55 protein-coding genes and 1 tRNA gene (1 of these 56 cut by a window edge) are annotated in these 57553 nt (G+C 43.1%); 52 read left to right on the top strand and 4 right to left on the bottom strand.

Features of this window, described 5'->3' with window-relative positions; genetic code table 11:
- The 7 genes from CGSMWGV1500E_RS05715 to CGSMWGV1500E_RS05745 form a co-directional block, all read left to right on the top strand.
- A protein-coding gene (locus tag CGSMWGV1500E_RS05715) for a hypothetical protein (RefSeq protein WP_230455178.1) crosses the window boundary here: on the top strand, positions 1-855 show its 3' portion. It extends 702 nt beyond the left edge of the window; 855 of the gene's 1557 nt are visible here — the last part of the coding sequence; the start codon falls outside the window, past its left edge; its stop codon occupies positions 853-855.
- The gene (locus tag CGSMWGV1500E_RS05720) at positions 845-1576 is read left to right on the top strand and encodes a hypothetical protein (protein ID WP_004126336.1); all 732 of its coding nucleotides are present in this window, start codon (positions 845-847) and stop codon (positions 1574-1576) included. Before CGSMWGV1500E_RS05715 ends, CGSMWGV1500E_RS05720 begins: the two co-directional genes overlap by 11 nt.
- A gap of 54 nt (positions 1577-1630) precedes the next feature.
- Positions 1631-2971 (top strand): DNA recombination protein RmuC, encoded by a 1341-nt coding sequence (gene rmuC, locus CGSMWGV1500E_RS05725; protein ID WP_004126334.1) that lies wholly within the window; start codon positions 1631-1633, stop codon positions 2969-2971.
- Between the two features lie 58 nt (positions 2972-3029).
- A complete protein-coding gene (locus CGSMWGV1500E_RS05730) occupies positions 3030-3878 on the top strand; it encodes a hypothetical protein (RefSeq protein WP_004126332.1) in 849 nt (282 codons plus the stop codon).
- A gap of 57 nt (positions 3879-3935) precedes the next feature.
- Positions 3936-4742, top strand: coding sequence for a TrmH family RNA methyltransferase (locus CGSMWGV1500E_RS05735; protein ID WP_004126330.1), 807 nt, complete (start codon positions 3936-3938; stop codon positions 4740-4742).
- Between the two features lie 130 nt (positions 4743-4872).
- Positions 4873-5877: an ATP-binding cassette domain-containing protein gene (locus CGSMWGV1500E_RS05740; RefSeq protein ID WP_004126328.1), complete on the top strand. Its 1005-nt coding sequence runs from the start codon at positions 4873-4875 to the stop codon at positions 5875-5877.
- A complete protein-coding gene (locus CGSMWGV1500E_RS05745) occupies positions 5874-6866 on the top strand; it encodes an ABC transporter permease subunit (protein WP_004126326.1) in 993 nt (330 codons plus the stop codon). The genes CGSMWGV1500E_RS05740 and CGSMWGV1500E_RS05745 overlap by 4 nt, the downstream gene beginning before the upstream one ends.
- A gap of 148 nt (positions 6867-7014) precedes the next feature.
- Here the strand turns inward: CGSMWGV1500E_RS05745 and vly are convergent, their stop codons facing one another.
- A complete protein-coding gene (gene vly / locus CGSMWGV1500E_RS05750; RefSeq protein ID WP_004126324.1) occupies positions 7015-8565 on the bottom strand; it encodes a cholesterol-dependent cytolysin vaginolysin in 1551 nt (516 codons plus the stop codon).
- A 381-nt stretch (positions 8566-8946) separates the two neighbouring features.
- On the opposite strand from vly, the gene gatC reads away from it, so the two are divergent.
- From gatC to rho, 7 genes are all read left to right on the top strand, one after another.
- Positions 8947-9243 carry an Asp-tRNA(Asn)/Glu-tRNA(Gln) amidotransferase subunit GatC gene (gene gatC / locus CGSMWGV1500E_RS05755; protein WP_004126322.1) on the top strand — a complete coding sequence of 99 codons (297 nt, stop codon included), beginning with the start codon at positions 8947-8949 and terminating at the stop codon, positions 9241-9243.
- 3 nt (positions 9244-9246) lie between these two features.
- Positions 9247-10788, top strand: a complete 1542-nt coding sequence (gene gatA / locus CGSMWGV1500E_RS05760; RefSeq protein ID WP_004126320.1) for an Asp-tRNA(Asn)/Glu-tRNA(Gln) amidotransferase subunit GatA — start codon at positions 9247-9249, stop codon at positions 10786-10788.
- 32 nt (positions 10789-10820) lie between these two features.
- Complete coding sequence (gatB, locus tag CGSMWGV1500E_RS05765) at positions 10821-12320, top strand: Asp-tRNA(Asn)/Glu-tRNA(Gln) amidotransferase subunit GatB (RefSeq protein WP_004126318.1); 1500 nt, start codon at positions 10821-10823, stop codon at positions 12318-12320.
- A gap of 289 nt (positions 12321-12609) precedes the next feature.
- A complete protein-coding gene (locus CGSMWGV1500E_RS05770; protein ID WP_004126315.1) occupies positions 12610-13527 on the top strand; it encodes a GNAT family N-acetyltransferase in 918 nt (305 codons plus the stop codon).
- Positions 13524-13838 carry a DUF2469 domain-containing protein gene (locus CGSMWGV1500E_RS05775; RefSeq protein WP_004105898.1) on the top strand — a complete coding sequence of 105 codons (315 nt, stop codon included), beginning with the start codon at positions 13524-13526 and terminating at the stop codon, positions 13836-13838. The genes CGSMWGV1500E_RS05770 and CGSMWGV1500E_RS05775 overlap by 4 nt, the downstream gene beginning before the upstream one ends.
- Positions 13839-13928: 90 nt before the next feature.
- A complete protein-coding gene (locus CGSMWGV1500E_RS05780; RefSeq protein ID WP_004126312.1) occupies positions 13929-15548 on the top strand; it encodes an NAD(P)/FAD-dependent oxidoreductase in 1620 nt (539 codons plus the stop codon).
- 296 nt (positions 15549-15844) lie between these two features.
- A complete protein-coding gene (gene rho, locus CGSMWGV1500E_RS05785) occupies positions 15845-17770 on the top strand; it encodes a transcription termination factor Rho (RefSeq protein WP_004126310.1) in 1926 nt (641 codons plus the stop codon).
- A gap of 120 nt (positions 17771-17890) precedes the next feature.
- Here rho and CGSMWGV1500E_RS05790 read toward each other — a convergent pair whose 3' ends face one another.
- Positions 17891-19096, bottom strand: a complete 1206-nt coding sequence (locus tag CGSMWGV1500E_RS05790; RefSeq protein WP_004126307.1) for a pyridoxal phosphate-dependent aminotransferase — start codon at positions 19094-19096, stop codon at positions 17891-17893.
- Between the two features lie 221 nt (positions 19097-19317).
- On the opposite strand from CGSMWGV1500E_RS05790, the gene CGSMWGV1500E_RS05795 reads away from it, so the two are divergent.
- From CGSMWGV1500E_RS05795 to nucS, 24 genes are all read left to right on the top strand, one after another.
- Positions 19318-19779: an Lrp/AsnC family transcriptional regulator gene (locus CGSMWGV1500E_RS05795; protein ID WP_004126304.1), complete on the top strand. Its 462-nt coding sequence runs from the start codon at positions 19318-19320 to the stop codon at positions 19777-19779.
- A gap of 20 nt (positions 19780-19799) precedes the next feature.
- Positions 19800-20141, top strand: a complete 342-nt coding sequence (locus CGSMWGV1500E_RS05800) for a chorismate mutase (protein WP_004126303.1) — start codon at positions 19800-19802, stop codon at positions 20139-20141.
- 97 nt (positions 20142-20238) lie between these two features.
- Entirely contained in the window at positions 20239-21294 is a 1056-nt protein-coding gene (gene fbaA, locus CGSMWGV1500E_RS05805; protein WP_004126301.1) for a class II fructose-bisphosphate aldolase, read from the top strand.
- A gap of 119 nt (positions 21295-21413) precedes the next feature.
- On the top strand, positions 21414-22715 hold the full coding sequence (locus CGSMWGV1500E_RS05810; protein WP_004126299.1) for an adenylosuccinate synthase: 1302 nt from the start codon (positions 21414-21416) through the stop codon (positions 22713-22715).
- A gap of 95 nt (positions 22716-22810) precedes the next feature.
- Entirely contained in the window at positions 22811-23314 is a 504-nt protein-coding gene (locus CGSMWGV1500E_RS05815) for a fluoride efflux transporter FluC (RefSeq protein ID WP_004126296.1), read from the top strand.
- On the top strand, positions 23314-23724 hold the full coding sequence (locus CGSMWGV1500E_RS05820; protein ID WP_004126289.1) for a fluoride efflux transporter FluC: 411 nt from the start codon (positions 23314-23316) through the stop codon (positions 23722-23724). Before CGSMWGV1500E_RS05815 ends, CGSMWGV1500E_RS05820 begins: the two co-directional genes overlap by 1 nt.
- A gap of 39 nt (positions 23725-23763) precedes the next feature.
- Complete coding sequence (locus tag CGSMWGV1500E_RS05825) at positions 23764-25131, top strand: ClC family H(+)/Cl(-) exchange transporter (RefSeq protein WP_032843354.1); 1368 nt, start codon at positions 23764-23766, stop codon at positions 25129-25131.
- Between the two features lie 67 nt (positions 25132-25198).
- Positions 25199-26347 (top strand): hypothetical protein, encoded by a 1149-nt coding sequence (locus CGSMWGV1500E_RS05830; RefSeq protein ID WP_004126287.1) that lies wholly within the window; start codon positions 25199-25201, stop codon positions 26345-26347.
- A complete protein-coding gene (locus CGSMWGV1500E_RS05835; RefSeq protein WP_004126286.1) occupies positions 26334-27467 on the top strand; it encodes a CpaF family protein in 1134 nt (377 codons plus the stop codon). The genes CGSMWGV1500E_RS05830 and CGSMWGV1500E_RS05835 overlap by 14 nt, the downstream gene beginning before the upstream one ends.
- Before the next feature lie 24 nt (positions 27468-27491).
- A complete protein-coding gene (locus CGSMWGV1500E_RS05840; protein WP_004126285.1) occupies positions 27492-28067 on the top strand; it encodes a type II secretion system F family protein in 576 nt (191 codons plus the stop codon).
- 2 nt (positions 28068-28069) lie between these two features.
- Positions 28070-28717 (top strand): type II secretion system F family protein, encoded by a 648-nt coding sequence (locus tag CGSMWGV1500E_RS05845; RefSeq protein WP_004126284.1) that lies wholly within the window; start codon positions 28070-28072, stop codon positions 28715-28717.
- A gap of 181 nt (positions 28718-28898) precedes the next feature.
- Positions 28899-29174 carry a DUF4244 domain-containing protein gene (locus CGSMWGV1500E_RS05850; protein ID WP_004126283.1) on the top strand — a complete coding sequence of 92 codons (276 nt, stop codon included), beginning with the start codon at positions 28899-28901 and terminating at the stop codon, positions 29172-29174.
- Between the two features lie 51 nt (positions 29175-29225).
- Entirely contained in the window at positions 29226-29621 is a 396-nt protein-coding gene (locus CGSMWGV1500E_RS05855; protein ID WP_004126282.1) for a TadE family type IV pilus minor pilin, read from the top strand.
- Positions 29618-30019: an Rv3654c family TadE-like protein gene (locus CGSMWGV1500E_RS05860; protein WP_004126280.1), complete on the top strand. Its 402-nt coding sequence runs from the start codon at positions 29618-29620 to the stop codon at positions 30017-30019. Before CGSMWGV1500E_RS05855 ends, CGSMWGV1500E_RS05860 begins: the two co-directional genes overlap by 4 nt.
- Before the next feature lie 100 nt (positions 30020-30119).
- On the top strand, positions 30120-32507 hold the full coding sequence (dnaX, locus tag CGSMWGV1500E_RS05865; protein ID WP_004126279.1) for a DNA polymerase III subunit gamma/tau: 2388 nt from the start codon (positions 30120-30122) through the stop codon (positions 32505-32507).
- 6 nt (positions 32508-32513) lie between these two features.
- Complete coding sequence (gene recR / locus CGSMWGV1500E_RS05870; RefSeq protein ID WP_004126278.1) at positions 32514-33122, top strand: recombination mediator RecR; 609 nt, start codon at positions 32514-32516, stop codon at positions 33120-33122.
- 127 nt (positions 33123-33249) lie between these two features.
- Entirely contained in the window at positions 33250-34014 is a 765-nt protein-coding gene (locus tag CGSMWGV1500E_RS05875) for an aspartate kinase (protein WP_004126261.1), read from the top strand.
- 77 nt (positions 34015-34091) lie between these two features.
- Entirely contained in the window at positions 34092-34661 is a 570-nt protein-coding gene (locus tag CGSMWGV1500E_RS05880) for an ACT domain-containing protein (protein WP_004126259.1), read from the top strand.
- A gap of 43 nt (positions 34662-34704) precedes the next feature.
- Complete coding sequence (locus CGSMWGV1500E_RS05885) at positions 34705-35769, top strand: aspartate-semialdehyde dehydrogenase (RefSeq protein ID WP_004126256.1); 1065 nt, start codon at positions 34705-34707, stop codon at positions 35767-35769.
- Positions 35770-35821: 52 nt separating this feature from the next.
- Positions 35822-36439, top strand: coding sequence for a DUF5701 family protein (locus CGSMWGV1500E_RS05890; RefSeq protein ID WP_004126245.1), 618 nt, complete (start codon positions 35822-35824; stop codon positions 36437-36439).
- A 117-nt stretch (positions 36440-36556) separates the two neighbouring features.
- The gene (locus CGSMWGV1500E_RS05895) at positions 36557-37258 is read left to right on the top strand and encodes an ABC transporter ATP-binding protein (RefSeq protein ID WP_004126243.1); all 702 of its coding nucleotides are present in this window, start codon (positions 36557-36559) and stop codon (positions 37256-37258) included.
- Positions 37259-37263: 5 nt separating this feature from the next.
- A complete protein-coding gene (locus CGSMWGV1500E_RS05900) occupies positions 37264-39945 on the top strand; it encodes an ABC transporter permease (protein WP_004126240.1) in 2682 nt (893 codons plus the stop codon).
- Positions 39946-40182: 237 nt separating this feature from the next.
- Positions 40183-41616 (top strand): amino acid permease, encoded by a 1434-nt coding sequence (locus tag CGSMWGV1500E_RS05905; protein WP_155114847.1) that lies wholly within the window; start codon positions 40183-40185, stop codon positions 41614-41616.
- A gap of 36 nt (positions 41617-41652) precedes the next feature.
- Positions 41653-42360: an endonuclease NucS gene (gene nucS, locus CGSMWGV1500E_RS05910; protein WP_004126235.1), complete on the top strand. Its 708-nt coding sequence runs from the start codon at positions 41653-41655 to the stop codon at positions 42358-42360.
- Positions 42361-42512: 152 nt separating this feature from the next.
- Here the strand turns inward: nucS and CGSMWGV1500E_RS05915 are convergent, their stop codons facing one another.
- Entirely contained in the window at positions 42513-43502 is a 990-nt protein-coding gene (locus tag CGSMWGV1500E_RS05915) for an FKBP-type peptidyl-prolyl cis-trans isomerase (protein ID WP_004126229.1), read from the bottom strand.
- A gap of 78 nt (positions 43503-43580) precedes the next feature.
- Between CGSMWGV1500E_RS05915 and CGSMWGV1500E_RS05920 the strand changes: the two genes are divergently transcribed.
- Genes CGSMWGV1500E_RS05920 through CGSMWGV1500E_RS05930 form a run of 3 tightly spaced genes read left to right on the top strand, consistent with a single transcriptional unit; the run spans position 43581 to position 47365 of the window.
- A complete protein-coding gene (locus tag CGSMWGV1500E_RS05920; RefSeq protein ID WP_004126228.1) occupies positions 43581-45218 on the top strand; it encodes a hypothetical protein in 1638 nt (545 codons plus the stop codon).
- Positions 45218-46291 (top strand): hypothetical protein, encoded by a 1074-nt coding sequence (locus CGSMWGV1500E_RS05925; protein WP_004126227.1) that lies wholly within the window; start codon positions 45218-45220, stop codon positions 46289-46291. The genes CGSMWGV1500E_RS05920 and CGSMWGV1500E_RS05925 overlap by 1 nt, the downstream gene beginning before the upstream one ends.
- Before the next feature lie 42 nt (positions 46292-46333).
- The gene (locus CGSMWGV1500E_RS05930; protein WP_004126226.1) at positions 46334-47365 is read left to right on the top strand and encodes a tetratricopeptide repeat protein; all 1032 of its coding nucleotides are present in this window, start codon (positions 46334-46336) and stop codon (positions 47363-47365) included.
- 118 nt (positions 47366-47483) lie between these two features.
- Here CGSMWGV1500E_RS05930 and CGSMWGV1500E_RS05935 read toward each other — a convergent pair.
- Positions 47484-47557: transfer RNA gene (locus CGSMWGV1500E_RS05935), tRNA-Met, on the bottom strand.
- Between the two features lie 154 nt (positions 47558-47711).
- Here CGSMWGV1500E_RS05935 and CGSMWGV1500E_RS05940 point away from each other — a divergent pair.
- From CGSMWGV1500E_RS05940 to CGSMWGV1500E_RS05990, 11 genes are all read left to right on the top strand, one after another.
- The gene (locus tag CGSMWGV1500E_RS05940) at positions 47712-48743 is read left to right on the top strand and encodes a homoserine O-succinyltransferase (protein WP_004126225.1); all 1032 of its coding nucleotides are present in this window, start codon (positions 47712-47714) and stop codon (positions 48741-48743) included.
- A 200-nt stretch (positions 48744-48943) separates the two neighbouring features.
- Positions 48944-49798, top strand: a complete 855-nt coding sequence (atpB, locus tag CGSMWGV1500E_RS05945) for a F0F1 ATP synthase subunit A (RefSeq protein WP_004126224.1) — start codon at positions 48944-48946, stop codon at positions 49796-49798.
- A gap of 76 nt (positions 49799-49874) precedes the next feature.
- Complete coding sequence (gene atpE / locus CGSMWGV1500E_RS05950; RefSeq protein ID WP_004126223.1) at positions 49875-50108, top strand: ATP synthase F0 subunit C; 234 nt, start codon at positions 49875-49877, stop codon at positions 50106-50108.
- A gap of 64 nt (positions 50109-50172) precedes the next feature.
- Entirely contained in the window at positions 50173-50715 is a 543-nt protein-coding gene (locus CGSMWGV1500E_RS05955; RefSeq protein WP_004126221.1) for a F0F1 ATP synthase subunit B, read from the top strand.
- Positions 50716-50802: 87 nt separating this feature from the next.
- Complete coding sequence (locus CGSMWGV1500E_RS05960; RefSeq protein WP_004126219.1) at positions 50803-51384, top strand: F0F1 ATP synthase subunit delta; 582 nt, start codon at positions 50803-50805, stop codon at positions 51382-51384.
- 16 nt (positions 51385-51400) lie between these two features.
- Entirely contained in the window at positions 51401-53062 is a 1662-nt protein-coding gene (atpA, locus tag CGSMWGV1500E_RS05965; protein WP_004126217.1) for a F0F1 ATP synthase subunit alpha, read from the top strand.
- Between the two features lie 3 nt (positions 53063-53065).
- Positions 53066-54070: a F0F1 ATP synthase subunit gamma gene (locus tag CGSMWGV1500E_RS05970; protein ID WP_004126216.1), complete on the top strand. Its 1005-nt coding sequence runs from the start codon at positions 53066-53068 to the stop codon at positions 54068-54070.
- A 6-nt stretch (positions 54071-54076) separates the two neighbouring features.
- Entirely contained in the window at positions 54077-55564 is a 1488-nt protein-coding gene (gene atpD / locus CGSMWGV1500E_RS05975) for a F0F1 ATP synthase subunit beta (protein ID WP_004126215.1), read from the top strand.
- Between the two features lie 2 nt (positions 55565-55566).
- Positions 55567-55881 (top strand): F0F1 ATP synthase subunit epsilon, encoded by a 315-nt coding sequence (locus CGSMWGV1500E_RS05980; protein WP_032843350.1) that lies wholly within the window; start codon positions 55567-55569, stop codon positions 55879-55881.
- 269 nt (positions 55882-56150) lie between these two features.
- A complete protein-coding gene (locus CGSMWGV1500E_RS05985) occupies positions 56151-56531 on the top strand; it encodes a hypothetical protein (RefSeq protein ID WP_004126213.1) in 381 nt (126 codons plus the stop codon).
- Positions 56524-57429 carry a hypothetical protein gene (locus CGSMWGV1500E_RS05990; protein WP_004126212.1) on the top strand — a complete coding sequence of 302 codons (906 nt, stop codon included), beginning with the start codon at positions 56524-56526 and terminating at the stop codon, positions 57427-57429. The genes CGSMWGV1500E_RS05985 and CGSMWGV1500E_RS05990 overlap by 8 nt, the downstream gene beginning before the upstream one ends.
- Positions 57430-57553 lie beyond the last annotated feature (124 nt).

Here is a 57553-nt window from a genome sequence, read left to right as displayed (position 1 = left end):
CGAATGAACCCATGGTTGGTGACTTTGCGCATATTCTTTGTGTGTGTTGTTATCGTTTCATGCATTCTTTGTTGCGCGCACATTAGATATTTTTGGCAAAAGGGATCTTATTGGCGCATAAAAGCAATAAGTATTTCTTTAATTATGCCAATAGTATGCGCTTGTTGTATAGCTATGTGGGGTCCAAAACCTTGGATTCGCTCTGGACCTTTTGTACCTCAGTGTACGACGTTTAAAGATACTGCTTTTTCTGTTTGTGTACATCCTGAAGAAGCTTATATTCGTAAACTTCGTGCTGTTAAACATTTGAAAACTGTTGCTTCTTGGTTTCCTAAGAATCAGAGAGATTCGCAAGGCAAAGGAATTGTGCTTGTGCTTGGAAATGCGTTTACTCCAACAAATACTGAAAAATCTTGGAATCTTACTAATAGTGGTTTAATAAAGTTACGTAATCTTAAAGCTACTGTTATTCAACAACAAACAGATACATTTGTTAGGCGTTCTGAGAAATATGGTGATATGACTGGTATCGCTCAAGAAGTGTTACAAAGATTTGTGCCTGCAAAATGTGCATCAAGTGCTATGAAAGAAGTATATGTAAAAAAGAATCTTGATTCAAACGCTTCTGTTACAGCATTTTTGCTTGCACAACTTCCTTCTCGTATAAGTAATGATGTGTATGGGTCATATGGATTTATTACAGGTGAAGCAAACGATAAAGTGGCTATGAGTATTAATAATGCTGATGATGCTAAGCTGAAACAATTTGTAAAAAATCATGTTAAAGAACTTAATCAATGCCGCATAACTCCACAACAAGTCTTATCGGAACTTGGTGATAAGCATGAAAAATAATTTTCGCGCTTGGCTTGAAGGTAGGCATTATATTGTTGCAATCGTTGCAATTTTATTGTCCGTAGTCCTTCCCTCTTTAATGCTTGTTATATTCAGATCATTTGTAACGCAGTTGCCAGTTTATGTTGGTTATATTTGTTTGCCAGATTCTGCTAATGTGCATAATGCGGTAGAAGGTATAACGTTCCAATGTCAATCTGGTAGTAGTGTTGTTAATTTTGTTGTTCCTCTGTATGAAGTTATTGTAGTTGGGTTTATTGCCACGGCATTCGTTTGCCTTGCTCCGATTATGGTATCGTGGGAACGTTTCGTGATGAAAAGGCTGCGAATATATGCATTGAGTGCTGCTTTATTGTGTTTGTTCGTTTCATTCGGCGCTTCAGTGTTAATTGTTCGTATAATTGACTTGCAGTTATTGAGTACATTGCAGATGATTTTAGGTAATGCGTGGATTGATATTGTGCTAATAATGATTGGATTAGCATGTTTTGGAAGGTTTTACGGCCTTGCATTTGGTGTCTTTTTAGCGGTGATGAATATTGCCACACAAGGTTTGCAAAGTAAAATTGGATTGATTTTGCGATGGTATCCTTCTGGAACTTTGCCTGTAATTCCTGGACAATCCATATTGTTATATGTCATTGTTGTGCTTACTGTAATTGCAGTTTGCCTATGGAGCGGCACGTGTGGACGTGGATTGCTTTATTTTGAACGTGCTTAAAAGACGTGTTTAATTATATTTCAAAAGTCAACTCAATAGTGTTTAATAGAACGTATGTTCGACAATATTGTGATGCTTGTTTTAATGGTGGTTGCTGTAGCAGTAACCGCTGTTATTGTGTTGGCTATTGTTAAGCGCAACTCTGGGGCGCAAGGCGCAAATGGTGTAAACCAGCGCGAATTTAACGAATTGCGCTCGCAGTATGAACAAGCGCGCGCTCAAGCTCAAGAAAATGGCAATCAAGCTATACGGTATCGCACGCAAGCAGAGCAGCTTGCTGAACGATTAAAGTTTGTTGAAGCGGAACTTGCTAAAGCGCAGCAAGCAGAACAATTGCGAGTGAATCGCGAAGAACAATTGCGCGCAGAGCGAGAAGAACGCGAACGGTTAAATCGTGAAAAAACTTTGAAAGAGCAAGGTAAAGTCTTAGAAGCGCTTGCTCCAGTAAAAGACAATCTCGAAGCATTGAAGAATAAAGTTTCGCAGATTGAAGAAGGACGCAAACAAGAAATGGGTGTGCTGAGCACTCAGCTTAAAGGCTTAAGCGAGCAGCAAACAAGACTTGACCGCGAAACAAGTTCGCTTTCTGCAGCATTGCGAAACAACAAGGTTCGCGGAGCTTGGGGCGAAGCTCAGCTAAAGAATATTGTGGAATCTGCAGGCTTGCTTGAGCACGTTGACTTTGATACGCAAGTTGTTGTAACTGGAGCAAATGGTGAACAGCAGAGACCAGATATGGTTGTGCATCTGCCAGGAGGCAAAACAATTCCAGTTGATGCAAAAGTTCCGTATGCGGATTATCAGCGCGCTTGCGAAATCCTAGATAACGCAAGTGACGAAGAATTAGCTAGAAGGAGCGAGCTTCTAAAAGCGCATGCTAAGGCTTTGCGAGAGCATGTTAGAGTATTAGGGGCTAAAGCGTATTGGCAGGCTTTTGAAACAGCACCAGATTTTGTAGTTGCATTTATTCCAAACGAAGCATTGCTTCAGGCGGCTCTTGAAGCGGATCCAACGCTTATGGATGATGCTTTTGCGCAAAAAGTAGCACTCACTTCACCAGTTACTTTGTGGGCTGTGCTTAAGTCTGTTGCGTACGCATGGCAGCAGCAAAGTCTTACAGATGATGCAAAAGAACTTTTCGATTTATCTCGAGAATTGTATGATCGCTTTGCAGTTCTTGGAGAAAATGCTTCAAAACTTGGCGTATCTTTGGCAAGAACAGTTGCAGCTTACAATAAGTTTGCTTCATCGCTTGAGTCGCGAGTGTTGGTAACAGCGCGTAAACTTCAGAAGTTAGATCAAAGTAAAGTTATTGCTTCAATAGATCTTATAGATTCTGATAAAGCTGATGTTAAAGAGCTGAGCGCTCCGGAAGTATCAGTAGAAGATCGTTAAGCATAAAAACATCAAAGCATCAAAAATTAAAGAACTCTAAACGCTAAGGAGTGTAACAATGACGGAATTACAAGCGGAACGCGCGGAACTTAAGCGCATGCTTTGTGCGGATATGAGTGCGAAACCATTTAGCGAACTGTTTTCTGTTACTTTTGCTCAGCGCGGCTCCAAGTTGGTTGGTGATGTTCTTTTTGATGCAATTGAGAAAGCTGGGTATTCGTTAGAACGCGATGTTGACGCTATTGGTGCGTTAACTGCTGCTGCAGTGCCGATGGTTTTTGCGCTTATTCATGCTGCAGAACGTAAAGGAATTGCACTCGACGGCTTCGTTATGGATTTTGTTTTTCCTGCAACAAAAGGTCCGTCTGTTAAAGGCAAGCGAGTATTGTTACTTGACTCTTGGCTTTCTGAAAAATCGTATGTTCAAACTTCTTCGCTTGTGACTTTACGACACGGAAATGAATTAAGTCTTGATTTTGGCATTGTTAATCAGCAAGGCGCGCAAATTCTTGCTATAGTTGCATTAATTGGTGGTGTTGACGCCGACGAACAAGGCACAAGGCATCTTCAATTAGTAAATCCAATAAGTGAGGAGAGTACTAAAATGGCATTTGTTCAAGCTTTCGATGAAGAAGAATTACGTGCAGATGCAGATCGCGACGATTGCTGCAACGACAACTGCTGTGGCGGTCATTGCGAGGTTAAATGCACTGGTGATTGCAAGCATGATGGTTGCGCTGAGCCTTGCTGTGAAGACAATTGCTGCGGTGGCCATTGCAAAGTAGAGTGCACTGGTGATTGCAAGCATGATGGTTGCACTGAGCCATGCTGCGAAGACAATTGCTGTGGCGGTCACTGCAAGTCAGGTTGCACAGGCGATTGCGCAACTGACGGCTGCCAAGACTAGCTGCAATTACTAGCTGCCAATACTAAGCAAAAGTATTAAACGGAGCAAAACTCACACATGCACGAACCGAATCCAATTACTTTGGCTGCAAAAGCTTCCGATGAGCCAGAATTCCGACCTATAGGAGTTGGCCCGTGGGAAGAAGAACACCCAGGTGAGCCTCGTCCAGATAATCCAGAATCGCCAAATTATGATGCGCGGTTTAGCACTGAATTACTAGACGAAGGTGACCAGCGTAACGTCCTAGACCGTTACCGGTACTGGAAAGTAGAAGCCATAAAAGCGGATCTCGATTCTAAAGGCCGTCATGAGTTTGAAGTAGCTGTAGAAAATTGGACTCACGATTTCAACATAGGCTCTATGGTTCGCACTGCAAACGCGTTTACTGCGAAAAAAGTGTATATCGTAGGGCCTCATAAATGGAATCGCAAAGGCTCGTTAATGACTGAGCTTTACCAATATGTTGAGTGCTGCCCAACTATTGAAACTCTAGTAACTAATTGGCGCGAAAATATAGCACGAGAAACAGAAGAAGCGCATCAACTTTTGCTTAAAGCGCAAGCAGAAGGCAATAAAGAAGCCGAAAAAATCGCAAATATTAAGGAACAAGACGCTAAAAACGCGCGCGTTATAGCGCTCGATATTATTCCAGGCGCTGTTGCTATGGAAAACTATAAGTTCCCTAAACGTTGTCTTATGCTTTTTGGTGCGGAAGGTCCAGGTCTTTCTAAAAAAGCGTTAGAAATGGCGGATGATGTTGTTTATATTTCGCAATTCGGCTCTGTTCGCTCGCTAAACGCAGGAGCTGCTGCAGCTGTTTCCATGCACGCGTGGATTGCACAACATGCAGTAACAAATTGCTGATACAAGCTACAAACAAGCAAATATAAGCAACAATCGCAAACAAACAATCGCATTACAAAATGCATCAGCCTGTACTTATAAACGCTTACATTTAATGTGTATTTTTTTTTATTTGTGATACTGTTAAGCTATGTTAGAATTCCAACATATTACAAAGCGTTTCGGCGCAAAAACAGCGCTTAACGACGTTTCTTTCGTCGCTGAAGACGGTAAAGTCACGGGCTTTTTAGGCCCTAATGGCGCTGGTAAATCTACTACTATGCGTTGCGCGTTAAATCTTATTCACGCCAATAGTGGCACTTCTCTTATTGACGGAAAACCTTACGCAAAAATCGCATCCCCAATGACGGAAGTTGGCGCAGTTCTTGACGCAAAGTCTGCCCACAGAGGTCGTTCTGCTTATAACCACTTGTACTCGCTGGCTTTAACTCACGGAATATCAAAAAAGCGCGTTGACGAAGTGATTGATATTACTGGTTTAACTAGCGTAAAAACTCGCAAAGCGGGATCCTTCTCACTCGGCATGAGCCAGCGTCTTTCGATCGCGGCGGCACTTTTAGCAGATCCGCACAATCTTATTTTGGACGAGCCAATTAACGGTTTGGATCCAGAAGGCGTTAAGTGGGTTCGCGAATTGTGCAAGTATTACGCAAGCCAAGGTCGAGCAATTCTGCTTAGTTCGCACTTAATGAGCGAAGTTGCGCTTACTGCAGATAACCTTGTGATTATTGCGCATGGCGAAATTTTGAAGCGTACAACAGTACAAGATTTTGTTAATGCACATTCGCAGCACGCTGTGCGACTTGTGACTCCAGAAGGCGAAAAGCTAAAGTCTGTGCTTGCTCAAAATCATCCTGAATGCAAGATTTTGCAAGATGTTCGCACTCCTCAAGACGTTCAAGAAGGCGAGCTCCTCAGAATAACAGGATGTGAGCTTAATCAGCTTGCTCGCGAAATTGCAGATAATCAAATCATGGTTTATCAGCTGAATCAAGAGCATGCATCGCTTGAGGAAGCATATTTGGCTCTTACGCATGGCCAAGAGCAGTACGTGACTAGGACTATTCCTTCCGGAAACTTAAATCCTGCTGAGCAAAGTGTAGCTCAATTTAATAATCAGGGGAGTGCAAAATGAGTGAGCAAGTAGCAAATCAGCAAGTGCAATTGGCTGAATCTAACGCATATCAATCTAACGCACACCAATCTAACGCATACAAGACTGGCCGTAGCATGAACGCTCAGCACTTACGCCTTACATTTATGCACACGCTTAAATCTGAAATTGTTAAGCTGCGCGGACTTGCATCAACATGGTGGTGCATGGCATTAACAGTTGTTTTGCCAGTAATTTTCAGCTTTATAATCGCGCTTGTGCAAAAAGCAATGTCTAAAGTTGACATTAAGAATGGAGCAAGTCAAAGTAAATCAAGCGCTGCAATTACTGTTGGGCCGAGCAATAAAAGTGACCTTATTGCATCTCAAGAAAGCATTTTCCGCTTGGTCATTAGCTTTGCTTCTATATCTTTGATTGTTTTGGCGATTTTTGCAGTGCTTGCTGTAACTGCGGAACATTCTACGACTTCAATTCAGGCTTCTCTTACGGCTGTACCTAAAAGGGGTATGTTCTTTACGGCTAAGTTTATTGCGGTTGCAATCTATGTTTTTGTAGCCCAACTTATTGCAATGGCAGTTTCTTTAGCTGCTGCAGAATTAGCTTTTATGGGAGATAACATTTCCGGATTATCGGGAAGCAACGTGTGGAAATTGCCGCTTACTCTGTTCCTTGGCTCTCCTGCAATTATGGTTGTTGTGGCAGCAATGGCCTACGGTTTTGGCATGATTTGCAAGTCAACTGCTGGCGGAATTATGTGCGTTATTGGAGCCGTGATGATTCTGCAGGCAATTGTTAGCATTATTATGGTTGCAAGCAATTTAGCGAAGTGGACTTCAACACTTATGCAGCTTTTGCCAGGCAAGGCTGTGGGCCAATTCTTAGGAACGGGCGAACTACTTCCACCAAACGCATATGTTTTTACATGGTGGCAGTCCGGTTTAGTGGTCCTCGCTTGGGGTGTAGTTATGTACGCAATTGGCTACGTTATTGAAAAGCATCGCGATATTTAAATATTCTGCAAATAATATTTAGCAAATAAAATAAATAATACAAATAAAATAAGGGCTTTATCTCGTAACTGGCTACAAGATAAAGCCCTTTTTGTATTCATTTATATTTAATTATAAATTAAATTATCTTATTAAATTATAAGAAATATCAGTCGTTCTTCACAGTTTCAGCAACGCGTGGCCACAAGGTTGTGCCCCAGTTCTTGATTGTGCGCTGGCGAACCAGTGGTAAATCGGAACGGTCATAAACTGTGCGCCATGGCTCCCAAGCCAAGCCGGTCTTTTCAACGAGCTTGATGCGAAGATTGCGCACATTGCCCTTGAACTGAATAGTGGTGTTGAAGTGAGCTGTACGATACTTGCCATTGCCTTCCCAAGCGCGAGAACGCACGTAAGGAGTGCCGTCAATTTCGGTGCCGTACTCATCCCAGTAGATGTAGTAGCGAGCTACGTAAGCTCCACGGTGATCCAAAGTCAAGTAGCCGTCGCGGTAGGAAGAAACCTTGGTTTCAACGTAATCGCTATTGGTTTGCAAAGTTGCTACTTCGTTATCCTTGACGAAGGAAGTGGTGTAAGCAATTGGAACTGCTGGGCTGGAGGTGCTCAAATTTGCGCCTTCTTGAATCAAAGCCTTCAACGTGTCGATGTTGCCGGTAATAACCTTGGCTGCACCGTTTGCGCTGCCGCCGAGAATTACAGCAGTTACAGAAGTGTTCTGCAAAATGCGGTGGAACTCGGTATTTGGCTTGATTTCAACACCCTTGATTGCAGCTTCAACAGCAGCCTGGAAATCGGTGCTCTTGCTGCGGGTGTCGAACTTTACGTACATTGAACGGCCGTAAGCTACGTTGGACACATATACTGGCGGACGCTTGCTGTCTACTCCGCGGCTCTTCAAGCTTTCTGGCGTAGTGCATGGTGCGAAGAAGTCAGCTGGGCTGTCTGGTGCATCAACGCTTACGGTGTAGTAGGTCTGCTTGAAGTTCACAATTTGAGTCTGCTTTTCGCCCTTGTGCACAGCATCGAAATCAATCTTCAGCGGAACACCAATCTTGGCGAAATCAGCACCAAACTTTGCCTTGAGCTGGTTCATGCTTTGTGCGCTTGCAGAATCGTACTGCATGCGAGCAGCAACATGATGGCTTGCAGCATACTGTGCATTCCACTTGGAAACTAAGCCGTTCACTGCGGAAGTTACAGAGCTCTTGGTTGGGCGCTGAACAGTTACAGCACTTTCGCCGCCGTGGAAGCCTGGCAAATCAACGCTCAACGTGATTGGAGCGCGGTTTGCGGAAATCAGGCTTGGCATATTGTCCATCAAATTCTTATCAGCGCGGAAAAGAGCACCTGGGTATACGCGATCATCGTTGGCGGAAGTAACCGACAAGTTTGAAGTTGTATTTGTGATGTTCTTCTTCTGATGCTCAACAACAACGAATTCATCGCCCTTGTTGAAGCTATCGCTAGAGAATTTGTTGTCGATGGTTTCGCCATGACGGGCGAGAATGTTTGTTTTATCGTATTGCAAATCCCACAAATAATTATTCAACGAGTCTTTCTTGGCTGCGCAAGATGTGGCTGGTTCAGAATCCTTAGCGGAAGGAGCGGCCATTGCTGGTGCTGCTAAGCATTGTGGAATAATAGTTGCGCCCGCGAGCAACAACATTGCTGCATTACGGTAGAACTTTGTGTTCTTCATATGTGTCCTTCGATTTTTATTAGATTATTTTTATTAGATTATTTCGATGAGATGCTGAAATTCATATGCTTCAATGCATAACGTGCCTCAGTGCATTAGTTTTTAGCGTCTCACAAAACACGATTATTACACACTTTTTATTTATGCGATAATCTCTTAAAAAATTTTTTTATTTTGAAAACAATACTTTAAATATCGTTGAAATATCAACAATTTTTGGTTACGTCGTTTTTGCTTATGCGGCGTGTTGATATAGCAATTGCTGCAAATTTTGAAATTTTATATGCGTAATAATTTTGTGAAAACGCGCACGTGCAGTATGTGGATATAATAGATTTTTTCAGCTTTGAAAGGTCACGCATCACACATATAGTTGGGGTTATGCCTACATTCACACGAGAAGAAATTGAGCATTTGGGTGTTCTTTCCCAGATTGCTTTAAGCGACGAGGAAATTAGTCGCTTGCAAGGCGAATTAAACGTCATTGCAGAATCTATTAACAAGGTGCAGGAAGTTGCTGGCGAAGATGTGCCACCTACTGCAAATCCAGTGCCTCTGGAAGCTTATTTGCGCCCTGATGTACCTGCTACACCATTAACTCAAGAAGAAGCGCTTTCTGGTGCGCCTAAGAGTGAGTCTGGCATGTTTGTAGCACCTCGCATTTTAGGGGAGGAATAAAACATGACTAATACTCAAGATTTAGTAAAGCTTTCTGCTGCTCAAATGGCAGAAGCTGTAAAAGCTAAAGAAGTTTCTAGCCGTGAGCTTGTTGAAGCTCACTTGGCAGTGATTGAATCTGCTGAGCCAGAAATCAAGGCATTCTTGCATGTTTCTGCAGATATTGCACTCGAGCAAGCAGATGCTTTTGATAAAAAGAACGCTAATGGCGAGACTGAAGATTTGCCTGAGCTTGCAGGCGTTCCAATTGCCATTAAAGACATGATTGTCACTAAAGGCATTCCAACCACTGCAGCATCCAAGATTCTTGAAGGCTGGGTTCCACCTTACGATGCTACAGTTATTGAAAAGCTCAAAGCAGCTGGTATGCCAATTCTCGGCAAGACTAATTTGGATGAGTTTGCTCAAGGTTCTTCTACCGAGCATTCTGCCTACCAAACCACTTGCAACCCTTGGGATACCGAGCGTGTTCCTGGCGGTTCCGGCGGCGGTTCTGCAGCTGCTGTTGCTGCATTCGAAGCCCCTATTGCTTTGGGTACAGATACTGGTGGCTCTATTCGTCAGCCAGGTGCTTTAACTGGTACAGTCGGCGCAAAGCCAACTTACGGTGGTGTTAGCCGTTTTGGTGCAATCGCCATGGCAAGTTCCTTGGATCAGATTGGTCCTGTTTCTCGTACCGTTCTTGACTCTGCGCTTTTGCAGGAGATTATTGGCGGCAACGATAGGCGCGATTCCACTTCGATTCCAGCTCCTGTTCCTCCAATGGCTCAGGCTGCACGCGAAGGCGCTCGCCGAGATTTGAAGGGCTTGAAGGTTGGTTTGGTTAAGGAGCTTAGTGGCGATGGCTTCCAGCCAGGCGTTGAAGCTCGCTTTAATGAGGCGGTGCAGCTGCTTAAGGATATGGGTGCAGAGGTTACGGAAGTTTCCTGCCCTCACTTCCCTTATTCTTTGGCTGCTTACTACATTATTATGCCTTCCGAAGTTAGCTCCAACTTGGCTCGCTACGACGGCATGCGCTACGGTTTGCGCGTAATGCCGCCAGCAGACAAGCCTCAGACGGCCGCAAATATGATGGCTGCAACTCGTGAAGCTGGTTTCGGTGACGAAGTAAAGCGCCGTATTATTCTCGGTACTTACGCACTTTCTGCAGGTTATTACGATGCATGGTATGGTTCTGCTCAAAAGGTTCGCACCCTTATTATTCGCGATTTTGAAGAAGCATTTAATAAGGTAGATGTTCTTGTCTCTCCAACAAGCCCTACAACGGCATTTAAGTTTGGCGAAAAGATGAACGATCCGCTTTCCATGTACATGAACGATATTGCTACGATTCCTGCAAACATGGCTGGCGTTCCAGCTTTGAGCCTTCCAGCTGGCTTAAGCGACGATGGTCTGCCTGTTGGTATTCAGATTATTGCTCCGCAATGCCATGATGAGAAGATGTACAAGCCTGCAGCAGCGTTGGAAGCTGCTCTTGAAGAGCAGTGGGGCGGTCCAATCTGGAAGTCGCTTAAGGCTGGCTGGCTCGATTCATTGGCTAAGTAAAGTGAAGTAAAGCTTAAGTAAGAAGGATTCTCATGGCTGAAAAACTTATGAAATACGCCGATGCTGTTGAGCAGTTTGATCCAGTATTCGGTTTGGAAACGCACGTTGAGCTTTGCACTCGTACGAAGCTGTTTTGCCCAGCGGAAGTATCTTTTGGTGGCGAGCCAAATACTCAGCTAACTCCTGTAAGCCTTGGTTTGCCAGGCTCTTTGCCAGTTGTAAACAAGACTGCAGTTGATTACGCGATTAAGCTCGGTTTGGCATTGCATTGCGAAATCGCTGAGTGGAGCCAGTTCGCTCGTAAGAACTACTTCTACCCAGATATGCCTCGCGATTATCAGATTTCCCAGTACGATAAGCCTACTAACGGCAACGGTTACTTGGATGTTGAGCTCGAAGATGGCACCGTGTTTCGCGTGCCGATTGAGCGCGCTCATATTGAGGATGATGCTGGTAAGAATACTCACGTTGGTGGTGCTGACGGCCGTATTGAAGGCGCAAATCATTCTTTGGTTGATTACAATCGCGCAGGCGTGCCTTTAATCGAGATTGTAACTAAGCCAATCGAAGGTGCGGGTAGCCGCGCTCCAGAAATTGCTGGTGCCTATATGCGCGCAATCCGCGATATTGTTCGCGCCCTCAACATTTCCCACGCTCGCATGGAGCAGGGCAATATGCGCGCTGACGTGAACGTTTCACTCCGCAAAAATCCGACCGATCCGTTCGGCACTCGTTCCGAAACTAAGAATGTGAACACATTCCGCGGAATCGAAAAGACACTGCAATATGAGATTCGTCGTCAGGCTGCTATTTTGAGCGAAGGCGGCGAGATTTTGCAGGAAACCCGCCACTGGGATGAAGCAACTCAGACCACTGCTGGCGGTCGTGTGAAGTCCGACGCCGACGATTATCGCTACTTCCCAGATCCTGATTTGGTTATGCTTCACATCACTAAAGAGCATATTGAGCGCATGAAGGCCGAGATGCCAGAAATGCCTCGCGAGCGCCGTAACCGTTTGCAAAGCGAATGGGGCATTAGCGATCTTGAAATGCGAGATATTTTGAACGCAGATGCTCTTGATTTGGTTGAAGAAACCGTTAAAGCTGGCGCAACTGCAGCAGGCGCTAAGAAGTGGTGGCTTGGTGAGCTTGCTCGCGAAGCAAACACTCGTGGTGTGACTTTGGAAGAATTGCCTATTACTCCAGAAGATGTGGCTGAAGTTGAAAAGCTGATTGCAGACGGTAAGCTTAACGATAAGCTCGCTAAGCAAACTGTTGCTTGCGTTTTGGCTGGCGAGGGCAAGCCTGATGAAGTTGTTAATAAGCACGGATTCAAGGTTATGAACGATGACGGCGCTTTGGAAGCCGCTGTTGACGCTGCTCTTGCAGCCGATCCTGAAGTCGCAGAAAAGCTTAAGGCAGGCAATATGAAGCCGATGGGCGCGATTATTGGTGCTGTTATGCGCGCAACTAAGGGTCAGGCTGATGCTAAAGCTGTTACTAAGATTGTGATGGCAAAAATCAAGGGCTGAAAAACCAAAAATCTGAAAAATTTAATATTTGATAACGCTAATGTATAAACGCAAAAGCGTAATCAATATCAAAAAGTAAGTGCTGCGTACTTGCTGCATAATTTAATAAGATTTAATCATACTAAAACAGATTAAATCAGATTAAGTTTGTTTCATGCGGCAGGTGCGCAGAATTTGCTATTTGGCAATATCGTGACGCATTTTTCGTCTTCTGGATTATCATATATTATGCGACATGAGAATTATGCGAAGGGCTTAATACTCAAAGGCACAATACAAGTAGGTGACTATGCAACAAACCAATGATGGTGTGAACAACTCTCGCGAGTTACCAAAATCTATAGTAATCCCTCCAATTCGTGGAGAAATGGCGCATCTTCGCCCAGCAACATGCGATGATTTACAGCGTATGGATGAGCTTTGCGCATATGATAACGCTTCGGTTATTACCGGAAAAGATTCTCAGTCTGAGCGTTCTATGGTTCATGCGTGGGTTGAGCGTTCTGTTCAGTGGTCTAATGACGGTTTTTCTGTTGAAAAAGCTGCTGAATTATGTCGTTTTGCTGGGGATGTTCAGTCTCGTCCTACAATTGCTTGGGCTATAGTGCCAGATGTTTTAGATGATGTTAAGAATACTTCTGGCGCGATTATTGGCATGATTTTTCTTATTGACATAGATGGGTGGTCTCGTTCTGCGCGTATTCAAGTTGTACTTGGCAAGGATTATCGCGGACGCGGCTATTCGCGTGATGCTATGCCTAGAGTGATGACTTACGGTTTTGCGTCAGAGCCAGTAGGATTAGGATTGCATCGCATTTGGGTTGGTGTTCCTGCTACGAATACTCGCTCGCTTTCTGTATATCAATCTCTTGGTTTCGCACAAACCGGCACTGCGCGCGATGCTTTATGGGATGCGCAAAATCAAAAGTATCAAGATTTTGTTGTTATGGATACGATTTCCGATGAGTACGATGCAATTCGTTCTCTTGATGCGTTTGGTCTGCATGTTATAGAGGAAAATCCTGGAGTAGTTGAAGCACTGAGCGCACATGAGCACTCTGTGGCTATACCGGTGCGTCGTGATAATCTTGATGAAGAATGGCCTTATAATGCAAATAACGCCGAAGGTAGTTCTTCAAAAAGAGCTTGGTGGCGCATTATAGGTCGCGGTCGTAAACGTAACATCAATACGGAAGGGAAGCAATGAGCGCCGAAGATCTCGACAATTATGAAACTGATGCTGAACTTGCGTTGTATAAAGAATATCGTGATGTTATTAAGCTTTTTACGTACGTTGTAGAAACAGAACGCCGATTCTATTTGGCAAATAAGGTTGATTTCAACGTGCGTTCGGCCGGCCAAGACGTTTATTTCGACGTTCAACTTACAGATGCGTGGGTTTGGGATGTTTATAGGCCTTCGCGTTTTGTTAAAAATGTGCGAATAGTGACTTTTAAGGATGTTAATGTTGAAGAAGTGCAGAAAACAGACATTGATATTCCGGAATCTATCGCGTGATAAGCGTATGCTCAATAAAGATATATAGAAATTTTACCTAGCACAAAATGTGTTTTTGTAAAAATTGATGTATTAAGGTATGGAGGACAAGTGACGGATACACAATCCCCAAAGAAATCTGTTGTGATTATTGGCGGCGGTCCGGCAGGGTTGACGGCAGCCTGGGAGCTCGTTAAAGATGGCGGTTCTAGTCGCTATGACGTAACGCTGCTCGAAGCAACGCGTGAATTTGGTGGTATTTCGCGTACTGTAAAGTACAACGGTAATCGTATGGATATTGGCGGTCACCGTTTCTTCTCGAAGGATGATCGCATTATGCAGTGGTGGCGTGAAATGTTGCCGTTGCAGGGTGCGCCTTCATACGATGATAAGAAGCTTGGTCGTCACCATGACTTGGAACCAGGTGGACCTGATCCTGAAGTTGAAGACGAAGTTATGTTGAAGCGCCATCGCGTTTCGCGCATTTTCTGGAATCATCATTTCTTCGATTATCCGATTTCTCTTTCCGCAGCCACCTTGCGCTCTATGGGCTTTATTTTGACGATGAAGGTTGGTTTTAGCTACTTGTGGTCTATGGTTCACAAGTTACCAGAAACTAATCTTGAAAACTTCTACATTAATCGCTTTGGTAAGAAGCTTTATTCAATGTTCTTTGAGGGTTATACCGAGAAGCTTTGGGGTAGGCATCCAAGCCAGATTTCTGCAGATTGGGGTGCTCAGCGCGTTAAGGGTTTGAGCATTGTTGAAGTTTTGAAGAATGCTTTTTCTAAGCTTTTCCCTAAGAAAAATGGTAAGAAGAAGGAAGTAGAAACCTCATTAATTGAGGAATTCTGGTATCCAAAGCTTGGCCCTGGTCAATTGTGGGAAACTGTTGAACGCCGCTGCCGTGAAAATGGTGCTACTGTGCGCACAGATGCAAAGGTGGTTGCTATTAAGCAGTCTGATGGCAAGATTTCAAGCGTTGTTATTGAAGATGCCAACGGTGAACGTTCTGAATTGCATGCTGACGAGTTTGTTTCCTCTATGCCTATTAAAGATTTGGTTGCAGCTCTTGAGCAAGGTACAAATGGTGACGAAAAAGCTGAAGTTCCAGCAGAAATGCAACGTGTTGCCAAAGGTTTGCCTTATCGCGATTTTGTGACTGTAGGTTTGCTTGTTAAGCGTGTTCGTCTGCGTAATACTACTACTATTCCAACGCTTGGTAATCCTCCTATTGTTCCTGATTGCTGGATTTATGTGCAGGATCCTGGTTACAAGGTTGGTCGTCTGCAAATCTTCAACAACTGGAGTCCTTATCTTGTTAAAGATGTTGACAACACTGTTTGGATTGGTCTTGAGTACTTCTGCGAAGAAGGCGACGACTTCTGGAATATGAGTGATGAAGACGCTCGTAAGATGGCTATCGACGAATTAACTCGCATGCAGGTTATTAATGGCGAAGAAGATGTTCTTGATTCCCATCGTGAGTGTGTTCCAAAGGCTTACCCAGCTTACTTTGACACTTATGCACAAATGCCTGAGTTGATTAAGTACTTGGATAGCTTCGGCAACTTGTATTGCGTTGGTCGAAACGGACAGCATCGTTATAATAACCAGGATCATTCCATGGCTACCGCAATCGAAGCTGTAGAAAATATTCACACTGGCGCAGAATCTAAAGCAAATGTGTGGTCTGTAAATACTGAAAAGTCTTATCACGAAAAGAAGTAGTAAGTATTTATAAATAACTTAAGTAAAAATTAAGCTAAAAGTAGCGTCAATAATAGTGGCATAGTCCATTATTATTGGCGCTTTTTTATTAGAATATTCAGTTTATAATTTAAAAATAATTAGACTTGCTGGCGCGTCGCGGTTTGCAGCGTCGTAGAGCTGTAGTAGCATACATAATGTTCGTGGTTGTGTACATTGTTATGTAGTAATCATGAGTTCGTGACGGATTTTCCGTAATCTTCCATACAAAGGCTTGCCGGTAGTATATTCCGTGTGAGTTAGGGAAAGGTAAAATTGTGGCAACAAGCCAAAATCTTGAGAAAATGAAGCTCTCAGAATTGAAAGATCTTGCGAAGCAAATGGGTTTGCGCGGCACTTCGACCATGCGCAAGCCTGAATTGTTAGCTACATTGAATGCAGCACGCAATGGGGGAGAAGCGCCTGCTGGTGTAAGCGTTCGCACGCCTTACAATTCTACGAGTGCAAGTAAGTCTGCAGATACTCGTGCAGATAATGAAGAAGTTCGTTCGTTGGATGACGATAAAGACTTGGAAGCGTTGGAAAACTTAGTGCCAAATGCAAATAATGATCGTCGCAGGCGCGACGAAGATTTTGGATCTAAGAATTATCGACGAGATAATAATCGTAATTCTTCTTTCCAGCGTCGTCGTGTAAATGATGAGCGAGATAACAATCGTGATCGTCGTGCAGAAGGAGTAGATTCGCGCGATTTGGATCAGATTTTGGCAACTTTGCCAGGAGATGAATCTCGTTCTGAAGGCGAATCTCGTCGACAGCGTGGATCTTCTCGCGATTTTGATCGCGAAGAGCAAGATAATAAGTCGGAGCGTTTCCAGCGTCGCATGCGTGGTCGCGGTAGAGATTATGAGGATGATCGGGAGGATTATTCTGATCATGATGATCGTCAAGATCGTCAGGAGCGTCAAGATCGACAGGAGCGTAAAGATCGCTCTGAGCGCAATTCTCGTTTAGACCGTGATAATCGTGAGAGCCGCGAAGAGCGCGATTCTCGAGAATCTCGCCGCGAAGAGCCTCAGGAAGATCTTGTTCCAGTAGCAGGTATTGTTGATGTGCTCGAATCTTACGCATTTGTACGCACTTCTGGTTACCTTCCAGGGCCAAATGACGTGTACGTTTCAATGAGCCAAATTAAAAAGTATGGTTTGCGCAAGGGCGATGCTGTGCAAGGCTCTATTCGTGCACCTCGCGAGGGCGATCGTAGAAATCAGCGTCAGAAGTTTGTTCCGTTGCAAACTGTTAATAGCATTAATGGCATGAGTGTTGAAGAGGCTCAGAATCGTCCGCAATTTGCTAAGCTTACGCCGCTGTACCCTAATGAGCGCTTACGCCAAGAAACTACTGCTAATCGCATGCTTGGTCGTGTTATTGATTTGGTTGCGCCAATCGGTAAGGGTCAGCGCGGTTTGATTGTGTCTCCTCCAAAAGCTGGCAAGACTATTACGCTGCAAAATATTGCTAACGCTATTACTACGAACAATCCTGAAGTGCATTTGATGGTTGTTCTTGTAGATGAGCGTCCAGAAGAAGTTACGGATATGGAGCGTACGGTTCAGGGTGAAGTGATTTCTTCAACGTTTGACCGTCCTGCTTCCGACCATACTACAGTTGCAGAGCTTGCAATTGAGCGCGCTAAGCGTTTAGTTGAGCTTGGCCAGGATGTTGTTGTTTTGCTTGATTCTATGACTCGTTTGGCTCGTGCATACAACATCGCTGCTCCTGCTTCTGGACGTATTCTTTCTGGTGGTGTTGATGCTCAGGCGTTGTATCCACCAAAGAAGTTCTTTGGTGCTGCTCGAAATATTGAAGACGGCGGCTCTTTGACGATTATTTCTTCCGCTCTGGTTGAAACTGGATCTAAGATGGATGAGGTTATTTTCGAAGAGTTCAAGGGCACTGGCAACATGGAATTGCGTTTGAGCCGCGACTTGGCAGATAAGCGTCTGTTCCCTGCTGTAGATATTAATGCTTCTGGAACTCGTCGTGAGGAATTGATTACTCCGGCTAACGAACTTCCTATTATCTACCGTTTGCGTCGCCTATTTGGCGGTCTTGAGCCTGAGCAAGCGTATCAGACTTTGATTCCTCGCTTAAAGAAGACTGCTTCAAACCGTGATTTTTTGGCTGCTATTGTTCAGCAAGCAAACGGTTCTTCAAATACTTCTGCGCCAACTGCTGCTTAAGTGATTTGAGTGTTATTTTTAAGTTTGTAAGCTGAAAAATAACAGAATAAATGATTTTGCGCACAATCTTAAGAATCTATCCTAGGATTGTGCGCTTTTAATTGTTGCTTTTAATTGTTTTTACGCATTATTAGCAGCCTGCTGCTCAAGCGCAAACTTTCGCATGCGAGCCACAGCTTCCTTAAGTTCTTCTGATTTTCCAGCGTAAGAAAGTCGCACAAATCCGCTTCCTTCTTTTCCGAAAGCTTCTCCCGGAACAACAGCAACTTTTTCTTCTTCCAAAAGTCTTCTGCTGAATTCTTTGGAAGTTAATCCAGTTGGGCGAACGTCGACGAAAACGTAGAAAGCTCCTTGTGGCTCAATAAGTTTTAGTGCGTCGCAATCTTGTAATGCGTTAAGTACCAGATTTCGTTTTTCACGGTATTCTTCGCGCATTTGACGAACATGATCTTGAGGTCCGGTAAGAGCAGCAACTCCGCCGTATTGTGCAGTCGAATTGACGGAAGAGTGTATCATTTCCGCAATTTTACTGCTTTGCTCAATAACGTTAGCTGGTGCAAGAATATAGCCGATTCTCCAGCCGGTCATTGCGTAAGTTTTAGACAAACTTTCTACAATAATGGTTCTATCTTTCATTCCTTCAACTGCTGCAATAGATGGCGCTACAGCATCTCCTGCAGGTTCTGTTTCAGGGTCACTTGCGAATACAAATGGATGATACACTTCGTCAGAAATTACCCACAAATCAAATTCTTTACATAATTCTGCTACTTCTGCAAGTTCTTCGGCTGTAGTTACTGCGCCAGTTGGGTTGCAAGGTGAGTTGATAATAATAGCTTTAGTTCGTGGAGTAATTGCTTTGCGTATTTCTTCAGCATTAACATGCATTCCATGTTCAGGCTTAAGGGCAACTGTTACAGGAGTTGCGTCGCACATTAACACTTCTGCATCATAAGAAGTGAAGTATGGAGAAGGAATAATTACTTCGTCGCCCGGATCAATTACTGCTTTAATAGCTAAATATAAACCAATTGTAGCGCCGTCAACTGCTTGAATTTCAGTATCGGCGTCATAAACTAAGCCTTTTACTCTCTTTGTGTAATCAACTGCAGCTTTGCGGAATTCTGGAATTCCTAAAACGTCGGTATATTTTGTTTTTCCGGCTTCAATAGATTCGCAAGCTGCTTTAACAATATGATTGGAAGCAGTTTCGCCAGGCTCTCCTAGGCAGAGCGAAATAGCATCAGGGATTTGTTCTACGCGGTCAAATACGTCACGAATACCAGATCTAGGTATTGAGATTGCGTGTTCTGCTACAACAGCCATATTATCTCCCTCTACTCTTTCGACAATAAATATTATTATTTAGTTTATATTTTTTATTATTTTTCCACAAAAAAACTGAATAAAGCAAGGTATAAAAAATTTTTATATTATTTTGTTCTTTTTCTGTAAAAAATAAGGTAACATAGGTATTGCTGCCTGCCGGCGCTAGCATAAATCCGACTATAATTCTCGTTCAGCGTCGATTAGAGAATGGAGAAAATATGACAGGAAGTTCCCGTAAAGTTGAAGGCGCTTTGCCAATGGATTCAACCGATGGAGTTATTGTAGATATTCTCGAGCATGATGGTCGTGCCACGTTAACGCGTTTAGCAAAGGCTTCAGGATTATCTGTTTCTGCCGTGCAGTCGCGTGTTCAAAAGCTTGAGCGCAAGGGTGTTATTACTGGTTATCGTGCGCTTATTGATTACGAGCGTCGTGGCTTGCCAGTTAGTGCATTCGTGTCAGTTACTCCGCTTGATTTTGGTAAGGAAGCAACAATTCCTACAAAGTTGCGCGATATTCCTGGTATTGAAGCGTGCTATTCCGTCACAGGAAGCCCAAGTTTTATGCTGGTAGTTCGTGTTGCAACGCCAAGTAAGTTGGAAGAGCTAATCAATACTATTCATCGCATTGTGCCAGTAAGTACGGAAACCACAATGGTTTTGCAGACTTATTTTGATTAAAGTTTTGTATAAATCATATTATGTGTGATTTTTCTGAAACGACAATTAATCCGAGCAATACTTCATTAAATAAAAGTTGTGAAGATGCTGCGGATAAGATTTTAACGCTGCGCAAATCGATTGATAATATTGACGGTGCAATTATTGCGCTTCTAGCGGAACGTTTTAAGACTACTAATCGCATTGGCGAACTTAAAGCTAAAGCTAAATTTGCTCCTTTGGATTCTAAACGTGAGCAGGAGCAGGTTCAGCGTCTGCTAAATCTTTCTGCTGATGCTGGTTTAGATGAGTCAATCGCATTGCAGTATCACAAATTTGTAGTTACAGAGGCTAAAAAGCGTCATCAAAAGATGCAGTCGTAACTTAAAGCGTTTTAGATAGTAAGTTATTAGAACAGCTTTTGTAACACTTTTGTGTATTTGTGTAGCTTTGTGAATTATAAAGGCGGATAATACAAGTATGACTATTGCAACCGTTGAACGTTACGCGCATATGCTTGATGCTGCAAGTCGAGGTGGCTACGCGTATCCTGCTATTAATGTTACAAGTACTCAAACGCTTAATGCGGCTCTTCAAGGTTTTGCGCAAGCTGAGTCTGATGGCATTATTCAGGTTTCTGTTGGCGGTTCGGCTTATTTTTCTGGGCAGTGCGTAAATAATCGCGTTGTTGGCTCTCTTGCGTTTGCTGCTTTTGCGCATGAAGTTGCATCTCAGTACTCAAATATTACTATTGCTCTTCATACCGATCACTGTGCGGAAGCTTATCTTGACGACTGGATTCGCCCACTGTTAGCTAAAGAAGCAGAGCAAGTAAAAAGGGGTGCAGAACCTCTTTTTCAATCGCATATGTGGGATGGCTCAACTGTTAATTTGCAACATAATTTAGATGTTGCAGAAGAGTTACTTGACGCTTCACAAAAGGCTCGTACAATTCTTGAAATTGAGATTGGTGCGGTTGGTGGAGAAGAAGATGGGCATCGTGCCGATATTGACGAGCGCCTATATTCTACGCCTGAAGATGCTTTACGCGTTGTAAAAAAGCTTGGTTTGGGAGAGCGCGGCAGATATATGGCAGCGTTTACTTTTGGCAATGTTCACGGAGCATATAAGCCTGGCGTTGTAAAGTTACGTCCTCAATTGTTGCAAGAAATCCAACAAACTGTATACGAAGAATATAAAGATACTTGCGATACCCGTACATTTGGTGCATCTAAAAAGCCTTTCCTGCTGGTATTCCACGGAGGATCTGGCTCTACTGCTCAAGAAATTGCAGAAGCTGTGCGTTACGGCGTAGTTAAAATGAATATTGATACGGATACGCAATATGCTTTTACTCGCGCTATTGCAGGACACATGTTTAGCAATTACGATTCTGTTCTTAAAATAGATGGTGAAGTTGGCGAAAAGAAACTTTACGATCCTCGTTCTTGGGGTCGTGAAGCTGAAAAAGCCATGGCTCAACGCGTGGTAGAAGCTTGTGTGCAGCTTGGCTCTGCTGGTAAAGCATTGAAATAGTTAGCTTTCATACTTAAAAGATTTTTTCTTCTCATTAATCGGTAGGGGCGTAGCGATAACCTTGTCAGGTAGGATTGTGCAAATTTGGGCAACGTTAGCCCAAAAAATGGAGGTGTGGCATGCCTGGTATTGTGCTTATTGGTGCTCAATGGGGTGACGAAGGTAAAGGTAAAGCAACAGATTTAATTGGATCTAAAGTTGATATTGTCGCACGTTTTAATGGTGGCAACAATGCTGGCCATACCGTTGTAGTTGGAGATAAGTCTTACGCGCTGCATTTGCTTCCAAGTGGCATTATTAGCCCTAATGTAACTCCTGTAATTGGCAACGGCGTTGTTGTTGATCCGGAAGTTTTGTTTGAAGAGATTGATGCTTTGGAATCTCGTGGAGTTGATTGCTCGCGTTTGCTGGTAAGCGAAGCTGCACATATTATTACTCCGTATCATCGTGTAATAGATAAGGTTACAGAGCGTTTCCTTGGAAAGCACAAAATTGGTACAACCGGTCGCGGTATTGGGCCTACTTATGCGGATAAAATTAATCGCGTAGGAATTCGCGTACATGATTTATTTAATGCTGAGCATTTGCGTGACAAAGTTGAGGCGAGCTTGCATCAAAAGAATCAGATGCTTGTGAAGCTTTATAATCAGCATCCTATTGATATTGACGCTGTAACTGCCCAGCTTGTTGAACTCGGTAAGCGTTTGAAGCCTTATATTGCTGACACTTCGCTAGTTTTAAATAAGGCAATGGATGAAGGCAAAACCGTTCTGTTCGAAGGCGGACAAGCCACAATGCTTGACGTTGACCACGGCACCTACCCATTCGTTACTTCTTCGAATCCTACTGCTGGCGGCGCTTGCACAGGTACGGGCGTTGGCCCAACTCGTATTACTCGCGTAATTGGTGTTGCTAAGGCTTATATCACTCGTGTTGGTGAAGGCCCATTCCCAACTGAGCTTTTGGATGAGCAGGGCGATTGGTTGCGTGAGCAAGGTCATGAATATGGTGTTACAACAGGCCGTCCTCGTCGCTGCGGCTGGTTTGATTCTGTAGTAAGCCGTTATGCAACTCGCGTAAATGGTTTAACAGATATTGTTCTTACCAAGCTTGATGTTTTAACAGGATTGAAGGAAATTCCAGTTTGTGTAGCTTACGATGTGACTTTGGCAGATGGAACTTGCAAGCGCATGGAAGAAATGCCTGTGGACCAGTCTCTATTCGCTTGTGCAAAGCCAGTTTATGAGATGGTTTCTGGTTGGAGTGAGGATATTTCTCAAATTCACAAGTTTGAAGACTTGCCTCAGAATACTCAGAATTACGTGAAGCGTTTGGAAGAGCTTTCTAATTGCCGTATTTCTGCCATTGGCACTGGTCCGCAGCGAGATCACATTATTAGTGTTCACTCTCTGACTAACTGAATTGTCTATTGGCTGATGATTAACTTAACAAAACGGCACTTCTCAATTGAGAGTGTCGTTTTGGTTTATGCAAATAGTTTTGTAAAAGAGTGAGAATGAGTAAAATAAGCGAGAAAAATTGTAAAAATAGCCGCCGCTTATATCTTTTAGTTTTTATTGGTGGCACGTGCGGAGCGTTTGTACGTGGAGTAATTTCTTCTTACGCGCCTTTAATTTACCCGGTAAATCTACAATCTTCTATATTTGGTCAGCTTACTTTAGGCACTTTCTTGTCTAATATGATTGCTTGCTTTATTTTCGCTCTTGTTACTGCAATATCTGTTAAAGCGTTATCTAAAGAAAAGCAAACTTTTTACAAATATGCTTTAGGAACGGGCTTTTGCGGCGGATTGTCAACTATGTCTACTTTCGCATTTGAAGGTGCTATGTCGTTTATTTCTCCGCGCATGACTTTTGCTATTTTTGGTATGATTCTTTCCTTAATATTTGGCGTTTTTATGGCGTTTGTTGGCAGTTGGATTGGAACGGGAATTGCAAAGCGCATTAATAAAAAGCAAGAGCAAACTGTTCAAGAAGATAATACTAAGGCGGTGAAGTGATGAATCCATTGTACGTTTTTACTATATTTGTTTTGCCTTGCTTCTTTGGCGGTTTGGGTGCTGTTTTAAGATGCGCAATGACTAAAAAAATTTCTGCAAGCCATAATAGTAGAATTCCTGTTGCAACGCTGTTTATTAATTGTTTAGCTTCGTTTACTTTAGGAGTTGTTGCTAATGTTTTTATGGTTGCAGTATCAATTTTTGGCGCTAATTTTGTTTATTTGATGATTTTGGGATTTTTGGGTGGATTTTCCACGTTTTCTACCGCAATTTTTGAAGGTGTGGATCTTATTCAAAAAAAGCGCATAAAAGATGGCATTTTTCTACTTTGTGCGGAGCTTATTGCGCCATTTTTGTCTGCGTCCGTGGGTTATGTTGCTTTGCAAATTTTGTTATTTCAAATATTTTAGTATTTAAAAGTTAAGTTTTGTGCGCAGAATCGAGCAGTAGTGAGCTTTAAGAATGTAGTGAGCTTTTTAAGTAAGCAGTCAAAGCAAATATTAGAAACTTTTTGCCAGCTTCGCTGGAAAGTAATATTAGCGGGCGTTTTAGTTGGCGTAGTTTCTGGTTCGCTCGTAGCTTTTTACAGATTTGGCATTGAATATGGTACCGATTTTGCGCGTTGGATGTACTTGCAAATTTGGCATAACGCATGGTGGATTGTGCCATGCTTAATTTTTGCCATAATTGCAGGCCTGATTATTGGTTGGATGAGTGTTAAGGAAAGCATGGCTTCCGGAAGCGGTATTCCACAAGTTGTTGGCTACGTCCGTCGTGGATTAAATATGCGCTGGCACACTATTTTGCCGGTGCGTTTTGTTGGTGGTTTTCTAGGTTCTTTATTCGGATTGTCGCTTGGGCGTGAAGGCCCGTCAATTCAAATCGGCGCATGCGGGGCTCAAATGTTGTCTCGAATCTTCCGTAAAGGAAAGAGAGACGATATTGAGGAGCATTATATTGTAACTGCTGGTGCTGCTGCCGGTCTTTCTGCAGCATTTTCTGCTCCTCTTTCTGGAGTTATGTTTGCTTTAGAAGAAGTACAGCATGGAATATCGTCTACAGTTTTAATGGGCGCTGCTGTCGCTTCTCTTTTTGCTGATTTTGTTTCACAAACCTGCTTCGGTTTGCGCCCAGTGCTTGATTTCGGTCAAATTCCAGATTTGCCAATGGGATTGCATGTTTGGCTTATTCCACTTGGTATTTTTGCCGGATTTGTGGGCTCTTTAATGAATCGTTCTCTTCTTGGGTTGCAAACATTGTATGGCTATTTGCCTAAGTGGATGCCGGTTGCAATAGCCTGCTTAATTGCAGTACCAGTTGGTTTATTCCTTCCAGAAGTTCTCGGAGGTGGATCTAACTTAGTGCGCCTTTCGGAATATGGAAAAATAAGTATTGCAATGCTTTGTTTGCTCTTTGTTGCAAAAATGCTTTTTACTTCAACAAGTTTTGGTTGCGGTGCTCCTGGAGGCATTTTTATGCCAATACTTGCTGTTGGTGCGCTCGCAGGCGGAGTTGCAGCTCGCAGTATTACTAGCATTTCAGCATTTGGTATTGACGCAAAATTCGTATCCGTGTTTGCGGTTTGTGTGATGGCTGGAACGCTTTCTGCTTCTGTAAAAGCTCCACTTACTTCGATTTTGCTAACAGTTGAAATGTCTGGAACTATGATTCATACACTTCCAGTGGCAGCTTCCGCATTTATTGCGTTGCTTGTTTCGGATATTCTAAAAACTAAGCCGGTTTATAGCGAACTTCTTGAACGGTATATGCAATCTCATGGAGATCTTGTTCTTAATAATGCACTAATTGCCGAATGATTAATGTTTTAACCACATTGGTTTAATTTTATTGCAAACCAACTTGCGTATGCGTTTCAATAGGCGCATGAGTACAAATATTGATTTAAATAACAAGTTGGCTAGCGCTAGGCAAACTGATTCAAGTGGTACTAGCAATTTAGCTAGATTTAGTGCGTCGAAAGACGTTAATCGTTACGTTTACCCACCTCAAGCGTCGAGCTATTCTAATCCAAGCGCAATTCGTAGTGATTGTGTTAATTCATCTACTCTTGTAGACGATCACACTGTAATAACTACTATTGCGCCCAAAAATCGCAATATTTCATTGCAAAATCTAAATCAGTCTTTGTGCGAATATTCAGAAGAAGCGCCGCTTGAAAGCGAATTTCTTGAGGCGCTACCTTCGAATATATTGGTTGGAACTGCGGCGACTGACGGAATTGGTTTGAGTACGTTATTGTCTATTCTGGCTCGTTATATAAGCAAGCAAGGCTACAGTGTGGCGATTATAGATGCTGATTTAACGCATGGTGGTTTGGATGTTTTGTTGGGGTTAGAATCCGACGAAGGCAGGCGTTTGCAAGAAGTAGAAGCACCTCTTGGTCGTTGTGATGGATATGTGCTAAAAAATGAGCTTATTCATTGGGATGATGTTGATGTTTTAGCATTTTCTCCATGGCGAAGCGAACGCCCAGAGCCGTGGGTTGTTGAGGCTGTAATTCGCGCTTTAGCTGAAGCTTGCGATGTGGTTATTGTAGATATTGGATCAGGAAAATCCTCAGTTGAAATTTACAAAAGTATTCCCCAACTTTCTGCTTCTGCAACTCTTGCTTCTGTTGAATTATCTGTTCTCGATTTAGCTCGTTTTCGCGCATATTCGCATGTGCTTAAGTCAACTTGCAATGTTGATATTAGTAGCGATGAATTTGCCGCAATAGGGATGTTCCCTAGAGGCTTAAAACAAAAATCATATGTTTTAAATGTTGACGAAGCTTCTGAATATCTTTCAACACAGATATTAGGATTTTTGCCGTATGATTCAAACCTTCATGCAGACATTATAGGAGGCTATGGTATTCGCGAAGTCCCTTCTTGTATGAAATCAGCTATGAAAAAACTAGGAAACTGGCTTTTAGCAGAGGCAATCTTTAGCAAAAAAGAAAGTTCAAACAAACATCGTCATTCTAAATTTAGTCATTTTTCATATTCAAGGGGAAAGTATGGTCGTAAATAATTCTCACGATATTGATTTTGGAATTTTGCAGGAATTTGCAAATGATTCACGGGTTACAGATATGGTTGTGAGCGAAGATGGGCGCGTGTGGGTAGATTGTGGGCAGGGTTTAAAAGAGTGCAAGCCTAGAGTGCCAATGCATAGCCCTAAATTATTGAGAGAGTATGCAGTGTGGTTGTGTGCTCAGCTTGGCAAAAGGCTTGATGATGCTTGCCCTATTGCGGACGCTTCAACTAACTCTGGTATTCGTATTCACGCAGTTTTAGCACCAGTAGTAGCGCAAGGTGCAGCTTTGTCAGTGCGATTTCCAACTTTAAAAAAGTACGACTTATTAGCGTTAAGTAGTCAAGGAATGTTTCCTAAAGAAATTGCGTATGTTCTTGGATTTCTTGTGAAATTAAAGGCAAACATATTGATTACCGGCAGCACTGGTTCTGGTAAAACTACGCTTATGAAAGCTCTTCTTGCAATGGCGGATTCACATGATCGAATTATTTCCGTGGAAGAAACTCGTGAATTAGGTGAGCTGACTGCAAATCATGTTTCGCTAAGCGTTCGCGAAGCCAATGTGGAAGGGGTTGGAGAAATTGGATTATCTCAATTAGTAAAAGCAACTTTGAGAATGCGCCCAGACAGAATTGTTTTAGGCGAGTGCAGAGGGGAAGAAATTGCTGATTTGCTACGCGTTTTTACTTCCGGCCATAAAGGCGGCATGACTACGATTCATGCGGATGAGGTAGAAAAAGTTCCTGCTCGACTTATGGCTCTTGGCTTGCTCGCTAAATTAGAGCCTGCAGCATTATGCGCTTTGGCTGCGGGAGCTTTTGATGTGGTAATTCATGTGGAGCGTGCTTCGGATGGCAGACGCATGGTTCGCGAAATTGGCGTTCTGCAATATTTGCCTGCCGCTTCGGCTTTACAAGGTAAAGCAGTTTTGCGTTTAGAACGATGTTTTAGCGACGGTAGTATGCGCATGCTTGTTTTACCTGAGTGGAAAAAGTTTGCTAAGTGTTGGAGGCTTCCAGAAGATATTAGTAATATTTGCGCGAGTAATTTTAGTAAAAATAGTTTTAATCAACGTAATTTTAATCAACGTAATTTTAATCAAATAGCTTCGTAACTTTCATTTTTTGATTGGGGGAATATGGATATTGAAGAAGCTCTTGCAGGTTTAATTGCTGCATTGAGATCCGGCTCAACGTTTGAAATGATATTGCAAAATGATGCTGATTTTAAGAATAGTATTTGTTCTAATGAAGTAAGTGCAAAAATGATTTACAGATGGATTAATAATAGATGTTCTATTAAAAATCAAAATCTATCTGCGGCTCAGCGTAGGCGCATTGAAAACCATATGCGATCTGTTTGCGAAAATCTTATGGCAGCTTATGAATTAAGCAATACTTTAGGCTGTGAAATGGCTACTTGCGTAGAAGCTGCTTCGGCATCGTACCATGCTCGCCGTAGAGCGGAAGATCTTCAAGCAGACGTATCTGCAATGCCAACTGCCACAATAAAATTACTCACCGCATTGCCTTGTTTGTCTCTATTAGCAGGTGAATTGCTTGGCGGACATCCGATTCTTATTTTGCTAACTACCGTATATGGGTGGGTTTTGTTGATTGTTGGCTCAATTTCTTACAGCCTTGGCTTGGCATGGGTTAAGTCAATGTTGCGAATATCTAATCATACTATGGCAAGTTCGGTTATTAGGAAGTAAAAATGGAGTATAACAGTCGTCTTTTGCTGATTGTGCCTGTATTCGTTATTATGGCTTGGCAATTTTGCAATATTTCTTTTGGTTCTAAAACGTTGCTTGGCTATAAAAGATTAAATATTGGCGATTCTGATACTAAATATGAGTGGCGTAATGCTTATTCTAAAGATATTGATCCTCTGCTTGGATTGCATATGATTATTGTTGCTTTGCGCAGTGGCGTTGCTATTCCTAGAGCTTTGAATGTAGTCGGTGCTGTTTTGCCCGGCGGGCATGGATTGTGGATGTGTGAGGTGTCCAGAGCGTTGATTTCTGGAGATAGCTGGCATGAAGCATGGTCTCCGCCGCATGTTCGTAAAAATATTCAAGCTGTCTCAAAAAGCACAAGCCGCAACAAAAAACTTGAAAAAATAGATTCATCGTTGGTTTTAGCAACTTGGTTAATGACTTCTTTGCGCGAATCTTGGTGTAATGGATCTTCGCCTGTTCCGGTTCTACTTGCGCTTTCTAAGCATTACGAAATCACTATGGAAAATGTTGCTAGGCAAGAAACTTCCAGGCTGTCTGTGCGATTATTGCTACCAGTTGGATTGTGCTTTTTGCCAGCTTTTATATGTATTGGTATTATTCCTACGGTTGCTTCTCTTATGTGATAGTAGATTAAATTTTGTTAAGAAAATCTTATTTTTGAATTTTCTTAAGTATTTTCCAAAAGATTTCAATACTTTCTAGCTTTTATCCACAATGAAGATTTTTTCTTGGACTTCGCAAATCAACCTGCAAAAATATTTTTATCCGAAAATTTCGGATAAATTGAAGGGAAAGGTACAAATAATGGTTGGGATAATTCAAAAGCTTGTTGCAAGATACACTGTATCGATGCTTCAAGTAAATGACCAATTATCAGTGGTAGAAATGCGCCTTAATCAAAAAGGTAAGCAGTATATTAACAATCTTCAAAAGCAAGATTCTGGTGCTGTAACCGCCGAGTATGCTGTAGTGCTTATTGCTGCTACTGGTTTTGCTGCATTATTAGTTGCCATTTTGAAATCAGATGCAATACGCAAAACATTGACAGAATTAGTGAAAAAAGCGTTGAAAATTGGTTGATTGATTTTGGCTAATCTATTGATGCGCTATGTTTAGTGAAATGAGCTTATGATGCGGAAGAATATTTTGCGCAAATGTTTTGTGTTATGCAAAAAATTATTGCGTAATATTAATACGCGTGATTTTGGTGCTGTAACTGCTGAATTTGCAGTTGTTTTGCCGTGTGCAATAGTGCTTGTAGTTGTACTTCTTGGAGTTGGTAGAGCAGTAGTATGCAATATGAATTGCCATGATGCGGCTTCTCAGGTTGCTTACTACATAGTTACTCATCACGACGATAAAGCTGCTGCAAGTATCGTGCAGAAAGTTGCAGGTTCAGGAGCATCTGTGCAAATAAATCGTAATGGGAATATGGCTAATATTGTTGTGAAATGTCCTCTTATTCCAGATCCGCTTCACATATTGCCTCCTTTGGTGGAAAGTCACGTAAGTCAGGTTTTGGAATGAGTTTTCATTGTTATTTTAATTGTTTAGTATCTTTCGCTCGTAAGAAGAGCAGTAAGGCAGATTGCGGTTCTGGCACAGCGCTAGGCGTTATGCTGGTAATCGCAGTCTGCTCAATGCTCGCTGTTGCTGCAATTTTGGGGCATGTTCTTAGCGCTAGACATCAAGCTTACGCAGTTGCTACTGCGGCTGCGTTGTCGGGTGCTTCCGCTTTACAGCGCATGGAAAATAATCCTTGTGAATTTTCTACTAGAACTGTTACTTCAAGTCACGCAATATTGAAATCTTGTAAGTCAGCTAAAGATGAAGTCACTGTAAGCGTTACAGTTCCTTTGAATATTCCTTTAGCTCCAAGTGTAGAGGCGTCTGCTCGAGCAGCATTGGAAGATTGTGATAAATAAAAGTAATTAATATTCTTTTGTTTATAAGAGGGTGGCGGCTGCTGCTAATCTGAAATAAGATATATCGGGGAAACATTTAGGTCGCGGTAGGTTAGAAAACATGGCACTTGCACTGTATCGTAGATATCGTCCGGACACATTTGATGGTGTTATTGGGCAGGATCAAGTTACCGTACCTTTGTCTAGAGCATTAGACCAAGGCAAAATTACTCATGCTTATTTATTCTCTGGCCCTCGCGGATGCGGTAAGACCAGCTCTGCGCGCATTTTGGCACGTTGCATTAATTGTGAAAAAGGCCCTACTTCGCATCCATGTGGTAAATGCCAGAGCTGTAAAGATTTGGCAACTGGTGGCCCTGGGTCTATTGATGTTGTAGAAATAGATGCTGCAAGCCATAACGGTGTTGACGACGCTCGAGAGCTTCGAGAGCGTGCGGGTTTTGCTCCAGCTCGAGACCGCTATAAAATCTTTATTCTCGATGAAGCTCATATGGTAACTCCACAAGGTTTCAACGCATTGTTGAAAATTGTAGAAGAGCCTCCTGAGCACGTTATGTTCATTTTTGCTACTACTGAACCAGATAAAGTAATTGGCACTATTCGTTCTCGCACTCATCATTACCCATTCCGCCTAGTTCCGCCAGAAGTTATGGGCCCTTATCTTGAAGATATATGCAAGAAGGAAAGTATTAACCCTGCTCCTGGTGTTTTACGTCTTGCTATGAGAGCAGGTGCGGGTTCAATGCGTGACACTCTTTCTGTGCTTGATCAACTTATGGTCGGTGCAGTTGATGGTGCTATTTCTTTGGATTCTGCAGTTGCTTTGCTTGGGTTTACGCCTAGTGAGTTAATTTCTGAAGCCATTGATGCGCTTATTGAACATGATGGTGCTGCAATATATGACGTTGTTCGTCGCGTTGTTGTTGGCGGCTACGATACTAGGAAATTTGTTGAAGATTTGTTAGGCAGAGTGCGAGATTTGCTTCTTATGGTTTCTGCTGGTGCTAAAGCTGCTTCCGATCTGCTTAATGATATTGCTCCAGAAGATTTGGAAACCTTGCAGCGTCAATCTTCGCAAATAACGTTACCTAATTTAGCGCGTATGGCTCAAACTATTAATGAAGCGCTAAGTTCAATGGCCGGTGCTGTTTCTCCTCGAATGAATCTGGAAATTCTTGTTGCTCGTTTGCTTGCGGATAGTGACATTACTGCAAATGTTACTGCAAATGTTACTGCAAATGTGCAAGGTAGATCTTTTATAGGTGCAACAAATTCGCAAAATAAATCTTTTGTGCAAAAGCAGCAAGGTAAGTCTTCTGTGAAAGAAACTAAGCATGAAGAGCTTTTGGAATCTTCTGTGCAATCTTCTGCACAATCTTCGCCGGTAGCTTCTTTGGAATCCTCGTCGCAAGCTTCGCAAGAATCCTCTAATTCTGTTACAAAAACGCATAATAATGATTCTCTGAGTGCAGACGAAATGTGGGATGAAGTAGTCTCTAAGTTGCCAGAAGATGCGCGCGAATATGTGACGCGTACGTACGTTCCTAAAGTGCAATTAAACTCTGAGCAATCTGGGCGTCAGCGTTTAGTGCTCACCTTTAATGAGCCTATGAGTCAGCATGCTTTTGCGCTCGCAGTATGCACTACATCTCCTTACGATGGTCAAAAAGTACCAAAAGTGGTAATGAGTGTAGTGAAAGACGTTTTTGGTAATCAAGTAATGATTGCTCCTGCTCCTGTTGCGTCTAACGGAGAAGCGGTTGAATCCGTTGCAAGAATGGATTCTAAGCGTCTTGCTCAAGTAAAACGCGATATTTTATTGCGTAAAACTGGCATGGCTGCAGGATTTATTGGTAAAACAACTTCTGACAGTGGTGGATTCCCTGAAAGTAAAACAGAAAAGGATTCCTCGGATTTTCTAAACGCTGATGGCTCCGCAGCATCAGTAGTATTTGAGAATACTGCGGAAGATGCAAAGCAAGAAGCTTCTTTGACGGACGTTGAAGATGATGCTTGGGCAGATATGTCATCTGTGCCTATTGCGGATGTTATGACACTTCCTAACGCTTCTACTTCGGCACTTGATGTATCTACTAAAACTCAAGGCAAATCGCAAACAGAAATGCAGTCTGCACAATCTAATGCTGACGGGTATAATGCTGACGTTACTAATGCGAATGTTTCAAATGTAGACGATTCAGGCGCTTCTAAGTCAAGTGTTTCTGATTCAGGTGCTGCTAATCCAAGTTCTTCTGGTACAAGTTCTGCTGGTCCAAAAGAAATTACGCAAGAGCCTGTAGTTCCTACAAGTGGAGCGTCTGCAGATGAATGTTCTATGGATGATATTTCCTTGGAAGCTGCATCTTCAGTAGACGTGGATGATCTTAAGGCAATGTTTGAGGTTAAAAAGGTTGAAGAATTTGCTGCAACCGATCCAAAAAATCCAAAGAATATTTCTGCAAACGTTAAGAAAAAGCAAGAGGAGTAGTTAACTGTGCATAATGCATCGTCGTACGATGGCGCAATTGGTCGTTTAATTGACGAGTTTTCAAAACTTCCTGGAATCGGACCTAAAGGCGCTCAACGCATTGCTTTTTATATACTTTCTGCGTCTGAACAAGAAGCGCAATCTTTAATAGATGCCATAAACGATATGAAGTCGAGTGTGCGCTTTTGTGATATTTGCGGAAATGTTTGCGAACAAAGCCCTTGTGCGGTTTGTGCAGATCCTCGCAGAGACCATAGCAAAATATGCGTAGTTGAAGAGCCTAAAGACATTATGAGCATTGAGCGCACTCATGAATATGATGGCGTTTACCACGTTCTTGGCGGAGCTATAAACCCAATGGCAAATGTTGGTCCTGGAGATTTATCAATTACTCAATTACTTGAGCGTCTTAAAAATCCTCAAATTAAAGAGGTTATTCTCGCGCTTGACCCAAATATTGAAGGCGAAGCAACAGTTACATATTTGGCTCGCCTGTTAGATCCTCTAGGTATTAAAATCACGCGTTTGGCAAGTGGTTTGCCTGTTGGCGGCGATTTGGAATATGCGGATGAAATTACTCTCGGACGCGCTTTCAGCGGGCGACAAGCTGTGTAGGAGTAAAATTTAACGAACAAATTATCAATAATTGCGAATAATAGGGCGCGGTTGATACTCTGATACCAGACCAAATATTTGGAATATCCGTTCGTTCATCTTTTTAGACATGAGCAAGGGGTAAAAATTGGCGCTTATCGTACAGAAATACGGCGGCTCGTCTGTAGCTGACACCGATTCCATACAGCGCGTTGCTAATCGTATTCTTTCCACAAAAGCAGCTGGCAATGATGTAGCAGTTGTAGTTTCTGCAATGGGAGACACTACTGACGATTTAATTGATCAGGCAATGAGTGTTAATGCGCATCCTCCTGCTCGCGAAATGGATATGCTTATGACTGCAGGCGAGCGCATCTCTATGAGCTTGCTTGCTATGGCTATTCATGCTCAAGGATCTCACGCATACTCTTTTACCGGTTCTCAAGCCGGTTTTATGACAGACGCGCAGTTTGGTGCAGCGCATATTCGCGCAGTTAAGCCGGATCGTGTTCGTCGCGCGCTGAATAAGGGCAGTGTTGCAATTGTTGCAGGCTTCCAAGGAATTAGTGAGGTTGGTGATGACACAACTCTCGGTAGGGGTGGTTCGGATACTTCTGCTGTAGCGCTTGCAGTTGCTTTAGGTGCTGATATTTGTGAAATTTATACAGATGTCGATGGCGTTTTTACAGCTGATCCGCGCATTGTTCCAACAGCTAAACGTATTCCAGTTATTGATTATGATTCAATGCTAGAAATGTCTTCATGTGGTTCGCGTGTGCTCGCGTTGCGTTGCGTTGAGTATGCTCAGCGTTTTAGTATGCCGCTTCACGTTAGGAGTTCCTTCTCTCACAGAAACGGAACTCTTATTGTGCCGCGAAATGTTGATCCACGTACTTTACCTAATTTAAGTTGATTTAAGCAAGTTTATTTTTATAGATAATTATTTTTTATAGATAATATTTAGGCAAATAGAAATTAAGGGCGGTAATAATGGTAAATCAGGATATTCGTTCTACCATGGGTGATTTGTTTCCAGATTTAGGACCGGAAACACCTGTGATTTCAGGTATTGCTCATGATCGTAGTGAATCTATGATTACAGTTCGCGGTATTCCGGACGTTCCTGGAATGGCTGCAAAAGTATTTACTACTCTTGCAAAAGCTAATGCGAATATTGATATGATTGCTCAGGCAAGTGCGTCTACTGGCACCGCTGATATTTCTCTTACTGCTCCTAGCTCGTCAATGGAAGCGGTTCGTAGTGTTCTTTTAGCTGCTAAAGATGAGCTTAAGTTCACTTCTATGGATGTTGATCCTACTGTTGGGAAAGTTGCTGTTGTTGGCGTTGGTATGAAGACGCACTCTGGTTTAGCGGCTACTTTCTTTACTGCATTAAGTGATCACGGTATTAATACCCTTATGATTTCTACTTCAGAAATTCGTATTGCAGCTTTGGTTCCTGTTAATCAGCTTGATGAAGCTGTTCGAGCTTTACATACGGCTTACGGATTGGATGCTAACCAAATCGAAGCTGTTGTTTACGGCGGAAGCGGACGTTAAAAATCGAAATTATTAGCATAACCATTATTAAGGGAGAAATAAGATGACGATTATCAATGAAACAGGCGTAAACGTAGCTGTTTTAGGCGCTACTGGCCAAGTTGGCATGGTAATGCGCCGTGTGCTTGATGAGCGTGATTTTCCCGTTCGAGATTTACGTTTTATGGCTTCTGCTCACTCTGCGGGAACAGTTTTGCAATATCGTGGGAAAGATATTGTTGTAGAAGATGTAGAAAAAGCTGATTTGCGCGGAATTGATATAGCTATTTTTTCTGCAGGCGGTGGAACTTCAAAAATCTGGGCTCCAAAATTTGCTGAAGCTGGCGCAATAGTAGTAGATAATTCTTCTCAATGGCGTATGCATGACGATGTACCGCTGGTTGTTGCAGAAGTAAATCCCGAAGATTTAGACACAATCCCTTGTGGAATAGTAGCAAATCCAAATTGCACAACAATGGCTTGCATGCCAGTGTTGAAGCCACTTGCAGATTCTTTTGGATTAAAGCGGTTAATAGTATCTTCCTACCAGGCTGTTTCTGGAGCTGGAAGAGCTGGTGCTTTGCAGCTTATGAATGAGGCTCAAGCTGCGCTAAATCAAGGCGCGGATAAATTGGTTTTTGATGGTAGTGCAATAGATTTTCCAGAACCTACCAAAGTTGTTCGCACAATTGCCTTCAATGTAGTGCCTTTTATTGGTGCAATTGTTGACGATGGCTCTGAAGAAACTGACGAAGAGCAAAAGTTGCGTAATGAAAGTCGTAAGATTTTACATCTGCCAAATCTTGCTGCGTCGTGCACTTGCGTTCGAGTGGGCGTTTTTACTGGACACGGTATGAGTGTTAATGCTGAGTTTGATAATGACGTAACACCGGATATGGCTCGTGAAGTTTTAAGCAAGGCGTTTGGTGTTGAATTGAATGATATTCCTACTCCTCAGCTTGCTGCAGGTAAATCCGCAAGCTATGTTGGGCGTATTCGTCAAGATCAGGCTGTAGACGGTAACCGAGGGCTGTCGCTTTTTATTACTAACGATAATCTTAGAAAAGGCGCTGCGCTTAATGCTGTTCAATTGGCGGAAATTATTGCGAAAAAACGTAATATTGCTTAAATAACGAAATTAATTGCTCGCAATTGTGAAAGTCTCTGCGTAAACTGTAAGTATGTCAGTAGCATCGGAAGAAATACAGCAGCAGCTTGATCGTATAGTAGCACTCGGGTATCCGGATGTGGCGGATATGAGTGCTGACGCTTTTCGTTCTCTTGCTCGACCGCTTTTGCGCGCTCTTAAAAATAGTGATTTAGGAACGAATATTTTATTGGTTCCTACGCGTGAGCTTGTTTCTCCAGAGTCTTTGATTTCTCGTACGAGTATTGACCGTATGGCTGGTTTTACAACTATGCCTCCTCGCGATATTGCTAGTTTTATGCCAAAAGATGGTTTTGAGCCTCCGGAAGGTCCGTTCTATTTGGCAATTGATCCTCATGCGGGCGGATCTTATTTAAACAGAGAACCAGATGTTGCTAGTAAGCTTATTGATTCCGACGAACGCTTACCTCTTACTTTGGAAGAAGGGCTTGCGATTGTTACTCAGCATCCGGATTGGCTGGAAAATAAGAATGGGTTTAATCTGCTCGGCTCTCAAAGCACGGATGGAAGAGTTCCTAGCATTTGGATGAGTCAGGGCGCTCCACGTTTAGGTGCAGTTTGGCCAAATTCTCGGCATACTTGGCTTGGTAACGCGTATTGCATGGCACGCCGTGGAATCTCGATTCTTTAAGTACAATTCATAAAATCTTCACGATTATTACGTAAAATAGTTATAACAATAAAACAAGAATCTATAGCAAAAGTTGAAAACCACTATCAATGGGATGATACTTACGAAAGGCGCATTGTGGCATATATAACTTTTGATCATGTGGTAAAGGAATATCCGTCTGGTTCTTCTGCTGTGCGGGCTTTAGACGATGCCAGTTTTACGGCAGAACGTGGTGAGCTTACAGTAATTTTGGGCGCATCTGGCGCTGGAAAAACAACGGCCTTAAATATTTTAGGCGGTATGGATACGGCTACTAGCGGTCGCGTTATTGTTGGGGATTGCGATGTTACTAAACTTAAAGGAAAGGGTTTAGTGCGTTACCGCCGCGAAGATATTGGCTTTGTTTTTCAATTCTATAATTTAGTTCCAAATTTGACCGCTCTTGAAAATGTTGAGCTGGCTTCGCAGATTTGTTCAGATCATTTTGATCCTGAACAAACACTTAGGGATGTTGGTTTGTCAGATCGTTTACAAAACTTCCCAGCGCAACTTTCCGGCGGAGAGCAGCAGCGCGTATCTATTGCGCGCGCTCTTGCTAAAAAGCCGAAGCTTCTTCTATGCGACGAGCCTACTGGAGCTTTGGATTATGAAACAGGCAAGGCAGTGTTGCAATTATTGCAAGATATTTGCCGCACGGAAGGCATGACAGTTTTAATCATTACCCATAATGCTGCAATTGCGCCTATGGCACATAAAGTTGTGCGCTTCCGCTCTGGAAAAGTCGTAAGCGAGACTACACAAGAGAATCCTATGGCCATTGCCGATATTGAGTGGTGATTTTAATGAGTGCATTATTTATTAGCGCCGTTAGAATGTGGATTCATCAGTGGCGACGTTTCTGTGTGCTTGCAGTTATTGCAATGCTTGGCGTTGCTGTTATGACAGGAATTTACGCGGGCTGCAACGATATGCTTCTTGGTACGAATGACATGTACGAAAAGTTGCATGCATACGATTTGCAAATCGTATCTACCTTGGGTTTAACTAAAGATGATGTTGCTTCTTTGCAAAAATTATCTAACATAAGCGAAATTGAAGCCGAACGTTTTTGGAAAGCTACAGCGCATCCTGATGACGATGCAAGTTCCACATATGCAATGAATTTTGTGCATTACGATTCGCAAAAAAATATGAATCGTCTTCACCTGCTTCATGGCAATATGCCTACTAATAGCCGAGAAGCTGTTGTAACTCAACGATTTTTGCACGATAGTGGCTTAAATATTGGCAGTACCGTTGTTGTAAATTTGCAGCAGTCAGCCGCGTCTGGCAGCAGTGTTTCAAATAATTCAAATAAAAAATCTGAAAAATATAATCTTCTAATTACTGGAAGCGTCTTAGATAGTAACGATTTAAACAATCCAGAAGGCTACCAGTCAAAAGCTTTTCGTAATTCTGTAACATCTCGCTACCCAATTTTTACGTCTGCAGCACCAAAGAACATGACTGACCTGCCATATGCTGCAATATCTGTGAGATTGAATGATACTAAGAATGTTAATGCATTTTCTAAATCGTATCGCAATATTGTTGACGACGCTTCTGAGCAAATCCGAGAAAAAGTGCAGTCTAAGCGCGAAAAAGCTCGTCGAAATCAGATTATTGATGAGAGGTCGAATAGAGAAGCGGAAAATATTATTGCGAATGAACCAAGGCTAAAGCTTGCTCCAAATTCTGTGAAAGAACAAGCAAAAGCGAAAATTCTAGAGCAGATTAAGCCAGAAATTCAAAAGAAAGTTCCTCAAGCACAATGGCATATATCTACTCGAATCGCTAATGATAGTTACGCAAGCTTACGCTCCGACGTTGCTTCAATTCAGTCGCTTGGTTACGCTTTCCCGGCAGTATTTCTTGTTGTTGCCATGATGATGAGCTTAACAGCTATGGCACGTATGGTTGAAGAAGAGCGAGGTCTTATTGGAACGTACCTAAGCCTAGGTTATGGGCGTTCGGCTGCAGTTACAAGGCACGCGTTCTTCGCTATTTTCGCATGCTTTATTGGTGGCGGAATTGGAGATATTGTTGGATTCCTTGCAATTCCTTCGCTTCTTTTGAAGATTTTGCGCGGGCTTTACGCTGTTCCAGGTGTTAGGTTGCGTTACGACTGGTTATACGGTTCACTGTGTGTGCTTGCTTTTGTGATTCCTGTAGCAGTTTGCACAATAGTTGTTAGTTGGCGTGAAACAAAGCAAGTTCCTGCCGCTTTGCTTCGTCCAAAAGCTCCAAAAGCTGGCGCTCGCGTACTTCTTGAGCGTTTGCCTTGGATTTGGAAGCGTATGAGCTTCCTAAATAAAGTAACTATTCGCAACATAGCGCGCTTTAAAGGCAGATTATGCATGACAATCGGTGGTGTTGCTGGTTGTACTGCACTTATTGTGTGCGGTCTTGCATTAAACGATACCGTCGCAACTTTAGGAACTCGCCAATATGAGGGAATCTACAATTACGATATGATTGCGATTTCTGCTCCAGATTCTTTCCAAAGCATGAAGAAACGCGTGGAACAAGATAAGTCGAATAATAAGATCGAAACTATGCTTCCTGCTTACATAAGTTCTGGCGAAATCGCTAAGCATCAAAATGCTGGCAACAACAAATCTGAGCATAGCAATGTGGAAGATTCTGAAAGTGTGCAAATGATTGTTGTAAAAGATGCGGATACTTTAGCTCGTCTTGTGCGATTGCAAAATATTGACAACAATTTGCAGCCTGTTAAGCTCACGGATGACGGACCGCTGCTTTCTCAAAGCGCAGCCGCTTCTTTGGATATTAATCGCGGAAATGAAATCACAGTAACTAACGCAAGTTTTAAGCGCGCAACAGTAAAAGTTAATGCTATTGTTCGAAATCTAATTGGTTCAAACATGTATATGACTTCTAGATGTTACGAACGATTGTTTAATGACAAAAATAGTAAATCTCTAAAGCATAATGCGCTGATTCTTCGCTTGCGTGGCAGCGATGATAAAAAAATCAAGTACGCGAATAATGTTTCGGAGCGTGACTCTGTTCTTGCGGTTATGAATATTACGAAAATGAAGCACGCTTTTAGTTTTGATCTTATGAATGCTGTTGTTGCTCTGATTGTAACGTTAGCTGCAGGTTTGGCTTTAGCAGTGCTATTTACTTTGGCTAGTACGAATATTTCGGAGCGTTCGCGCGAAATGGCAACTCTAAAAGTTCTTGGCTTCTATAAAAGAGAAATTCACTCTTATGTGCATAAAGAGATGCTAACTCTTACTGTAATTGGTATTGCGGTAGGTTTGCCGTTGGGAAGGCTGATTTCAGGCTTGCTGACCAAGGCTCTTAGAATGCCATCGCTTTATTTTGAGGTGGAAGTAGCTCCGTTAAGTTACTTCATTGCAGGCGTTGCAACGTTAATTTTCGCTTTGATTGTGCAATGGGCAACTAATCCTGCGCTTGATCGTATTGATCCGGTTAGCTCTCTAAAAAGTGTGGAATAGCGCAATAGTTAAGGGTGCATATAAAATAAAAAGTTCGTATATACTAGGAACGGAGATTTGGCAATGAATATGACGGCGAATAATGGCATAAATGTAGATTCTCAGCAATCTGAATCTGCAGATTCAGCCGGAGAATTCGCTTCTAGTATTAAATCTTCTAACACATCGTCAAATAGTTCTAAAAATAGTTCTACGAATAGTTCGTCAAATAGCGAAAATAATGACAATTCCAACCAAATGGAACGCAGTCTTACTAAGCGTCATGTGCAATTTATTGCTATCGGCGGCACAATTGGTACTGGCCTGTTCCTTGGATCTGGAAAATCAATTAGCTTAACAGGCCCAAGTATTGTATTCGTTTACATTATTGTTGGCTTGATTATGTTCTTGCTTATGCGCGGCATTGGCGAGCTAATGTACAAAGATCCAAACCAGCATACTTTTATTAGTTTTATTACGCGTTATCTTGGCAGAGGCTGGGGTAATTTTGCTGGGTGGTCTTATTGGTTTGTGCTTGTGCTTATTGGTATGAGCGAGATTACTGCAGTTAGCACGTATTGCGTCACGTTTTTCCAAACTTTCGATATTGACGTGAGTCATTGGAAATGGCTTATAGAAGTAGTCTTTTTAGCGGCTTTAGTGTGCATAAATCTGGTTGCTGTAAAGCTTTTTGGAGAAACTGAGTTTTGGTTCTCCATGATTAAAATTACTTTGATTGTTGCGCTTATAGTTACTGCTGTTGTGATGGTAGTAATTGGGTATCATTACCCAGCAACTCAACTTCATGGAGGGGTTATTAGTCCTGCTGGGCATGCTAGTGTCAATAACATTTTCAATAATTTTTCGCTTATGCCAAATGGTTGGGTTGCATTTTTGATGAGCTTCCAGATGGTGTTTTATGCGTATCAGCTTATTGAGTTCGTTGGTGTGACTGTTTCGGAAACAAAAAATCCTCGCAAAGTTTTGCCTAAGGCTATAAACGGCATAATTACGCGTATTTTGATTTTTTATGTTGGCGCGCTTGTGGCAATTATGCTTATTGTTCCATGGCAGCGTTTCAAGGCTACTAATGCTGAAGGCACATTTATGTCTCCGTTCATTATGGTGTTCCAGTATGCTGGCGTGCATTGGGCCTCTGCGCTAGTATTCTTCGTGGTTATTACGGCTGCATCTTCTGCACTTAACTCTTTGCTGTATTCTGCCGGCCGCCACATGTATCAGATTGCTATTGAATCTCCTTCTCCTATTTTGGGTAAGTTGCGAAAGGTGTCGCATACTAAAGTTCCTGCTCGTGCAATCATATTTTCTTCTGTATTAATTCTTCTTTCTCCAGTAGTTAATTCGATCCCTGGAGTGCATGGTGCGTTTATTTTATTCGCTTCTGCGTCTTCGGCTGTAATCATCATGATTTACATTCTGATTATGGTTACGCACCGTAAGTATCGTAAATCTGCTGATTTTATGGCAGATGGTTTCTTAATGCCGCATTATAAGCTTCTTAATTCGCTTACCATTGCATTCTTCGTGTTTGTTTATATTACATTGTTTATTAGTGAAGATACTCGCGTTTCTGCAATTGGCGGTTTAGTTTGGCTTGTGCTATTTGGAGGTTACTGCGCTCTGCACGAGCATTGGCAGAATCGCGATTTAGCAGCCGCTTTGCGCAAGTGACATTCTTTCCTGCGCAATTTCTGTTATGCTTACTGTGTGCGAATTATTGTTGCAGATTGTAGTGCTGAATATACAGGTAGATTAAACGCTACGCTTCCGCTATCTAAGCGTGTGCTGCTTATTAAAGCAGATGGTAGTGTGCTTATTTTTTCGGAGCTGGGAGCGTATAAGCCACTTAATTGGATGGTTGCGCCTTGTACAATGCGCATACTTCAGAAAGAAAATGGTGAAGACTCTACTTCCAACGAGCTTTTTGATGGTTGCATTCTTCGAGTTGCTGCGTCAAAAGGTGATGATTTACTAAAAATTTCTTTAGAGCACATATACAGTGACAGCACTTATGATTTAGGTGAGGATCCTGGATTAATTAAAGATGGTGTTGAGGAGCATTTGCAGCGATACTTGGCTGAGCAGATTGATCGTATTGGGGAAGGCGCGAAGCTTGTTCGTCGCGAGTATCCTACAGCTATTGGTCCGGTTGATATTATGGCTCAGGATGCTGAAGGCGTGCACGTTGCGATTGAGATTAAGCGTCACGGCGGTATTGACGGCGTTGAGCAGCTTACTAGATACTGTGAGTTATTAAATCGAGACCCACTCTTGAAGCCTGTTCGCGGCATTTTTGCTGCTCAAACAATTAGTCCACAGGCTAGAGTTTTGGCGGAAGATCGCGGTTTTACTTGTCTTATTCTCGACTATGACGATATGCGCGGTGTTGAATCCGACGACCTTCTTCTGTTTTAGATTTAGACGCATACGCAAAAACCCCTCGAAAATGAGGGGTTTTTGTAATCGTAATCACTTACGTATTTTGTAAACTATCTCGCAAATTATCTAGCTAATTATTTTGCAAAATATTTTGCAAATTTTTGCTAGGCATTGCAAAATTTACAAACTCACGAAGCGTAAAGAATATCCACAACGAAGTACAGAGTGGAGTTTGCAGGGATTGTTACATTTCCCTTTGCATCCTTCTTATCTTCTTTGCCGTAGCCATCTTCTGGAGGAATTACAAGCAGAACTCGAGATCCAACTTTCTTTCCAGCCAAACCTTTAGTCCAACCTGGTATTACGCCTCCTGCGAGAGAGAAGTCTGCAGGCATTGAGCGAAGCCAAGAGGAATCAAACTGATGCATTTTGCCGTCTTTATCTGTGGTCCATCCAGCATAATGAGCAGTTACGGTGCTTTTTGCGGTTACCTTTTTGCCGGTTCCTTCAATCAAAGTCTGAGAAACAAGCTTTCCATCTGGCACATAGTTGTTCTTATCTAAGGATGGGACTCCAGATTTATCAAGAGTTACTTTTGGCAAATTTGCAGGAATATCTGTTACTGCTTTACCTTCTGCGTGCTTTAATGCTTTTGAGCGAGACACAAGCGTTAGAACCATAACATATGAAGGGCCCTTATTTTCGCCAGAAACTCCAAAAGCTATAGTTGTATTAATCTTCTTGCCTTTAATAAGCGCATAGTATGGTCGTGCGGTGACTTTTTTGTCAATAGAAATTGAGCAATCAACTCTACCCTTATCCCACGTATTCATAAGTTCTTTGCCATCTTTAGCATTAAGCACAATGCCTTGTGAGCAGACGCGATCGCCTTCTTGAATAGTCTCACCGTTGCCGTGCTGTAAGATAGCGTAAGTATTTCTTTTTATATTTGCAGGTGTTTTAAGCGTAATTTTTGGCTTTTTGCCAAGCTCTCCAGAAGCGCTTATGCCTTCAATAAGCTGCATGCCGGCTTTTTGTGCGTTTTCATCTGCAGCACCATTTGTATTGTCAGAATTGCCGCTGCAAGAAGCTAATCCTACGCATAATGCTACTGTGCTAATAGCAGCAAAAGTGCGTGCAATAAAGGATTTTTGTTTAGATATTGTAGTTTTTTGCATAGATTCACATTACCGCTTGATATTGATTTTAAAGCAAAACCTGCAACTGGTATGAAAAGATTGTAGAATAGTATCGTTATGACTAATACCAACAATGCTCCTGAAAAAGAAGGACAACCAATGCGACAGTCTGCAAGGCGAGTAACATTGCGCACTAAAATTATGCGACGTATCGTATCGCCATTTTTTGTAGTGCTTGCAGTATTAAGTGTTGCTCTTGGTGTTGCTAACGCAACATTTTGGAAGCCGAATGACGTGGTTATTGCTTATGCGCAAGTAACCGGAACTCGTTATATTGTTACAGATCCAGGTGTTCTTAATTTGGTTGACAATAAGGTTCGCGTAAGTGTTGCAGCTTTGCGCACGCGTAAACCTATTTGTGTTGCTGTTGGTTTAACAAAAGATGTGCGTGGTTGGGTAGCTGGCTCTCCAGTTCAGCGCATTACAGGTCTTAAAGATTGGAATAATCTGTCTGTATCGGAAATGTCTGGCAAAAGCACTTTGCAACAAGATTTTAGTACAGATATAAAAGATGCTGACGTTAAGTTCCAACAATCTAACTTATGGCCTTCTGTTACGTGCCAACTTGGTTTAGCAAAGCTTTCAATAAATACTTATGATTATGTTCAAACTGCAGGTTCTGCTTCATATGACCATGCAGTTGCAACTGGTGCAGTTCTTAAGTCTGGGAAGAATTCAAAAAAGAGTTCAAATCGTCGCTACTCGCGTTCTATGAGGGTTAGATCTCAAGCAGCTCGACGTGTTCTATTAATTGATTTGGGAGATAACGTTCCTGCTGCTTCTGTGGAGTTGCGTTGGCGCAGGCATCAAGTTCCAGATTTCGCAACACCTTTATACTTTGTTGGTGCTCTTTTTGCCGTGCTGGCTTTGCTGGCAGCAACTATTTTTGCTATGGCTCCGCATCGTCGCAGGAATAAGCAGCTTGCGGCAAATTCTTCCGCTTTGCTATCTAAACAATCTAAAGATGAGGAAGTCACATTTTCTGAAGCATTTTCTGGAACAGTGCATGGAATGCTTGCTCATAGGAAGCACAAAAAAGCTTCAGGGTCGCATGCGCGCCATGGATGCCACGCTCGTCGTGGTAAAAATCCTGTAGAGAATCAGAATATTGCAAATAATTCTGATTCTAAGCAACTTAACCAGGAGTCTCCATCATTACAGGTATCTTCTGAAGATTCAATAGAGCAGACCACAGTTATTTCTAAGGACGATATGCTTGCATTCGCTACTCGTTTTATTCAACAACATGATGGTGGTGAATTTGCGTATGAATTGCCGAGGGAAGAGGAAAATCGCGAAAGTGTTGTTGATGAATCTTCGGATTTGAACGACGAAAATCTAAAGAACTCTTATTCTGAATCTAAAGACGATGCTAAAAATAATCAGGATTTTCAGTCCGCTCGCGTAGATAAGAATCGTAAGAATTCTCAAACTAGGCGAAATCAGCAGAATAAAAAGAACTATAAAAATAGGCAGGAAAAGCAAGATAGGCGAGATAAGCAAGACAGTCAGGGCGGTCTAGGTAAGCAGGAAAATCAAAATAAGCAATCTAAGTCAACAAAGCAGACAGATAATTCTAAGAAAACTCGCGGCAATCGTCGTGGGCACAACGCAAATAGCAATAATTCGCGATATCGCAAGAATAATAAGGGTTATCGGGGCAATTTCTCGAGTGAGCGAGGTAACAAGCAATAATGCGTAATCTTAAAATGCGTAATCTTAATAAGTATATTCGCGAGTTTAATAATGGCGGAATTATGCGAAAAACGTTGCGCGCAGCTTCTCTGTGTGTTGCAAGTGCTGCATCTGTTGCTCTTGTTGCGGGGGTATCTGCTTGTGATGGTCAAGTGCCTAAGCCTGTGGAAGTTCGCAGCGGTCAAGAGCTTCCTAATGTAACTATGATTCAAGAAAAGGATATTCGTCTTGGTTTGCTTCGAACACTGGAACAGGCAAATGATGAAAAAGACGTTAACGCCTTGTCTAAAGCTGTTTCTGGGCCTGCTCTTGATGTTCGCACAAGTGAGCTTGTTATTGCCAGTAAAACCGGTAAATTAGATCCTAAGACTATTATTCCGCGCGCTTCGGCTCAGACGATTGTGCCAACAAACGCTGGGTGGCCTAGGGACTTAATGACAATTACAACCACCACTAAGGATCAGCAATCAAAGCGTTTGCTTGTTTTGCGTCAGCAGCGAGCTAGGTCGAATTATAAGTTGTGGGCTGTTGCTCGACTTTTCCCTGGTGTGCATCTTCCTAAATTTGCTGTTCCAAGTATTGGTGCTTCAATGGGAAAATCAAATGACACTGGCTTAATTATGACTCCAGAAGAATCAGTAAAAGCTTATGCTGATGTTCTTCAGCATGGCGGTGAAAGCAAGTATGCAAAATATTTTGAGGAAGATTATCTTCGTCAAAAACTTGCAGAACTTTCTAAAGCTGTACAAGCTGGCATGGAGCGCAACAAAGGTTCGCAGGAACAAGTTTTTACTCCACAATTAAAGCAAATAAGCGTTATGCGTTCGAGTGATGGAAGTGATTTAGTCGTTGCAAGAATTGATTCTGTTTGGACGCGTATTGCAGGAGAAGGACGTGAGTCTAGGCCGGCCTCTGACGAAGAAAAAGCACTATTTGGAGATGGAAGAGCAAAAAGCACTATGCGCGTAACTTATGTAAACGTTATTGCGCTTGTTGTGCCACCTGCTGGATCTCATATGAAAATTACGCCGGTTGGTGCTGAACGACAGCCTATTAAAGTAGAAGCGTTGTAAATATAAGAATCAACAATATTGCAATTAGCAAAAGAGGCAATAATGGTAAACGGTCAGTCGCAAGGAATGAATCCAGGAGGATTTTCGCTTGCTGGAGCTGTAGATTTAGAAGGTGTGAAGCGTCGCGTAGAGGCGCAAGCTAAGCAGGCTGCAAAAGCTGGAGCTGGTTCGAGTGCTGGTTCTTCTGCTAATAATTCGGCACCAAAAGCAGGCGGATACGTTATTGACGTTAATGATAAGTCTTTCCAGGCAATGGTTCAAACTTCTGTAAGTTTTCCTATTATTTTGTTGCTTTGGCAGCCTGGAGATACTGCTTATTACGATGTTGCGCAAAAATTAGCGGATGCAGTAAATTCACTTGACGGCCGTATGCAGTTGGCGCGTATTGATGCAGACGAAAGCCCAAGTATTGCTCAGGCTTTACGAGCTGAGCAACTTCCTGCAATTTATGGTTTGATTGGCGGGCGACCTATGCCAATTTCGCAAGGATTACCTAGCGATGATGAGTTGCAACAGATTTGTAGCGCAATTTTACCTCAATTAGTGCAGGTTGCCGAGCGTTCGGGGGTTGCTGGAACAGCTCCTTTTGTACAGTCGCCTGAAGACTCTAAGGATGATTCGGAAAAATCTTCGGATAATAATTCTAATTGTGAAAATCAAGTTCCTGCAGCTCATGAAAAAGCGCATGAACTTGCTATGAAAGGTGATTATAAGGGCGCTGCTTTAGAATATGCAAAGCTTATGGATGCAGATCCGCACGATTCTATTGCTGCGCGTGAACATGCCAAAGCTTTGCTGCTGGCGCGAAATACTAATACAGATGTTGCTTTAGTGCGCAAAAATGCTGGCGATAATCCTAATGACGTAGACGCTCAGCTTGCTGTGGCAGATGTCGATATGATTGATGGTCATATTGATGACGCTTTTGGCCGTTTGCTTGATTTTTTGGCTGCAGGGCATCGTTTAGATTCTGAAGCTATTCGTTCCCGTATGCTTGAGTATTTTGCTATGCTTCCTGCAGATGATGCTCGATTAGCGCGCGCTCGCCGTCGCCTTGCAATACTTCTTTATTGATTGTTGTGCAGGTGGCGTGTCTTTTGGAGATTAGCCCGATTGAACTTTTATGCGTTATTAAACAAAAAAGCCAAGAACCACAACAATCGTGAGAAATTCGTGTGATTCTTGGCTTTAGTAGCGGGGCATGGATTTGAACCATGGACCTCTGGGTTATGAGCCCAGCGAGCTACCGAGCTGCTCCACCCCGCGTCGGCTACTTTTAGCAGCTCTATCTACGATAGGTGCAAATTTAAATTTGTCAAATTCGGGCGTGTCTCTCTGTATCTGGTTAAAATTTTACGATTCGTGCACATGAGTGACATAGACACAATAAACATAAACAAGTGTGGAGTATAATAAACACATGCCTATTAAGATTCCTGAAGGATTGCCAGCGCGAAGCATATTAGATGCTGAGCGAATTTTTGCATTGGAACGCCCAGAAGCAGAACAGCAGGATGTTCGGCCGCTTCGTTTGTTGATTTTGAATCTTATGCCCAAAAAAATTGAGACAGAAACTCAGCTTTTGAGACTCATCTCTAAGTCTCCTTTGCAAGTCGATGTCGATTTTATGAAAACTTCTACGCATGTAGCTACGCACGTTAGTGCTGATCATTTAGTAAAATTCTATGAAAATCTTGACGCACTTCGTAACAACTATTACGACGGATTTGTTGTAACGGGAGCTCCTGTTGAGCACATGGAATTTGAGGATGTCGACTACTGGCACGAATTTACGCAAATTCTTGACTGGGCAGCAACACACGTTTTCTCAACAATGTATTTGTGCTGGGGTGCAATGGGTGCGCTTTACTATCGATATGGCATAAAAAAGCATGTTCTCAGCGAAAAAATTTTTGGCGTGTTCCCACAATATTTGCAGGATGAGTACTGTTTTCTTACAAATGGTTTTGATGAAATCGCTTTACAACCGCATTCTAGGATAGCGAGCGTTGATATTGACAGCATTTCTTCAGATCAGCGTTTGCAAATTCTTACGTATGGTTCCGAATCTGGCCCAGGCTTAGTTGCTACGCGTGATTTTTCTGAAGTTTTTGCGCTTGGACACTGGGAATACAGCAAAATGACTCTTGCACAAGAATATGAGCGTGACATGTTAAAAGGTTTGAGCAACGTGCCATTCCCTTACAACTATTTCCCTCATGACGATCCAAAATTAGAGCCATTATTTTCTTGGCGTGCACACGCGAATTTGCTTTGGCGCAACTGGCTTAATTGGGTGTACGAAACTACGCCTTACAATCTTTCTGATATTCCCCATTTAAGAACTGCTGGAAGGCTTGGAACTGAACGTTCTATAAGGCATGAGCCGGCTTCTCCACGTTCTGATAACTTTTGTCCATTTGACGGTATTAAGTACGGTATGAGCAAATAAATTTTGAAGTTGCGTAATTATGTACAAGCGAAGAGTACAATCAGCAGTTAGATGTATTTTTCGTTTCGTGCCCCGCGCCTTACGAGATACGAAATAGATGATTTAGATAATATATAACGCCGCAAGATGATTGAATTTAATAATGTGAGTGAGTGGCGTAGTTGTGAAGGCGTGTGAACGAATTGCTTAAGGAGGCACTTATGGATGGAATGGTTGACTTTTTACTGAGGACTACCAATGTAGCTTCAGCAGTGGCTTCGTCTGGACCAGAATTGCCTAATATTGGCGAGTTTTTGCCTCCAGAGATTTTGTTCCAGGGCACACCGTTTGCCATGAATCGCATTATTTTGGTGCGTGTTCTTATGGCTGTAGTCGTTATGATTATTTTCGGCATTGGTGCCGCTCGCGCAAAGTTAGTTCCAGGAAGATTCCAAAGTGTGCTGGAAATCTTAATGGACTTTGTGCGCTACAACATCGTTTACGAAATGATTGGCGAGGAGCGCGGCAAGCGTTACGTGCCAATGATGTCTACACTTTTCATCACGATTTTCTTCTTTAATCTTTGTTCTGTGATTCCAGGATTAAATATGGCTGCAACCGCAACCATTACTGGTCCGTTGGTATTTGCTTTATGGGTTGTGTGTCAATATCTTCTTGCTGGCATTCGTGAAAAAGGTTTTTTGCGATTCTTCCGTGAAGCGTTGTTCCCAGCGGGCGTGCCATGGCCGATTTACTTCATTCTTTCGCCATTGCAGCTCATAGAATTAATAATTGTGCGACCACTTTCGCTTACAATCCGTTTGTTTGCGAATATGATTGCTGGCCATTTGCTGGTGGCCACTTGCTTAGTATTCACCAATTTCTTTGTGGTGGATTCCAGCAATAAACTCCTTGCCTTCGGCGGTGCTTTGTGGCTGCTTGGTGGCATTCTGTTTACCCTATTCGAAATTATGGTAGCCGGTTTGCAGGCGTTTATTTTCACTGTGCTTGCTTCTGTCTACATTTCGGAAAGTTACCCGGAGGAAGAAGAAAAGTCTGCTGTTGCTGTTGCCTGATAGCATAGCTTAAATCTTCAGATTTTACCCATCTTACGGGTTTATACTGGTTACTGTTTTAACAGAAAGGAAACCAATGAATAATATCATCGCTCTCGCAGGTTTGGTCGGCAACCTCAGCATTCTTGGCTTTGCTGTCGCAACAATTTCTCCTGCACTTGGTATGGCAATAGTCGTTGCTAAAGCTATGGAATCTACTGCACGTCAGCCAGAAGTTGGCAACCGTATTCAGTTGTTCATGTTCGTCGGTTTGGCATTTATTGAGGTTCTGGGCTTGCTCGGATTCGTTGCCTACATTATGGGAAAGTGAACCGAACGAAACAACTCGTTCCAGCACAAATATAAAAGTGTTGAAGGAATAGAAAGGACAAGCCATGTCACATGCAACTGAGAGTAATGGTTTGGCGTTGTTCTTGCCTGAGCCTTATGACTTAGTGTGGTCGTTAGTTGTTTTGGTAGTTCTTGCAGCGTTTTTCTACAAGTTCGTTATGCCTAAATTCCAGGCAATTCTCGACGAGCGCGCAGAAAAAATCGAAGGCGGAATAGCTAAAGCAGCAAACGTGCAGCATGAAGCTGACGAATTAAAAAGTCAGATGGAAGAAGAGCTTGCTCAAGCTCAAGCTGATGCTGCAAAAACTCGCGAAGAGGCTCGTACGGAAGCTTCAAAAATCATTGGTGAAGCTAGACAACGCGCTGAAAAGGATGCTGCCAAAATCATTAGTGAGGCACAGCATTCTATTGAAGCTCAGCATCAGCATGCCATGTCCAGCCTCCAAGGAGAGGTATCGGTTCTTGCAGCAGCGTTGGCTGGCAAGATTCTTGCATCCAAGCTGGATGACGATACTGTAAGCTCCAAAATTATTGATCATGTGATTGATGAAGTTGGAGAAACTAAAAATTCGGATCAAAGCAAGTAAAGCTTGATGCATTAATCTCAATAGTAAGTTATTGAGTTTGATGCATTCGTTGCATTACTTCATTATTACAGAAACGAGGAGGTAAGAATGCCAGAAAAGGCATCGCGTGCAAACGACAGTTTGTCGCGCTCTTCTCTTGCGCAGGCCATTTCAGATGCGCACGATGAAGCGCAGCGCATTGCTGACGAGCTTTCGTCAATGATGGGCATGATTGATCAGTATCCTGAGCTTTCTGATGCGATTACCGATCCGAATAGATCTTCGGAAGATAAGTCTCGTTTAATTGACGAGCTTATTGGAGGTAAAGCGCACCCTGTTGTATTGCGCATTATGCATTATCTCGTAGGAACCTGGCACGGTGGAGCTGAAAGTGGTAAAACTGGCAGCTTTGGTGGTGCTTGGTCAGGATTTGAGCGTGAAGCTGGAGAAACTTTGGTTACAGTCACCACTGCTCAGCCTCTTACAGATAAGCAAATTAAGCGTTTGATTGAAATCTACAGCAATAAGTTGGGTCATCGTGCATACATTAACCCAATTGTGGATCCAAACGTGCTTGGTGGCATGCGTATACGAATCGGTGATGAAATAACCGATCGCACCATGTTGATGCAGCTTAAGCAGTTGCAGCGTTCTGCGCGAAATGGCGCTTGGACACAGGCAGTGAAGTAGTAAATTAAGGAGAATTATGGCGGAACTATCTATTGATCCCGCCCTGATACGCAAGGCGCTCGACGGGTTCGTTGACTCGTACAAGCCTACCGACATGCCGACGCAAGAAGTTGGCTATGTTGTTACGGCTGGTGACGGCATTGCGCACGTAGCTGGATTGTCCGGCTGTATGGCAAACGAGCTTCTAACTTTCGAGAACGATACCTTGGGTCTTGCGTTTAACCTTGATGCGCATGAAATCGGCGTTGTTATTCTTGGCGATTTCACAGGCATTGAGGAAGGGCAGGAAGTATACCGCACAGGCGAAGTTTTGTCTGTGCCGGTTGGTGACGCTTATCTTGGTCGTACTGTGGACCCGTTGGGTAATCCAATCGATGGTTTGGGTGCGATTGAGTGCAGTGAGCGTCGTATTCTTGAAGCCCAGGCTCCAGACGTTATTCACCGTCATCCAGTTGACGAACCTTTGTCTACTGGTTTGAAGGCTATTGACGCAATGACGCCAATCGGTCGCGGTCAGCGTCAGTTGATTATTGGTGACCGTCAAACTGGTAAGACGGCAATTGCAATCGATACGATTATTAACCAGCGTGCTAACTGGGAAACTGGAGATCCAAAGAAGCAGGTTCGCTGCATTTATGTAGCAATCGGTCAAAAGGGTTCAACAATTGCTTCCGTGCGTCAAAGCCTCGAAGAAGCTGGCGCTATGAAGTACACCACAATCGTGGCAAGCCCAGCTTCTGATTCTGCAGGTTTTAAGTACATTGCACCTTACACCGGTTCTGCAATCGGCCAACACTGGATGTACAACGGCAAGCATGTTTTGATTGTTTTTGACGATTTGTCTAAGCAGGCAGAAGCATATCGTTCAATTTCCTTGCTTTTGCGTCGTCCGCCTGGGCGTGAAGCATACCCAGGCGACGTGTTCTATTTGCACTCTCGTCTGCTCGAACGTTGCGCTAAGCTTTCCGACGATTTGGGTGGCGGTTCTATGACCGGCCTTCCAATTATCGAAACCAAGGCAAACGACGTTTCTGCATACATTCCAACCAACGTGATTTCCATCACCGACGGTCAGATCTTCTTGCAGTCTGATTTGTTCAACGCAGGTCAGCGTCCAGCAGTTGACGTCGGTATTTCTGTTTCTCGTGTTGGTGGTGCGGCACAGGCTAAGGCTTTGAAGAAAGTTTCAGGCATGTTGAAGATTTCTTTGGCTCGTTACAAGTCTTTGGAATCCTTCGCAATGTTTGCTTCCGATTTGGATGCAGCTTCTAAGGCTCAGCTTACTCGCGGTGCGCGTTTGACGGAGCTGCTTAAGCAGAAGCAGTTCTCTCCTCGTGCAATGGAGCAAGAAGTTGTTTCTGTGTGGGCAGGTACGCACGGCAAGCTTGACGATATTCCTGTGAAGGATGTTTTGCGTTTTGAAGACGAATTGTTGGATTACCTCGATAAGGGAACTGACATTTTGCAAGTGATTCGCGATACTGAAGATTTCACTAAGGAAACTGAAGCTAAGCTTGATGCGGCCATTGAAGATTTCCGTAGGACGTTTAAGACTTCTGTTGGCAAGCCTTTGATTGTAAAGGATTCGTTGCCGCCGGCTGAAAATCCTGCTCCTGTTGAAAAGGAACAGCTTGTAGCTAAGCCAAAAGCAGATAGTCGCGAGCCTGAGGGGAAGTAGCGTATGTCCTCCCAACTTGCATTGAAATCGAGAATTATTTCCACACAGTCTTTGGGTAAAATCTTTAAGGCTCAGGAAATGATTGCGTCTTCGCATATTGCAAAAGCGCGAGATATTGCGCTTAATGCTAAGCCTTATAGTGACGCAATTTTCGATGCCGTGCAGGCGTTGGTAGCTCATCACGAAGCAAATATTAAGCATCCTATTTTCGGTAAAGAGCATGCTGGCAATCGCGTAGCAGTTCTAGCCCTTACTTCTGATCGTGGAATGGCTGGTGCGTTTACGTCTTCGATTATTCGTGAGACTGAAGCGCTTCTTGCAAAACTCGATGCGGAAGGTAAGCACGCGGAACTGTACGTGTACGGTCGACGCGGTGCAACTTACTACAAGTATCGCAATCGCGATGTGGCAGGTACGTGGGAAGGTTCTACTGACCATCCTGACGTTACTATTGCAGAAAAGATTTCCGATACTTTAATGGACGCTTATATGACGCCGGAAGCAGAAGGCGGAGTTTCGGAACTGTATATTGTTTTCACCGAATTTATTAATATGGTGAGGCAAAAAGTTCGTACGTTGCGTATGCTGCCAGTTGAGCTGGTTCCTTTGAAGGATGGTGAGGAGTTTGCTATGCACCGTCCTGATTACGAAGCAGCTTCTGGACCTTCAGCATCGTTGTCGTCTACTAGTGCAGTTTCAGCTCGCGAAGAAGCAGTCAGTCGCAGCAATCCAGAGGCTGTTGAGTATTGCTTCGAGCCAAGTCCGGATGAAGTGCTGGATTCTGTTTTGCCGAAGTATATTCAGTCTCGTATTCACGAGTGCTTACTTACTTCTGCTGCTTCTGAAACAGCAAGTAGGCAGAACGCTATGCATACGGCTACAGATAACGCCCGCAATTTGGTGGATGATTTGACAAGGAAGCTTAATGCTTCTCGTCAGGCATCCATTACTCAAGAACTTACCGAGATTATCGGCAGCGCTGATGCGCTGAATAATGAGGAGGATTAGGAGCATATGGCTGAAAATCAGACCACAGCGCCTCCAGAAGCTGAGCAGGAGGTCGATCCAACAGCTGGTCGCGTAACCCGCGTTCAGGGTTCCGTGATTGACGTTGAATTCCCAGTCGGCTATCTGCCGGATATTTACAATGCTCTCAAGGTCGATATCAACACCGTTGGAAACACGGAAGGTGATACCGTTCACGAGATTACGCTGGAAGTTGAGCAGCACCTTGGTGATTCAACCGTGCGTGCAGTTGCTTTAAAGCCTACTGACGGCTTGGTTCGTGGTGCTTTAGTGCGAGATACCGGCGGTCCAATTTCTGTACCTGTTGGCGATGTTACTAAGGGTCATGTTTTCGACGTTACTGGCAACATTTTGAATGCTAAGCCTGGTGAAAATATTGAAGTAACTGAGCGCTGGCCAATTCATCGTAACCCACCTGCTTTCGATCAGCTTGAGTCTAAGACTCAGATGTTCGAAACCGGCATTAAGGTTATCGATTTGCTTACCCCTTACGTTCAGGGCGGTAAAATTGGTCTGTTCGGTGGTGCAGGCGTTGGTAAAACAGTGTTGATTCAGGAAATGATTCAGCGCGTTGCGCAGAACCACGGTGGCGTGTCTGTGTTTGCCGGCGTTGGCGAACGTACTCGTGAAGGTAACGATTTGATTGGCGAAATGGCTGAGGCTGGCGTTTTGGAGAAAACGGCACTTGTCTTCGGTCAGATGGATGAGCCTCCTGGGACTCGTCTTCGCGTGCCTCTTACCGCTTTGACCATGGCTGAGTACTTCCGCGATGTGCAGAATCAGGATGTGTTGCTGTTTATTGACAATATATTCCGCTTTACTCAGGCTGGTTCTGAGGTGTCCACTTTGCTGGGTCGAATGCCTTCTGCAGTGGGTTATCAGCCGAACTTGGCTGATGAAATGGGTGCGTTGCAGGAGCGTATTACTTCTACGCGCGGCCATTCCATTACGTCGCTTCAGGCTATTTACGTACCTGCAGATGATTACACCGACCCTGCACCTGCAACAACCTTTACGCACTTGGATGCAACTACTGAGCTTTCACGTGATATTGCAGCTAAGGGTATTTACCCAGCTGTGGATCCTTTGACTTCTACTTCTAGAATTTTGGATCCGCGTTACGTTGGTCAGGCTCACTACGATTGCGCAAACCGCGTTAAGGCTATTTTGCAGCGCAACAAGGAACTTCAGGACATCATCGCTTTGATTGGTATTGATGAGCTTGGTGAGGAAGATAAGACCACTGTGAGCCGCGCTCGTAAGATTGAGCAGTTCCTTGGTCAGAACTTCTACGTGGCTGAAAAGTTCACAGGTCGTCCAGGTTCTTATGTGCCAGCAGACGAAACCATTGAGGCGTTTACTCGCATTTGCAACGGTACTTACGATGAAATTCCTGAGCAGGCGTTCTCCGGTATCGGTGGCATTGATGATCTTGAGCGTCGTTGGCACGACATGCAGCAAGAGTTTGGTGCGTGATTATGGCAGAAAAGCAAGTAAAATCGCTGCACGTTAGTGTTGTGGCAGCCAGGCATCCTGTTTGGGAAGGTGATGCTAAGTTTGTGGTCATTCCTTCTGTGAATGGCGCAATGGGTGTGCTTCCTGGGCATGAGGCTGTGCTTGCGTTGATTGATCACGGTTTTGTGAAGGTTGACGATTTGCAAGGTGTGCGTCACGTGTTTAAGGTGACGGATGGCTTCTTCTCTGTTGATTCTGATCACATTACGATTGCTGTTGAGCACAGTTGTAACGTTGATAAAGACGGCAACGTGCTGCCTAACGCTAAGGTGATTTAGGTTGCTTTTGTTGCTTATGTAAGTTTTGTTGCTTTTGTAAGTTTATAAACTTACGTAAGTAAGGTAATCTTCTAAGGCGGGAGTTTGGGTATTCTCAAGCTCCTGCCTTTTGTAATTATGTCTGACTTTTGACTAATTTCGACATAAACTGCTCAGGGTGAGTAGTTTAGGTCGTTTTTTAGCTAGATTTCGACCAAAACAGCGCAAGGGTGAGTAGTTTTGGTCGTGCGTGAAGGTGGGGCTTCGCGCATTAAGGTGGTTTTTCGCGCGTGTCGCGTGGAAAGTGGCGGTTTTTCAGGGGTTTGCGGGCGGCGTGGGGGAGCTGCCGCGAGTTTTCTGAGAGTTTTCTGAGAAAAATCTTTGAAAATCGTGAAATAGTATTTTTTGCGATTAAACAGTGTCGTTTGGCGTATTTTTTATGGTTTTATGCGATTTTACTTGAATATTTTTGTAATTTTGTTGATGTTTTCTGTGTTGGATGCATATTTTTGCTCTTGACTTTTTCGAACGGGGGGGGGTATGTTAATAACAGCTTTCAGCTAGATGCTCTATCTGAAAGTTATCCACAAGAGATTGATTTTGTGGGTTTATGTTTTTCACCATGTGTTTTGAGCGTGGTGGAGAAGAAGAAAGGAAAATATTATGTTTAACAAGAAGGCTATCGCCGCACTCGCTGCTGGCGCCACCCTCGTTTCCGGCTTGGCTTTCGCCGCCCCAGCAATGGCTGATAAAGTTGATGATCTCAGCAAGCAGCTTACAGCTACTGTTAATGCAGACCCAGAGCTCAAAGCTACTATGGACAAGCTTAACGAGAAGTTGAAGAAGGATAACACCGGCGACATCACAGCTAAGAAGCTTGGTGACGATGTAAATACTAACATTACTGCGGCTGAAACTGTAGTTAATGCCTCAACAGATCTTGCCAAGAAGCTTAACAAGACTCCTAAGGGTAAGGATGTTGTTAGAGAGCTTAACATTGTTGAATATTACTATAACAAGATTCAGAATATGATTCTTGGTTTGCGTGATAAGTTGGGTGACTGCAATTATCTTCGTCACACCCTTCCACAGTTGAAGGCTTGGTTGACTGAGTTGGAAGCTCATTACAAGGCTTTGCAGACTGCTTGGACTGCATACTACGATGCTCGTGAAGCAAATCGTTACGTAGATCAGTCTCGCCCTCAGGATGAACAGAATGTAACTGTTGATATGCATGCTGCTTCTGATATCTCTAAGGCTGAAGTCGAAGCTAAGCAGGATAAGACTCAGGTTCTTATTGATAAGGCCACTGCTGATGTTAAGGAAGTTGAAGGCAAGCTTGCTGACTGCAAGGCTTCTGTTGACAAGTTCATTGGTGGCGTTCATGACGGCATTAACAAGTTGAGCGGTACTAAGGATTCTAAGGCTGATAAGAAGGCTGATAAGAAGGCTGCTGGTAAGAAGGCTGCTGCTCCATTGGCTAAGACCGGTGCTGCTGTAGCTTTGGCTGCTGTTGCTGCTTCCGTGCTTGCTGGCATGGGTGCTGCTCTTCGCAAGATCCGTCACTAAGCTTTTAACACGTTAATCGTGTTGATTGTTTAATGATTTGTTTGTGAGCGCACTGTATGTGAGTATGGTGCGCTCACTTGTTAAATCTTCACTCAACGTGCTGCGAGAGTTTTATGTTCTTGTG

The organism is Gardnerella vaginalis 1500E, assembly GCF_000263595.1.
GTDB lineage: Bacteria > Actinomycetota > Actinomycetes > Actinomycetales > Bifidobacteriaceae > Bifidobacterium > Bifidobacterium vaginale_E.
This window is presented reverse-complemented; position numbering and strand designations above follow the sequence as displayed.

Excerpts from the sequence above, each read along its gene's own strand:
- rmuC (WP_004126334.1), top strand. The coding sequence starts at position 1,631 with ATGTTCGACAATATTGTGATGCTTGTTTTAATGGTGGTTGCTGTAGCA.
- CGSMWGV1500E_RS05745 (WP_004126326.1), top strand. The coding sequence starts at position 5,874 with ATGAGTGAGCAAGTAGCAAATCAGCAAGTGCAATTGGCTGAATCTAAC.
- CGSMWGV1500E_RS05850 (WP_004126283.1), top strand. The coding sequence starts at position 28,899 with ATGGTTGGGATAATTCAAAAGCTTGTTGCAAGATACACTGTATCGATG.
- CGSMWGV1500E_RS05940 (WP_004126225.1), top strand. The coding sequence starts at position 47,712 with ATGCCTATTAAGATTCCTGAAGGATTGCCAGCGCGAAGCATATTAGAT.
- CGSMWGV1500E_RS05925 (WP_004126227.1), top strand. The coding sequence starts at position 45,218 with ATGCGTAATCTTAAAATGCGTAATCTTAATAAGTATATTCGCGAGTTT.
- atpA (WP_004126217.1), top strand. The coding sequence starts at position 51,401 with ATGGCGGAACTATCTATTGATCCCGCCCTGATACGCAAGGCGCTCGAC.
- CGSMWGV1500E_RS05820 (WP_004126289.1), top strand. The coding sequence starts at position 23,314 with ATGAATCCATTGTACGTTTTTACTATATTTGTTTTGCCTTGCTTCTTT.
- vly (WP_004126324.1), bottom strand. The coding sequence starts at position 8,565 with ATGAAGAACACAAAGTTCTACCGTAATGCAGCAATGTTGTTGCTCGCG.
- CGSMWGV1500E_RS05880 (WP_004126259.1), top strand. The coding sequence starts at position 34,092 with ATGGTAAATCAGGATATTCGTTCTACCATGGGTGATTTGTTTCCAGAT.
- atpE (WP_004126223.1), top strand. The coding sequence starts at position 49,875 with ATGAATAATATCATCGCTCTCGCAGGTTTGGTCGGCAACCTCAGCATT.
- CGSMWGV1500E_RS05845 (WP_004126284.1), top strand. The coding sequence starts at position 28,070 with ATGGAGTATAACAGTCGTCTTTTGCTGATTGTGCCTGTATTCGTTATT.
- CGSMWGV1500E_RS05885 (WP_004126256.1), top strand. The coding sequence starts at position 34,705 with ATGACGATTATCAATGAAACAGGCGTAAACGTAGCTGTTTTAGGCGCT.
- CGSMWGV1500E_RS05740 (WP_004126328.1), top strand. The coding sequence starts at position 4,873 with ATGTTAGAATTCCAACATATTACAAAGCGTTTCGGCGCAAAAACAGCG.
- CGSMWGV1500E_RS05955 (WP_004126221.1), top strand. The coding sequence starts at position 50,173 with ATGTCACATGCAACTGAGAGTAATGGTTTGGCGTTGTTCTTGCCTGAG.
- CGSMWGV1500E_RS05810 (WP_004126299.1), top strand. The coding sequence starts at position 21,414 with ATGCCTGGTATTGTGCTTATTGGTGCTCAATGGGGTGACGAAGGTAAA.
- CGSMWGV1500E_RS05930 (WP_004126226.1), top strand. The coding sequence starts at position 46,334 with ATGGTAAACGGTCAGTCGCAAGGAATGAATCCAGGAGGATTTTCGCTT.
- CGSMWGV1500E_RS05855 (WP_004126282.1), top strand. The coding sequence starts at position 29,226 with ATGCGGAAGAATATTTTGCGCAAATGTTTTGTGTTATGCAAAAAATTA.
- CGSMWGV1500E_RS05790 (WP_004126307.1), bottom strand. The coding sequence starts at position 19,096 with ATGGCTGTTGTAGCAGAACACGCAATCTCAATACCTAGATCTGGTATT.
- CGSMWGV1500E_RS05730 (WP_004126332.1), top strand. The coding sequence starts at position 3,030 with ATGACGGAATTACAAGCGGAACGCGCGGAACTTAAGCGCATGCTTTGT.
- CGSMWGV1500E_RS05770 (WP_004126315.1), top strand. The coding sequence starts at position 12,610 with ATGCAACAAACCAATGATGGTGTGAACAACTCTCGCGAGTTACCAAAA.
- CGSMWGV1500E_RS05775 (WP_004105898.1), top strand. The coding sequence starts at position 13,524 with ATGAGCGCCGAAGATCTCGACAATTATGAAACTGATGCTGAACTTGCG.
- dnaX (WP_004126279.1), top strand. The coding sequence starts at position 30,120 with ATGGCACTTGCACTGTATCGTAGATATCGTCCGGACACATTTGATGGT.
- gatB (WP_004126318.1), top strand. The coding sequence starts at position 10,821 with ATGGCTGAAAAACTTATGAAATACGCCGATGCTGTTGAGCAGTTTGAT.
- CGSMWGV1500E_RS05900 (WP_004126240.1), top strand. The coding sequence starts at position 37,264 with ATGAGTGCATTATTTATTAGCGCCGTTAGAATGTGGATTCATCAGTGG.
- atpD (WP_004126215.1), top strand. The coding sequence starts at position 54,077 with ATGGCTGAAAATCAGACCACAGCGCCTCCAGAAGCTGAGCAGGAGGTC.
- CGSMWGV1500E_RS05720 (WP_004126336.1), top strand. The coding sequence starts at position 845 with ATGAAAAATAATTTTCGCGCTTGGCTTGAAGGTAGGCATTATATTGTT.
- gatC (WP_004126322.1), top strand. The coding sequence starts at position 8,947 with ATGCCTACATTCACACGAGAAGAAATTGAGCATTTGGGTGTTCTTTCC.
- gatA (WP_004126320.1), top strand. The coding sequence starts at position 9,247 with ATGACTAATACTCAAGATTTAGTAAAGCTTTCTGCTGCTCAAATGGCA.
- CGSMWGV1500E_RS05970 (WP_004126216.1), top strand. The coding sequence starts at position 53,066 with ATGTCCTCCCAACTTGCATTGAAATCGAGAATTATTTCCACACAGTCT.
- CGSMWGV1500E_RS05905 (WP_155114847.1), top strand. The coding sequence starts at position 40,183 with ATGGAACGCAGTCTTACTAAGCGTCATGTGCAATTTATTGCTATCGGC.
- atpB (WP_004126224.1), top strand. The coding sequence starts at position 48,944 with ATGGATGGAATGGTTGACTTTTTACTGAGGACTACCAATGTAGCTTCA.
- CGSMWGV1500E_RS05795 (WP_004126304.1), top strand. The coding sequence starts at position 19,318 with ATGACAGGAAGTTCCCGTAAAGTTGAAGGCGCTTTGCCAATGGATTCA.
- CGSMWGV1500E_RS05840 (WP_004126285.1), top strand. The coding sequence starts at position 27,492 with ATGGATATTGAAGAAGCTCTTGCAGGTTTAATTGCTGCATTGAGATCC.
- CGSMWGV1500E_RS05860 (WP_004126280.1), top strand. The coding sequence starts at position 29,618 with ATGAGTTTTCATTGTTATTTTAATTGTTTAGTATCTTTCGCTCGTAAG.
- CGSMWGV1500E_RS05990 (WP_004126212.1), top strand. The coding sequence starts at position 56,524 with ATGTTTAACAAGAAGGCTATCGCCGCACTCGCTGCTGGCGCCACCCTC.
- fbaA (WP_004126301.1), top strand. The coding sequence starts at position 20,239 with ATGACTATTGCAACCGTTGAACGTTACGCGCATATGCTTGATGCTGCA.
- CGSMWGV1500E_RS05835 (WP_004126286.1), top strand. The coding sequence starts at position 26,334 with ATGGTCGTAAATAATTCTCACGATATTGATTTTGGAATTTTGCAGGAA.
- CGSMWGV1500E_RS05915 (WP_004126229.1), bottom strand. The coding sequence starts at position 43,502 with ATGCAAAAAACTACAATATCTAAACAAAAATCCTTTATTGCACGCACT.
- CGSMWGV1500E_RS05735 (WP_004126330.1), top strand. The coding sequence starts at position 3,936 with ATGCACGAACCGAATCCAATTACTTTGGCTGCAAAAGCTTCCGATGAG.
- CGSMWGV1500E_RS05800 (WP_004126303.1), top strand. The coding sequence starts at position 19,800 with ATGTGTGATTTTTCTGAAACGACAATTAATCCGAGCAATACTTCATTA.
- CGSMWGV1500E_RS05815 (WP_004126296.1), top strand. The coding sequence starts at position 22,811 with ATGAGTAAAATAAGCGAGAAAAATTGTAAAAATAGCCGCCGCTTATAT.
- CGSMWGV1500E_RS05830 (WP_004126287.1), top strand. The coding sequence starts at position 25,199 with ATGAGTACAAATATTGATTTAAATAACAAGTTGGCTAGCGCTAGGCAA.
- CGSMWGV1500E_RS05980 (WP_032843350.1), top strand. The coding sequence starts at position 55,567 with ATGGCAGAAAAGCAAGTAAAATCGCTGCACGTTAGTGTTGTGGCAGCC.
- CGSMWGV1500E_RS05960 (WP_004126219.1), top strand. The coding sequence starts at position 50,803 with ATGCCAGAAAAGGCATCGCGTGCAAACGACAGTTTGTCGCGCTCTTCT.
- CGSMWGV1500E_RS05920 (WP_004126228.1), top strand. The coding sequence starts at position 43,581 with ATGACTAATACCAACAATGCTCCTGAAAAAGAAGGACAACCAATGCGA.
- CGSMWGV1500E_RS05890 (WP_004126245.1), top strand. The coding sequence starts at position 35,822 with ATGTCAGTAGCATCGGAAGAAATACAGCAGCAGCTTGATCGTATAGTA.